This is a genomic window from Nonomuraea sp. NPDC049655 (genome assembly GCF_044465465.1).
GTDB lineage: Bacteria > Actinomycetota > Actinomycetes > Streptosporangiales > Streptosporangiaceae > Nonomuraea.
The window spans coordinates 111,117-166,388 of record NZ_JBITLS010000005.1 but is presented as its reverse complement, the minus strand read 5'-3'; the positions used below and the strand labels follow the sequence as shown (position 1 = coordinate 166,388).

Genomic DNA, 55,272 nt, shown 5'->3' with positions numbered 1-55,272 from the left:
CCGTCCCACGCAGACCGCCGCGTTCTACGTCCAGGCGGTCCTGTCGTTCGCCGTCTCCGTGTCGTCCGTGGTGATCGCCCTGATCTACCTGCCGGCCTCCGGCTGGATCAGGGCGTTCCTCGCGCTCGGCCTGCTGTACGTGGTCACCTCCACGGTCAACCTGTGCAAGGTCGTCCGCGACCGGCAGGAGCTGGCGGAGGTGACCAACCGCGTGGACCAGGCCAGGCTGGACAAGCTGCTGGCCGAGCACGACCCGTTCAAGGTCGACGCGGCCTGAGCTACAGCGTGTACTCCTGGATCGAGTCGGCGAGCTGCACGCACAGCTCCTCGGCGTCGAGCCGCTTCTCGATCTGCTTGAGGTCGTCGATCTTGGCCCGCGTCTCGGCGCGCTTGGGAGCCAGCAGGGAGCAGCAGTCCTCGTCGGGCAGCTCCGAGATCTCCAGCGTGCCGATGCGCCGGGCCTCGGCCATGATCTCGGTCTTGTCCCAGCCCACGAGCGGGCGCAGGATCGGCAGCTCGACCGCGTTGTCCTGGGCGGTGATGTTGGCCAGCGTCTGGGAGGAGACCTGGCCGAGCGCGTCGCCGGTGATCAGCGCGCCGGCGCGGATGCGGTGGGCGACCTCCTCGGCCGTCTTCAGCATGAGCCGCCGCTGGGCGATCACGGCCAGGCGGTCCTGGCCCGAGTTGCGGATCGACTGCTGCGCCTTGCCGAACGGCACCACCCACAGCCGCGACCTGCCCTGGAACCTGTCGAGCTTCCTGACCAGCGCGTACGCCTTGTAGATCGACTCGGAGGTGGTGAAGGGGATGCCGGAGAAGTGCAGGAAGTCGACGTGCAGGCCGCGCTTCATCATCCGGTAGGCCGCCACCGGCGAGTCGATGCCGCCCGACATGAGCACCAGCGCCCGGCCGCTGCTGCCGACCGGCAGGCCGCCCTGGCCCGGGATGCCGTCGGTGAAGACGAACACCTCGTCCCGGTCGACCTCGATGAAGACGGTCAGCTCGGGGTTCTTCAGTCTGACGGGCAGCCGGTACTCGTCGTTGATCGCGCCGCCGACGAGCCGGTCGAGCTCGTTGGAGCGCAGCGGGAAGCGCTTGTCGCGGCGGCGGGAGCGCACCGCGAAGCTGGCCTTGCGCGCCACCTCCTCGCGGTCGCGGATCAGCTCCAGGGCGGCCTTGAGCACGGCGTCGGGGTCTTTGGCCACCCGCCAGGCGCGGTGGATCCACACCAGGCCGGGCACGTCGGCGACCCGCCGGGCCACCGCGTCGGCCTGCTCGACGTCCGACCCCTCGGGCAGGAAGATCGCGACGACGCCGTGGCGCCGGCGGACGTCCGTCTTGAGGCCGAGATCCTGGAGCGCGAAGCGGATGTTGTCGATCAGGCGGCGCTCGAACAGCTCACGGTTCTTGCCCTTGAGAACGATCTCGCCCAGCTTGAGCAGAACGCATGGCTCGCCCAGGGCGGACATCGTCATGGTGGAACCTCCGGGGAAGACGGGGAAAGCGCGGCCGCTAGGAAGGCAACGCCGCGACCTGTCGAGTTTAGTCCGCGTCGAGGCCCTGCTCGATCGCATATCGGACCAGTTCCACCCGGTTGTGCAGCTGGAGCTTGCTCAGCGTGTTCTGCACGTGGTTCTGGACCGTGCGGTGCGAGAGCACCAGGCGGTCGGCGACCTGCCGGTAGGTCAGGCCCTTGGCGACCAGCCGCAGCACCTCCGTCTCGCGCTCGGTCAGCCTCGGGCCGTCGTCGTCGGCGCGTCCGGCGGCGGGGCGCGCGGCCAGCCGGCGGTACTCCCCCAGCACCAGCCCGGCCAGGCCCGGTGTGAAGACGGCGTCGCCCTCGGCGGTGCGGCGGACGGCGTCGAGGAACTCCTCCCGGCTCGCCGACTTCACCAGATAGCCGGACGCGCCCGCCTTGACGGCCGCCAGCACGTCGTCCTGCTCGGCGCTGGCCGACAACACCAGGACCTTGGGCGCCGGTTCGGCCCCGGCCAGCCCGGCGGCCACCTCCGCGCCGGACATGTCGGGCAGGCGCAGATCCAGCACGACGACCTGCGGGCGCACCGCCGCGGCCGCCCTGATCGCCTGCCGGCCCTCCCCCACCACGGCCACGACCTCGTAGCCCGCCTCGGACAGATCCCTGGCCACGCCGTCGCGCCACATGGGATGGTCGTCCACCACCATGACCCGCACCATGACGTCACTCTAACCGGGCCGGTCCCCGCCTATCCGCGCCCGTCCGCAGGGAAGACTGATCTCGATCTCGGTCCCGGACGGCGTGGAGGCGACGGCGACCGTCCCGCCCAGGTCGGCGACGCGCCCGCGGATGGACTGCGCGACGCCCAGTCGGCCCTCGGCGGCGGCCCGCTCCAGGCGCCCCTCCGGGATGCCGGGGCCCTCGTCGCGCACCGTCACCATGACCACGTCGTCGCAGGACTCGGCGAACACCCAGGCCCGCGCGTCAGCGCCGCAGTGCTCGCGCACGTTGTCCAGGGCGGCCCCGACCGCGGCCGCCACGCCCTCGGCCGCCGGCGTGGGCAGGACGAGCGGCGTGGCCGGGGTGGAGACCGTCACCAGCGGCGAGCCGTGCCGCATGAGCAGCGAGCGCAGGTCCGTGGCGCCGGTCGGGGCGGGGCGGGCGGCGATGAGCTCGCGCAGCGCGGCCTCCTGCTCGCCGGCCAGGCGGCCCAGCTCGGCCGCCTCGCCGCCGATCTGCCGGCCGCGCCGCTGGACCAGGGCCAGCACCTGCAGGACGGAGTCGTGCAGGTCGCGGGCCAGCCGGTCGCGTTCGCGCTGGGCGGCCTCCATCTCGGCCGCGCGCTGCATGCGCTCCTCGGCCTCCTTGGCCAGCCGGGCCACGTGTCCGACAACCACTCCTGACAGGAACAGCAGGACCGCGCCGTTGATCATCACGGGCGCCTCCGGGGCGCGCACGCGCAGCCACAGGTCCGCGGCGGCGACCAGGGCCGCCGCCACCGCGCCCGCGCGCCTGCCGCCGTGCACGGCCCAGGCCAGGACGGGCGCGGCGACCCAGGTGGCGGGCACGGGCATGGTGCCCGCCACGCCCTGACGGGGGCCCTCCACGTACGGGGACGCCAGCAGGCAGGCCAGCGCCACCAACAAATCCACGGCCAGCAGCGGCCATCCGCGCAGCCTTTCCGACGCGTACGCGTACGTGGCTGCGGCCGTCCACAACGCCATCAGGGCGATCACCAGCCATCCGGCGACCGGCTGCTCGTACCCGCGGTACTGGGCCATCAGCACGGCGGCGTACAGCAACGACGCGGCGCGGAAGACGGCGATCGCGCGCCAGAAGGGCCCCTCGATGCTCATGAGACCCTCTCATGTTTCCGACACGCCGGTTGACAGATAGTTGCGTTATCCATGCGGAAGGGACAGGCCGGATGACACAATCCGTCAACCCCTAATCACAAGGAATGTCGATATATGACCGCTGTTAATCATTTCACCCACGGACCGCTCACACCGCTGCTGGCGTACCTGATGTCGTGCCTGGGTTCGATGCTCGGACTGCGGCTCACCGCACAGGCGCACGCCAGCCGCGGCGCGTCGCGGGTGCGCTGGCTGATCGGCGCGGCCATCTCCATCGGCGGCACCGGCATCTGGGTCATGCACTTCGTCGGGATGATGGGCTTCGCGGTGGAGGGCACGCAGATCAAGTACGACGTGCCGCTCACCGTCGCCTCGGCCGCCGTGGCCGTGGTGGTGGTCGGCACCGGGCTGTTCCTGGTCTCCTACGGCCGCGGCCGGGCGCCGGCGCTGCTCGGCGGCGGCCTGCTCACCGGGCTCGGCGTGGCCAGCATGCACTACCTCGGCATGTACGCGATGAACATGAGCGCCCACGTCTCCTACGACCGCACGATCGTGGCCGGGTCCGTGGTGATCGCCGTCGTGGCCGCGACCGCCGCGCTCTGGTTCACGCTGCGGGTCAAGAAGCCGGTCTGGATCACCGGCGCGGCGCTGGTCATGGGCGTGGCCGTCTCGGGCATGCACTACACCGGCATGTACGCCATGCGGGTCACCGTCGACGCCGAGCCCGGCATGGTCACCGGCGCGGACGCCCTCGACTTCCTCGTCCCGCTCATGACCGTGATCAGCCTGATCACGCTGACCATGCTGCTCATGGTGATCCTCGCGCCCTCGGAGGAGGAGCTGCACGAGGACGCCGAGATGGTCGCCCGCCTGGAGCTGCGCCGGCGCGCCGCCCAGCAGCAGCAGCGCCTGGCCTACCCCGCGCCGCAGGCCGCCCCCCGCCCGCAACAGCAGCGGATGATGCGCGCGCCCCGCAGATAGCCCGCGGTGACGAGCGTCCGGACGGGGCCGGACGCGACGAGGGCGCGCCGGAGGTGGATCACCTCGGCGCGCCCCGCGATTGAGCTATCTCCTGGGTACGGCTTGCGGCGCAAAGTGGGCCGCCGACTCGCTGCGCCCCAAGCCGTACCCCGAGGGGGGTTGTAAGCGGTAACCCCGCTGCCCAGAAAGTACGGCCCGGCGCTTGCAAGCCGCTTTCAGCCAGCCGTAGAGAGCCTCACCCGAAGAACACCTCGGCCTCGGAGTACCGGGAGGCCGGGACGGTCTTCAGCTCGGCCGTCGCCTCGTCGAGCCCGACCCGGACGATGTCGGTGCCGCGCAGCGCGACCATCGTGCCGTAGTCGCCCTCGTGCGCGGCGTCGATCGCCTGCAGCCCGAACCTGGTGGCCAGCACCCGGTCGTAGGCCGTCGGGGTGCCGCCGCGCTGGATGTGGCCGAGCACGGTGGTGCGGGCCTCCTTGCCGGTGCGCTTCTCGATCTCCTTGGCCAGCACCTCGCCGATGCCGCCGAGCCGGACGTGCCCGAACGCGTCGAGGGTGCCGGTCTGCAGCTCCATCTGGCCCTCGATCGGGTGGGCGCCCTCGGCCACGACGATGATCGGCGAGTAGCGGGTGCGGAAGCGGGACTCGACGTACTCGCAGACCCGGTCGATGTCGAACGGCTTCTCGGGGATGAGGATCACGTTCGCGCCGCCGGCCATGCCCGCGTGCAGCGCGATCCAGCCCGCGTGGCGGCCCATGACCTCGCAGATCAGCGCGCGGTGGTGGGACTCGGCGGTGGTGTGCAGCCGGTCGATGGCCTCCATCGCGATGTTGACCGCGGTGTCGAAGCCGAAGGTGTAGTCGGTGCCGGACAGGTCGTTGTCGATGGTCTTGGGCACGCCCACGACCTTGACGTCGCGGTCGTAGAGCTGTTTGGCCACGCCGAGCGTGTCCTCGCCGCCGATGGCGATCAGGGCGTCGACGCCGGTGGCGGCGAGGTTCTCCTTGATGCGGTCGACGCCGCCCTCGATCTTGATCGGGTTGGTGCGGGAGGATCCGAGAATGGTGCCGCCCCGCGGCAGGATGCCTCGTACGGCCTGGATGTCGAGCGGCATCGTGTCGCCTTCCAGGGGCCCGCGCCAGCCGTCGCGGAAGCCCACGAACTCATGGCCGTACGTGCTCACCCCCTTACGCACCACGGCCCTGATGACGGCGTTGAGACCCGGACAGTCTCCGCCTCCGGTGAGCACTCCTATACGCATGGCGGGTTCCTCCCGATGGGGTTCACGAACCATTGCTCGGTGACAGCTCGCATTGTGCCCGCCGCGACGCTCAGTGGTCTAGACCAAACGCGCGGCCCTCGATCATTTCCTGGAAGCGGCGATCGTCAACCCGGGGTTGACGGCGCGCCAGCGTCAACCTATGGTTGACGCATGGACGAAACCGTACGTCTCGACGACCTCATCGCCGCCATCAAGAGCCGTCATCCGGACGGCGACCCGCTCGGCCAGCTCTCCGACGCCGTCACGCTGGGCGAGCACCTCGGAGAGGTGGCCGACCACCTGATCGGCCACTTCGTGGACCACGCCCGCCACTCCGGCGCCTCCTGGACCGACATCGGCCGCAGCATGGGCGTGACCAAGCAGGCCGCGCAGAAGCGGTTCGTGGTCAAGGAGGGCGGCTCGCTCGCCGACGACCTGCGCAACTACGCCCGCTACACCGACAAGGCCCGGGTCGCGGTGGTCAAGTCACAGGAGGAGGCGCGCCTGTCGGGGCACGACCACATCGAGGTCGGGCACCTGGTGCTCGGGCTGCTGCACGTGCCCGAGGCGCTGGCCGCATCGACCATGGCCACGCTCGGGGCCTCCCCCGAGGCGGTCAGGGAGGCCGTCACGGCGGCCATGGCGCCCGGCGGCGGGCAGTCGCCCGTCACCCTGCCGTTCTCCGCGCAGTGCGCCAAGGCGCTGGAGCTGACCCTGCGCGAGGCCCTGCGGCTCGGGCACAACTACGTCGGCACCGAGCACCTGCTGCTCGGCGTGCTCTCCCTGGAGGAGGGCCCGGTGGTGCGGGCCCTGGCCGATCTCGGCGTGCACAAGGAGGCGGCCGAGCGGGAGATCAGGGAGCGGCTGGCGGCGATCCTGCGCGAACGCCGCTCATAGCCGCGACCGGCTGCCCGCGGGCCGCTCCCGGGAGTCGCTCACGGCCGCCCCCCGGCCGCCCTCGGGCCGGCCCCGGGGGCGGCGTTCCCCGGCGGGCCCGCGCGGCCCTGAGGAGGGTGGGCGGGCTGACCGGAGCGCCCTGCCGGGCCGGCGGCGAACCGGGTCAGCACGTTCGCCGTGGCGCGGCGGGTGAAGGCGGCCGCGGACTCCGGGACGCCGTGGCCGCAGCGCTTGCCGCGCATCGCGCACACCCAGCGCATCGTGCCCGAGGCGAACACCCCGGCCCCGCTCGGCGCCGTGTAGTACGTGCTCTGCGACGTCGTCCCGCGTCCTCCGCACGAGAACGGCGAGTCGGCCAGCACCTCCACGCCTTTCGGTGAGCCGTGCGAGACCTTGTCGGTCTCCGGGCCGACCATGCCGGGGAAGCGCCGCCCCCGGGTGCCCGCGAAGATCCAGTGGCCCGGCCGGCGGACCGTGTAGGCGCCCTGGGCGGGGAAGCAGTCGTACATCTGGCCCACCAGGGCGCTCTCCGGGCGGGAGTCCCGCCACAGCGGGCACAGCCGTTCCTTGTCGCAGGCGACCGTCCTGCCCTTGATCGCGATGCGCCAGTAGACGGCGTTCGCGCCGAGGAAGGCGAGGTTCGTCCCGCTGTCCCTGGCCCTGGTGACGGCCGTGCGCATGGCGGGCGACCAGTACTCGTCGTGGCCGAGCGAGACCACGGCCCGGGCGCCGTCCAGCACGCCGGGGCCGAGGTCGAGGCTGGTGAGGTAGGCCAGGGGCACGCCGCTGCGCTCGGCCACGGCCAGGGCCGACTGCTCGAAGTCGAGGAACAGGCGGGCGCCGCCGCCGTCGTACGGGCGGTCGAAGGTGACCTCGCGCGAGCGATCGGCGAACCCGCCGGGGCCCAGGTACAGGCTGCGGCCGCCCCACAGGTTGTACGCCTGCCAGGTGGTGACCGCGTTCACCATCACCACGCGGCCCCGGGTGGAGGCCGAGCGGACGGTGATCGGCACGTACCGCTGGGCGCCGGTGGAGGCGTCGAGCCTGATCAGGTACGCGCCCTCCGTCCAGCCGCGGGTGTCCACGGTGAGCGAGGGCTTCCAGTGGGCGGCGGTCACCGTGCCGTGCACGGTCCTGGCCGGAGGCTGGCGCACGCCCTCCACCTGCGGCGACTCCCACACCTTGGCCGGGTGCGCGCCCATCCTGAACGCGCCGGCGGTGAAGCGCGGGGCGGTGGTGGAGACGTGCAGGGCGAAGGGCTGGCCGGGCAGGACGCTCACGTGGTCGGCGTAGCCCTCGATCTCGTGGTCGGCCCCGCGGGTGGTGATCCGCCAGGACTCCCCCGCGTCCACCGGCGGCGGCGACGGCCGGCCCGTCTCCGACGGCTGCGGGACGGGCGGCGCGGGCGACGCGGACGGCGCCGGCCGCACGGGGCCGCCGCCGCATCCGGCGGCCGGCAGGACGGCGATCAACAGGGTGAGGAGCAGCAGGAGCTTGCGCACCCGGCCATCGTCGTGGCCCGCCACGGGGCCGGGCCACGACTTGGCCAGATCCTTACACCGGGCCGCTTCCCGCCAGGCGTTCTATGCGGGCAGCACGCAGGACGGGCTGGGCACCTCGTACGACTGGCCGGCCGGCTCGGGCACCCCGTCCTCCAGGGTGAACACGGTCACCTCGCCGGAGTTCTGGTTGGCGACGTACAGGCGGTCGCCGGCGATGGCGAAGTGGCGGGGCCAGGCGCCGCCCGAGGGCACCTCGGCCACCGGGGACAGGTCCGCGGCGCGCAGCACCGAGACCGTGTCGGGCCCGCGGTTGGCGACGTAGACCAGGTCGCCGTCGAGCTGCAGGTGGCTGGGCGCGTTGTCGCCCCCGGCGCGCGAGGCGGGCACGACGGTGCGGCGCTCGCCCTCGACGAGGGTCACGGTGCCGTCCAGCTCGCCGGCCACGTACAGGCGGTCGCCGGCGAAGGCGAAGTGGCGGGGGCCGGTGCCGGGGGCCAGGGTGACGGGGTCGAGCGGGGAGCCGTCCAGGCGGTAGCGGCGGATCTCGTCGGTGCCCAGGTCGGAGACGTGCAGGACGTCGTCGTGGAAGACGCACATGTGGGCGTGCGAGCCGGCCTGGCGGTCGGGGTCGGGGCCCGAGCCCTCGTGCCGCAGGACGACGGGGTCGCCGGTGAAGGCGCCCCGCTCGTCCAGGTGGTGCAGGCCGGCGGTGCCGTCGCCGTAGTTGGCCACGGCCAGCAGGCTTCCCGAAGGGTGGACGGCGACGTGGCAGGGGCTGTCGCCGTCGCTGGACCGTTCGTCCAGCGGGGACAGGCCGCCCTCGGTGGTGAAGGCGGTGAGCCAGCCGCGCTGCAGCTCGCCGGCCGCGTACAGCACCGGCAGGGTGGGGTGGGCGGCCAGGAACGACGGCGAGGCCACGCGGGTCAGCTCGCCGCCCACCGTGACGATGCCGGGGCCGTAACCGCCTATGTAGAGGTTCACAACGCGATCCTTCTTATGGTTGACTGGGGCAATGAATTCGTTGACGGAGGCAAGGGTTTCTGAGATCAGAGCCTTCAACCGGTTCTATACGAAAGTGATCGGCGTCCTCCAGGCAGGCATGCTCGACTCGCCCTACTCGCTGACGGAAGTCAGGGTGCTGTTCGAGCTCGCGCACGCCGAGAGCATGGAGACCGGCGAGCTGCGCGGCCTGCTCGACCTCGACGCGGGCTACCTGAGCCGGATCCTGGCCCGTTTCGAGGGCGACGGGCTGGTCGCCCGCGAGCGGTCGGCCGCCGACGCCCGCAAGCAGCTCGTCCGGCTGACCGAGACGGGCGCGGCCACCTTCGCCGGGCTCGACCGCCGTTCGGCCGAGGAGATCGAACGGCTGCTCGACGGCCTGCCCGAGGCCGACCGGGCGCTGCTGGTCGGCAGCATGGCGACGATCCGGCGGCTGCTCGGCGAGCCGGCCGCCCGCTCGTACGTGATCAGGCCCCCGCGGACGGGCGACCTGGGCTGGGTCGTCTACCGGCACGGCGCCCTCTACAGCGAGGAGTACGGCTGGGGCACCGAGTTCGAGCAGCTCGTGGCCAGGATCGTGGGCGCCTACGACCCCGCCCGCGACGCCGGCTGGATCGCCGAGGTCGACGGCGAGCGCGCCGGGTGCGTGTTCTGCGTGCACCAGGACGACACGACGGCCAAGCTGCGCATGTTGCTGGTCGAGCCGTCGGCGCGCGGCCTCGGGATCGGGCGGCGCCTGGTGGCCGAGTGCCTGCGCCACGCCAGGGACCGGGGCTACCGGCGGGTCACGCTGTGGACGCGCGACTGCCTGGTGAGCGCGCGGCGCATCTACCAGACGGCCGGCTTCGAGCTGGAGTCGGCCGAGCGGGGCGTGGAGAACGGCGCCGAGGTCACCGAGGAGATGTGGTCGCTCGACCTCGCGGCCACCAGTTGAGCGGCCCGGCCAGGCGCATCAGGCTCGGCACCAGCACCGCCCTGATCACGGTGGCGTCCGCCAGCACCGCGACGGCCATGCCGACCCCGAGCATCTGCACGAACGCCACCCGCGCGGTGGCGTAGGCGGCGAACGTGAGCGCCAGGATGCCGCCCGCCGCGGTGATCAGGGGCGCGCCGCGCTGCATGCCGGTGGCGACGGCCTGCCCGGTGTCGCCCGTCCTGTCGTACTCCTCCTTGATCCTGGACAGCAGGAAGACCTCGTAGTCCATCGACAGGCCGTAGGCGACGCAGAGCATGAGGATCGGGATGCTCGGGTCGAGCGTGCCGGTCGAGGTGAAGCCGAGCAGGCCCGGCAGGTGGCCCTCCTGGAAGATCCAGACGACGGCGCCGAACATGACGCCGAGGCTGAGGACGTTCAGCAAGGTCGCCTTGAGCGGGAGCACCAGGCTGCCGGTCATCAGGAACAGCACGGCGAACGTGACGCCCAGCATGAGCGTCAGCACCAGCGGCAGGCGGTCGACGACCAAGGCGCGGTAGTCGGCCAGCTCGGCGGGATAGCCGCCGACCAGGACCTCGAAGGGCGGCGGCACGGCCCGTACGGACTCCACCAGCCGGACGGGATCACCGGCCAGCGCCTCGGCGGAGGGCACCACCGACAACCACGCGCCCTGTCCGCGGAAGCGGGCCGGGTCGCCGTCGCCGACCCGCCGCCCGGCCGCGTGGGCGCCGGCGGCGGAGTCGACCTGGGCGACCCCGGGAACCCGCGAGAGCCGCATCGCGTACGCCGAGACGTCGGCGGCCCGCGCCGCACCCGTCGAGACGATCTGGATGGCGTCGGTCTCCTCCGCCGGGAAGGTCTGCCGGATGACCTCCTGGGTCTGCCGCGAGGACGCCTCCGGCGGCAAGATGCGGTCGTCGGCCGGGCCGAAGCGCAGGCCGAGGAACGGCGAGGCGAGCACCAGCAGCAGCGCCGCCGCCAGGCCGCCGAACACCACCGGCCGGCGCATGACCCGGACGGCCAGGCCGTGCCAGAACCCGGCTCCCCGGGCCTCGGTTCCGCCGCGCCCGGGACGCCCCGGCCTGGGCGACATCGCGCCGCCGGCCGAGGCCAGCACCGCGGGCAGCACGATCACCGCCGCGAACAGGCCGCCGGCCACGACCGCGATGCCCGCGAAAGCGAAGGAGCGCAGGAAGTCGAAGGGCAGCGCGAACAGCACGGCCAGCGAGGCGGCCACCGTGAGGCCGCTGAACAGCACGGTCCGCCCGGCGTGCTCGACGGCTCCGGCGACGGCCGCCGCGCGGTCGCGTCCGGCGCTCACCTCCTCGCGGAAACGCTGGACGACGAACAGGCAGTAGTCGATGCCGAGCCCGAGGCCCATGGCGAGGGTGAGGTTGAGGGCGAAGGTGGAGACCTCCGCGAACACCAGGACGCCGCGCAGCAGCGCCAGGCCGACCACCATGGCCAGCACCCCCGCCAGGATCGGCGCCAGGGCGGCGAGCACGCGCCGCTGGTAGAGCCAGAGCAGCACGAACGCCACCGGGAAGATGACCAGCTCGGCCCGGACGAAGTCCTGCCTGGCCAGCGGCACGGTCTCGCGGAACACCTCCTCCCCTCCGCCGGCCCGCACCTGGAGCGGGCCCTGCTCGCCGACGATCCGCGGCACCAGCGCGGGCAGCACCCGCGCCCGCACGTGGTCGGCGTCGCCGGGGACGCGCACCACGATCAGCGCGTGCCGGCCGTCCCGGCTGCGCAGGGTGGCGGGCCTGCCCCTGGTCCAGTACGAGGAGGCCTCCGCGACGCCGTCCGAGCGGCCGATCCGGTCGGTGAGGGCGCGGCCCGCCGCCTCGGCCGCGGGGTCGTCGACGGTGCCCGACCTGGGGGTGACCAGGAAGACCAGGTCGGGGCTGCCGGTGCCGAACCGGCGGACGAGCTCGGCCTGGGCCCGGTCGGACTCCGAGCCCGGCGCCTCGAAGCGGGCCAGGGAGAGGCGGGAGACCGTACCGGCGGCCAGGACACCCGCGACGACGAGCAGGAGCGCGGACAGGGCCAGCACGAGCCGGCGGCGGCGGACGAGGAAGTGGCCCAGCCTGCGCAGCGGCGGCTCGGCGGCGGCGTGCGGGCCCCGGGTGGCGACGTTCACGGCCACGCGGGCACCGCCCACGCCGGGCCTGATGGGCAGGTTCGCAAGGGATCTCCGGAAAACTCGGTAAACTACTCGTGTTTCGCTGTCGAACCAGAAATACAAGTAAATGCTCGTATTTGTCAACGAGGTGGCCCATGCCTGAACGCACGGTCCGCAGGCAGGCGCGCGGCCTGAAGCGGATGGCCGAGATCCTCGACGCCGCGGAGTCGGTGATCGCCGAGATCGGCTACCCGGACATGACGACGAACCAGGTCGCCGCGCGGGCGGGGCTCTCCCCCGGGTCGCTGTACCAGTTCTTCCGGAACAAGGAGGAGATCCTGGACGGCCTGGTGTCCCGCTACACCGACGACCGGGACGAGTTCTGGGCGGCCCGGCTGGCGGCGATCACCCCGGACGTCCCGCTGGAGGCACTGGTGGGGCAGCTCGTGGACGAGAGCGTGGCGTTCAAGGCCGACTCACCGGCGTACTGGTCGCTGCTGTACGGGTCGGCCACCGGCGACCGGCTCGCGGCGGCCTCCCAGCGCCTGCACGCCTCGCTGGCGGAGCGGATCGCGGCGCTGCTGCGACGGCGTTCGCCCGAGCTGCCGCAGGAGCGGGCGCTGCTCAACGCGACGATGGCGCTGGCCATGGTGAAGGCGGTGCTGCCCATGCTGGGGCCGGCGACGCCCGAGCGCGGCGCGGAGCTCGTGGCCGAGCTCAAGCTCATGCTGGTCCGCTACCTGACCTGAGCCCCGTGGTCAGGGGCGGAAGGGGCCGCGGACCTCGAAGGTGTGGCCCTCGGTGCGGCCGCGCCTGGCCGAGAAGTAGAGCCGGTCGCCTCTCGGCGAGAACGCCAGCCCCGTGAGCTCGGCCCCCTCGTGCCCGGTGAGCCGCAGGAACGGCGTGACGGCCCGGTCGGGCGCGATGACGTCGATCTCCGTCGTCTCCCTGGCCACGTAGAGGTCGCCCGAGGGGGCGGCGGTGATCGCGCGCACGCCCTCGCACAGCCGGTCGAGCGTGGAGGTGTGGGCGTCGTAGGCCCACAGGCCGGTGTCGCCCTTGGTGGTGAAGTAGCAGACGCCGCCCGCGTAGTGGCAGCCGTCGCCGCCGTCGAAGTGGCGGGCGTCCTCGACCTGGTGGCGGGCCGCGGTGAGCAGCGCGGCCGGGGACGGCACCGGCCGCCACCCGCCCGACGCGCACAGCACCTCCAGCGTGCCCTCCGTCAGGTCGCCCCAGTCGCCGGGACGGAAGCGGTAGAAGCAGCCGTCGTGCTCGTCCTCGGTCATGTAGACGACGCGCCGCTCGGGGTCGCAGGCGGCGGCCTCGTGCCGGAAGCGGCCCATGGCCAGGCGGGGGCGGGCGGCGCGGGCGCCGTAGGGGTCGCACTCGAAGACGCGGCCGCGGTCGCCGAGCTCGCACGACAGCCAGGTGTGCCACGGCGTGGCGCCGCCCGCGCAGTTGAGGTCGGTGCCGGACAGGATGCGGTAGGCGTCGGCGACCGTGCCGTCGGCGTGGAAGCGCAGCGCGGAGGCGCCGCCGAGCAGGGGCAGCTCGGAGTTGGAGACGTAGATCCAGCCTGCGCCGTCGGGGAAGCAGGCGCCGCCGTCGGGCGCGGCGTGCCAGGTGAGCCCGGCCACCTTGTCGCCCGACCGGGCCACCACCCGGCCGGTGAAGCCCGGCGGGAGCGCGAGCCCGTCGGCGGACGCCGGCGTGAGCGGCCCGTACGGGCTGATGCCGCCCTGCAAGAGCGGGCCCGTGCGGAGGAGAGTCTTGTGGGACATCGTGGGGCCTCCCTCTAGGTGCCACGCTAGTCGACCGCACCGACATGAATGGCAAGGACTCGTGACATCAAACTCTGCGCAAACCCCGCGCTCCGTCGTGGCGTGAGATCGCCGTCGGCCCCTGGACGATGCGTGACAGTCCGTACCCACCGGACGGAAGATCGCCCACCTTGGGGGCGGACACGCGAAAGCCCGGGCACTGTGGGCGTGCCCGGGCTTTTCGGGTGGTGCGGCCGGCGGCCGCGCGCGGTCAGCGCTGGGCCTGGAACATCCAGTGCTGCTTGTCGATGTCCTGCGTCACGGCGATGAGCAGGTCCTGGCTGACCGGGTCGGCCTCGTCGGTGGCGCGGATGCGCTCGTACATGCGCTTGCTGATGCCGTCGAGGATGTCGGTGATCGTCGCCACCACCTTGCCGTCCTCCAGCCAGCCGCGCTCGGGCTGCTGGAGCCGGGTGGACTTGGCGACGGTCGCCGAGCGCCCGTCGGGGTTCACGCCGAGGGCGACCGCCCGCTCGGCGATGGTGTCCATGTGGGCACGGGCCAGGTCGGTCAGCTCGTCGAGCTGGAGGTGAATCGGGCGGAAATGGGCGCCGACAAGGTTCCAGTGCGCCTGCTTGGCGATCAGCGACAGATCGATCAGATCGACCAGGGCGTCCTGCAGGGCTTCGGCGACAGTGTTCTTGGCTTCACCCGAGAGCGGACCGGTGATCGTAGCCATGTCGTATTTCCTCCCCTTCAGTGGTGCTTATGCCTATTTAGAACGCCAGCCGGGGCTGGATTCTTCCGATCTTTCGGTCGTTGACAGTGTAATAGTGACAGTGTCATTGTGGAGGTATGAGCGACACCTGGACCATCGGCGAGCTGGCCGAGCACGCGGCGCGGGCGCTGCGCGCGGGCGCCCAGCCGGTCAACGGCCGGGTCCGCGACGTGCCCGGGGAACGCCTGATCAGGTGGTACACCACCATCGGCCTCGTGGACCCGCCCCTGACCCGGCGCGGCAGGATCGCCCGCTACGGCCGGCGGCACCTGCTGCAACTGGTGGCGGTCAAGCGCATGCAGGCGGCGGGGCACTCGATCGCCGAGATCCAGACGGCGCTGGCCGGCGCGACGAACGCCACGCTGGCGGCGGCCGCCGGGCTCGCCGACGTGCCGTCCGTGGGTGACGGGCGGGCGGTCCCCGGTTCTCCGCCGGACAGCCCGCGCTCGGCGGGGCCCGCGTCCGTCATCGCCACGACGACGAACGTGACGTCCGGCGGCGAGGCGAACGGGGCCTTCGACGGCCAGGCGCGTGCGGCGGGACGCCCGCCGGGCGGGCGGGCCGCGGGCGGCGGCGAGCCGGGACGTGAGAGATTCTGGGCCGAGCGGCCGGCCCGCCGCGCCCCCGCCGGGAGCGAACGCCCCGCCGACGCCGGAGCGGGGCATGCCGGGGGCGGGCCGGCCGCGGGGGTCGTGCTCGCGGACGGGGTGCGCCTTGTGTGGGACGGGGGGCGGCCTCCGTCCGAGGACGACGTTCAGGCGGTGCTGGCGGCGGCTGGGCCGCTGCTCGCGGTGCTCGTAGAGAGGAGACTGCTGTGAAGATCACTTCGCTGGAGCCCGCACGGTGCCTGCCGGTGCCGGAGGCCGGGTTCGGCGCGCTGCTGACCGAGCGCGGCAACCTGCCGCTGGACAGCGTGGACGTGCACGCCGACATCGCCGGGCTCGTCGCCGGGGTCGAGGTCGAGCAGGGGTTCCGCAACCCGTTCGACGTCACGCTGGAGGCGACCTACGTCTTCCCGCTGCCCGACCGGGCGGCCGTGACGGCCTTCAGGATGGAGGCCGACGACCGGGTCGTGGAGGGCGTGCTGAAGGAGCGCGGCCAGGCCAGGGCCGACTACGACCAGGCGCTGCGCGAGGGCAGGCGGGCGGCCATCGCCGAGGAGGACCGGCCCGACGTCTTCACCATCAGGGTGGGCAACATCCTGCCCGGCGAACGCGTCTCGATCAGGCTGACCATGAGCCAGCCCCTCCCCTACGAGGACGGCGCGGCGACCTTCCGGTTCCCGCTCGTCGTGGCCCCGCGGTACGTCCCGGGCACCCCGCTCGACAGCGACCCGGCGGGCTCCGGCGTGGCGCCGGACACCGACGCCGTCCCCGACGCGTCGAGGATCACGCCGCCGGTGCTGCTGCCCGGCTTCCCCAGCCCCGTGCGCCTCTCGCTCACCGCCCGCGTCGACGCCTCCGGGCTCGACCTGCGGGAGGTGGCCTCCAGCCTGCACGTGGTCGAGGAGGACGGCCACACCGTGCGCCTGCGTCCGGGCGAGCGCCTCGACCGTGACTTCATCCTGCGGCTGTCGTTCGAGGCGTCCACGTCCCTGCAGTTCGACGGGCGGGGGACGTTCGCGCTCACCGTCGTCCCGCCCGCCCTCCAGGCCGCCCGCGCGCCGCGGGACGTGGTGCTGGTGCTCGACCGTTCGGGCAGCATGGGCGGCTGGAAGATGGTCGCGGCGCGGCGGGCGGCGGCGCGCATCGTCGACACGCTGACCGCGCACGACCGCTTCGACGTGCTGACGTTCGACTCGGTGGTCGAGGCGGCGTTCGAGGGGCTGGTGGAGGCGTCCGACCGCAACCGGTACCGCGCGGTCGAGCACCTGGCGCGGGTCGACGCGCGCGGCGGCACCGAGCTGCTCGAACCGCTGCGCCGCGCCATCGCCCTCCTCGGCGCGCCCGGCGACAGGGAGCGGGTGATGGTGCTGGTCACCGACGGCCAGGTGGGCAACGAGGACCAGATCCTGGAGCAGACCGGCGGCGCGCTGTCGGCGATGCGGGTGCACACGGTCGGCATCGACCGGGCGGTGAACGCCGGCTTCCTCGGCCGGCTCGCCGGGCTGGGCGCCGGCCGGTGCGAGCTGGTCGAGTCCGAGGACCGGCTGGACGCGGCGATGGAGCAGATCCACCGCAGGATCGGCGCGCCGCTGGTGACGGACCTGTCCCTGAAGGGGCTGGAGACCGAGCCCGGCACCGTGACCCACCTCGGCTCGATCTTCCCCGGGGTCCCGCTCCGGGTGTACGGACGGTGCCGCGAGGGCGCCGAGGCCGTCACCGTGCGCGGCACGTCGGCCGAGGGGCCGTGGGAGGAGCGGGTCACGGGGGTGACCACCGACAGTTCCGCCCTCCGCGCCGTCTGGGCCCGCGCCCACCTGCGCGAGCTGGAGGACCGGTACGCCATGGGCGAGCACGGCCTGGAGTCGCGGATCGTCGAGGTCTCGCTGGAGAACGGCGTTCTGTGCAGGTTCACGGCGTACGTGGCGATCGACACGAGGCAGGTCGCGGAGGGCGCGCCCGAGCACCGGGTGATCCAGCCGGTCGAGCCGCCCAGCGGGTGGGAGCTGCCGCCGAACCCGTCCATGGGCGGGGGGTTCGTGGCGCAGGCGATGACGATGGCGCGTCCCGCGAGTGCCGCCCGGATGATGCCGCCGGCTCCGTCGTCCTTCGACCAGGGCTTCGACCGGAGCCTCGACCAGGGCTTCGGCGCGCCGGGTTCGCTCGGCGGCCCCTCCCCGGCCGACGCCCCCTTCCCGGCCCCGCCTCTCACGGGCGGCCCTGCCGGTCCTGCGCCGTCCGCACCCGGCTCCGGTGGCGGCCCTGGGCATGGAGCCTCACCCAAGTTCGCGCCTCCGTCGTCGCCGCGCCCGGCGCACCGGCTGGAGTCGGTCAGGCCGCAGCTGAAGGCCGAACTGGACCGGCTCAGGGCGATGCGCGTGCCGGACGCGCTGTACCTGGCCGACCTGGGCTCGCGTCTGGCGGCGCTGGCGGCGTACCTGGGCGGGAACGAGGCGCTGGCGACGCTGGCCCGCGACCTGGAGGCGGCCGAACGTCCCGGCACGGACCTGCGCGCCCTGCACGACCACGCCGTCGAAGCGCTGGCCACCCTCACCGGCACCCCCGCCGACCACACCCCGACCGACCCCACCCTCCCGGACGACCCCATCGCGCCGGGCGACCCTCTTCCCGAGGACGGCCCGCTCGCCCCAGGCGACCCGCTGCCCAAGGACGGCCCGCTCGCTCCAGGCGACCCCGAGCCCGGCAAGCGCCACCGTCCCTTCTGGAAACGAGGCTGACGCCCACCTGACACCCCGGCGGCGCTGCACCACCCCGCAGCGCCGCCACCTCCACCGGGGAGCGGCCCGACGCGGGGACGCGCCGCAGCGCGGCCGCACCCGCCCCACCGCACGCGCGCCCAGCTGCCTGGCAGCCCGACGACCCACCTGCGGGCAGCACGGCGGCGCGGCTGTGCGGCATCGGACAGTAGCCGGGGGCCGGGCGGCGGGCTGGTGGGGTGGGGGCGGCTGGGCGATGATCGGCGGAGGCTCGTGTTCACGGACACTTGGGGCGAATGGCTGATCGGCCACTGACAGGTCCAATCGTGCCGCACCGGACTTGGTGGTAGCGCCGTTTCCAGAACCGCCGTTGCCACCAAAGGCGGGGATTCTGGATTCTTTCCTGATTTCGCTGCCTAATCATCTACGAGCCCGGCGTAATGGGCCGTGACGGGCGTCCAGGGAACGATGGCACGCCATGACGGGCCCCGCTGTCGCGAACGACCCGGCACACCCGCGTACCGGCGCGCGAATGCCCCCGCGACCCATTATGAATTCCACGCCCGGCGATATCTCCGCCGCGATATTCAGGCGTCCCCGGGAAAAGGCGTGCCATTCCCATGTGCCACCATCCCCCGCGGCCTCCTATTCTGGACGGGTGAGCACACTCGTCCTGGACGGCGGCCTGTCCACGCATCTGGAGTCGCTCGGCGCGGATCTGCGCGACGAGCTCTGGTCGGCGCGCCTGCTGCTGGAGCAGCCCGAGCTGATCAGGCGGGTGCACGCCGACTACTACGCGGCGGGCGCCGACGTGGCGACCACGGCGAGCTACCAGGCCACCATCCCCGGCTTCCAGCGGCGCGGGCTCGACCGGTCCGAGGCCGAGCGGCTGATCAGGTTGTCTGTCGAGCTGGCCGGGCAGGCCCGCGACGAGGCCGGTCGCGGCCTGGTGGCGGCCTCGGTCGGCCCCTACGGCGCCTATCTGGCCAACGGCGCCGAGTACACCGGCGACTACGACCTCGACGAAGACGGCCTGCTGGCCTGGCACCGTCCGCGCTGGGAGATCCTGGCCGCCGCCGGCGCCGACCTGCTGGCCTGCGAGACCATCCCGTCCTTCGCCGAGGCGCGGGCGCTGGCCGGGCTGCTGGCCTCCACGCCGGGGGTCAAGGCGTGGGTGAGCTTCTCCTGCCGCGACGCCGAGCGCATCAACGACGGCACCCCGATCGACCGGGCCGCCGCGCTGTTCTCCGGAAACCCGCAGGTGGTGGCGGTCGGCGTCAACTGCACGGCGCCGCGGCACATCCCCGGGCTGGTCGCCCGCCTGTCCGGCGGACTGCCCGTCGTGGTCTACCCGAACTCGGGCGAGACGTGGGACGCCGAGCAGCGCCGGTGGCTGGGCCTGTCCGACCCGGTGGAGTACGGGCTGGCCGCCAAGGAGTGGGAGCGCGCCGGGGCGTCGCTGATCGGCGGCTGCTGCCGCACGACCCCCGAGCACATCAGGCAGATCCGCGCCCACCTGACCTGACGCCCCAGGCCCAGGCCCAAGCCCAGGCGAGACGTCACCGGCACACCCGACGCCCCCGGCCGCCGTACGGACGAAAGCAAGGCCGCAGGACCCCCACGCGTGGGCGCGCGGAGGTCCTGAGCGGCCGGAACGGGCGGGTCGCTAGGCGGCGGCCGGAGCCGTGGTGCGGCGTCGGCCGAGGAGGGTGTCGAGCGCCAGGGCGCCGCCGCCGGTGAATCCCACCGCCAGGCTCGCCGCCGCCAGCGCGAGGACGAACTCGTAGCCCCCTTCACCGGCCCCGAAGCCGCTGGAGCCGTGGACGAACACGATCGCCCCGATCATGTCGAGGGCCAGCAGCGTGCCCGCGATCGGCAGCGCGGCGCCGAGGATCAGCGCGATGCCGCCGGCCACCTCCAGCACCGCCACGGCCGGCGCGGCCACCCCGGCCAGGGGGATGCCCGCGGACTCGAAGAACTTCGTGGTGCCCGCGATGCCCATGTCGGCGAACTTCTGGTAGCCGTGCACCAAGAAGATCACGCCGATGGCGATCCTGGCCAGCAGCAGGGCGATGGGACGCGCCTGATCGATCATGGACCCTCCAAAGGGAGTCGTTCAGATTTGAACAACCACTCTACCGGTAGTTCAAATCTGAACAACAAGTACACTTGGGACGTGACGGACACCCGCTGGCTCGACGAGACGGAGATGGCCGCCTGGCGCGCCTTCCTGTCGGCCTCCCACCTGCTCGAACGGCGCATCGAGGAGCAGCTCAAGGCCGCGGCCGGGCTGACGCACCCGCAGTACGAGATCCTGGTGCGGTTGTCGGCCGCCCCCGAGCGCCGGATGCGCATGACCGAGCTGGCCCGGGGCGTGGTGGTGTCGAAGAGCGCGCTGACGTACCAGATCACGCAGTTGGAGAAGGCGGGGCTGGTGGAGCGCGCCACGTGCCCGTCCGACGACCGCGGGGTGCTGGCGGTGCTCACGGAGGCGGGCGAGCGCTGCCTGGAACGCGTCGCTCCCGGGCACGTCGAGGTCGTGCGGGACTACCTGATCGACCGGCTCACCCGCGCGGAGCTGACCTCACTGACCAGCGCGATGACGAAAAGCGAACAGGCTCTCAGAAGCTGACCGCGAGAGCGCCAGGAACCGCCCGGAAAAACGGACAGGCCCTCAGGAGCTGACCGCGAAAACGGAAAGGCCCTCAGGAACCGGTCTTGGCGGCGGCGCGGCGGGCGCGTTCCATCTCGACCCGGGCGCTGGCGGCGTACTTGTCGACGTACTCCTGGCCGGACAGCTCCATCAGCGCGTACATGATCTCGTCGGTGACCGCGCGCAGGACCAGCCGGTCGTCCTCCATGCCGTAGTAGCGGGAGAAGTCGAGCGGCTTGCCGAACCGGACGCCCGGCCGGATGCCGAGCTTGGGGAACAGCCGCCCGGGCGGCATCATCTCGTACGTGTTGACCATCGCCCACGGGATGACCGGCACCCGCGACTCCAGCGCCAGCCGGGCCACGCCGGTCTTGCCCTTGTAGAGGCGGCCGTCGGGCGAGCGGGTGCCCTCGGGGTAGATGCCGAGGACGTTGCCCTCGCGCAGGATGCGCAGGCCGGTGCGGAGCGCGGCCTCGCTGGCCTTGCCGCCGGAGCGGTCGATCGGCACGGTGCCGACGCCGCTGAAGAACAGCCGGGTGAAGAAGCCCTTGATGCCGGTGCCGGTGAAGTAGTCGGCCTTGCCGAGCGAGATCACCTTGCGGCGGATCTGCAGCGGGCCGAAGAAGTGGTCGGCGAAGGAGAGGTGGTTTCCGGCCAGGATCGCGGGACCCTGCTTGGGTACGTTGTCCCCGCCCTCCGTCCACGGGCGGAAGAGCATGAGGATCGGCTTCAAGATGGCCTTGACCACCCAGTAGAACACCCGGCCACCTCTTCCCCAGGACATCGTGATAGAGCAGAGTCATCTTCCCATCCCTGGCGAGATGCAACTACACCAGCTCTCGCACAATCACCCCTGAACGTGCGACGATCGGGCAGTTCCGGGATGAAATTGCGTCAAGGAGCTGTTATGCCGCTCATGCCAGGCGCGGAGCCCTACCACCACCGAGCGGGTCAGGTCGGTGTGCTGCTGTGCCATGGGTTCACCGGCACGCCGCAGTCGCTGCGGCCCTGGGCCGAGTACCTGGCGGGCCATGGGGTCAGCGTCTCGCTGCCCCGCCAGCCGGGGCACGGCACCACGTGGCAGGAGATGAACCGCACCCGCTGGGAAGACTGGTACGCCGAGGTGGAGAAGGCGTTCGCCGACCTCCAGGGGCGCTGCTCGGAGCTGTTCGTGGCGGGCCTGTCGCTGGGCGGCTGCCTGGCGCTGCGGCTGGCCGAGGTGCACGGGGACGCCGTCAGGGGCGTGGTGGTGGTCAACCCGTCCATCGCCAGTGACGTGCCGCTGCTGAGGCTGGCGCCGCTGCTGAAGTGGTTCCTGCCGTCGGTGCCCGGCGTCGCCAACGACGTCAAGAAGCCCGGCGTGACCGAGCTGGCCTACGCCCGCACGCCCGTCAAGGCGGCCGCGTCGCTGCCGGGGCTGTGGTCGCTGGTGCAGGCCGACCTGGCGAAGGTCACCCAGCCGCTGCTGGTCTTCCACAGCCGCGACGACCACGTGGTGAAACCGACGAGTGTGGCGATCATTCGCCAGAAGGTCCCGCAGGCCACGATCGAGGAGCTCACGGACAGCTACCATGTTGCGACGCTTGACAACGATGCCGACAGGATCTTTGCCGGTAGCCTCGACTTCATCCGGACACATGCCTCGGTACCCTTGCAGAGGGACTGATCGCACCCAGGGGGAAGTCGCGATCGCTGCGGAGAGGCCCATCTAGGTGACGCCCCAGAGTGACGAGGACGAGGTCTGGCGGCAGATCGTCGCGTCCTTCAACGACACAGCCGAGCGCGACTCGGCCGACCAGCCATGGCCGGACAGCGAGAACGTGCCCGCCGAGCCCACCCGCAGGGTGGTCAAACCGTCCGAGGAGCCCGAACTCGACCAGGACGCGCCCGACCGCGACGACCTCGACGACCGCGACGAACCCGCCCGCGACGACGACGAGGACGAGGGGCACTTCGAGCCGCCTCCCCCGCCGCCGCTGCCCAAGCTCGACCTGCCCACCAAGCTCGCCTGGGTGGCGCTGTTCGGCGGGCCCGCCTACCTGCTGGTGGCGGCGATGGCCAGCTGGCAGATGGAGGGGTGGGCGCTGTTCACCGCGGTGGCGGCGTTCATCGGCGGGTTCGTGGCGCTGGTCGTGCGCATGGGCGACGGCCCGCCCAACGACTCCGGCTGGGACGACGGCGCCGTCCTGTAGCCCGGCCCGTTACGACTTGGCCGTGGTGGTGCGGGGGGCGAAGGACTCCACGACGTCGGTGTAGCGGTCGGCCGCGTCGACGGCGTGGCCGACCGCCCACAGCGCCCCCTTGCCGGCCAGGTAGGCCACCGCCTGGAGGCGTACGCTGCTGCGGCCCTTCTCCGCGGCGCCGCGGATGATCTGGCAGGCGTCCTTCTCGCAGCGCATCACGAACGGCTGGGCCGCCTGCTCCGGGTCGTAGCCGGTCATCCAGTAGCGGCCCTTGCCGTCGCCGGTGACGCCGTAGAGGCGGGCGCCGGTGGCCGGGATCGCCAGGCGCTGCCAGCGCTTGCCGTTCCAGGTGAGCACGAGCGGCGAGATCTCGCCGGGGCCGTGGTAGACCCCGCCGACGGCCACCGCCCGCTTGGAGCTGTCGACCTGGATGTCCCGCAGGTAGCCGCCGGGGACGGCGGGCACGGACATCGACTTCCAGGCCCCCGACGTGTAGTGCATGATCAGCGGCGCGCCGCCGGTGTCGCCGACCGCGAAGCCCGAGGCGACCGCGTAGAGCGCGCCCTTCTCCTTGGTCTGCTGGACGGTCCAGGTGTTGCCCTGGCCGCTGAGGATGAGCCCGGACTTCTCCCGGCTGCCGACCGCGACCACCCGGCCCGGCTTGGCGTCGATGCCGCCCAGCCAGTCGCCGGCGTGCAGCCCCTGCGGCCGGACCCGGTCGAAGCCGGTGACGTCGCCGTGGGCCAGGTAGGGCAGGCCGTCGTGGCCGTCGCCGACCGCCCACACGTCGGAGGCCCCGGCGGCGGCCAGGCCGCGCAGGTTGCCCGCGGCGGTGGCGTCGCGCACGGCCACCTCGTTCCAGGAGGTGCCGTTCCAGTGGCGGATCGTGCCGCGGTTCTTCCAGACGTCCCAGATCTCCTGCTGGCCGACCGCCCACACGTCGCCCGGCGAGACGGCGAGCACGTCGGAGAGCGAGCCGTCCGCGTCGAGGCGCGCGCTCGTCGACTTCTGCCACGCCTCGGCGGCGGGGCGGGGCTCGGCATGCGCGGCGGGCGTGACCTGCGGCAAGGCCACGGACGTCGCCAGAAGGACGGAGAGCGCACGCCGCTGAGAGCGACGGGTCATGAACAAATGCTACGGGCTGGCCCGGGCGGCTCGCCCGTCAGAGTCCAACCTGCAACTCGGCGAGCACCGGCAGATGGTCGCTGGCCCCGGCCAGATCGGCGTTCCCGGCCGCCACTCCCCCGCAGGACAGGACGCGTGCCTCGCGCGCGGCGAACACCGCGTCGATGCGCTCGGCGGGCCGCGCGGCGGGGAAGGTCAGCCCGGCGCCCGCGGGCGCGACGGCGTGGCAGTCGGACAGCCGGGCGGCCAGGAGACGCCAGGCCGGCTGGTGCCCCCGCTCGTTGACGTCGGCGCCGACGACGACGGCGGCGTCGTGCGCGGCGGCCGCCCGTTCCATGAGGGACATGGCCTCGCCCGCGTGCCGCAGCCGGGCGGCGAGGTGCAGGTCGAGGTGGAGCGAGCCGACGGCCAGCCGCGCGCCGCCGATCTCGACGACGGCGACGGCCAGCACCCGGCGTTCCAGGCCGGGGAACGCCTTGAGCCGGTGCAGCCGCGCCTCCAGCACCCGGGCCCGCGGCCCGGCCAGCACGCACACGCCGCCGGCGCGTCCCGGCGTGGCCACGCGCAGGCCGCCGGCCTCGGCCAGGGCCCGGCGCCTGGCCCGCCACCGGGCGAACCTCGGCGCCTCCTGGACGCACACCAGGTCGGCCCGCATGGCGGCGAGCACCCGGCGCAGCGCGGGCACGTCGTCGCGCATGCTGCGCACGTTGTACGAGGCGACCCTGACCAGCACGCCGTCGCGCATGCCCCGCGTGCCGGACGAGGGAACCACGGCCGGCACGCGCTAGCGCCGCCTGGCCAGGTCGGCGGCCCCGACCACCCCCGCGGACGCGCCCAGCTCGGCCAGCCGGATCTCGGCGAGCGGCCGGTGGCCGTGGCCGGTGAGCTGCCTGGCGAACACCTCGCGGGCCTCGTCGAGGAACAGGTCGGCGGCCCGGGAGACGCCGCCGCCGACGATGAAGCAGCCGGGGTCGAGCACGGCGGCCAGGTCGGCCATGCCCTGCCCGAGCCAGTCGGCCAGGCTGCGGAAGGCGGCCAGCGAGGCCTTGTCGCCCAGCCGGGCGGCCTCGGTCACCTCTTCGCCCTCGATCCGGCCGCCGGCCAGGCCGAGCAGGATCTCGGCGCGGTCGGGCTGCCGGGCGGCGATCTCCCTGGCCTCCTTGACCAGGGCCTGGCCGCTGGCGTACTGCTCCCAGCAGCCGATGTTGCCGCAGCCGCACACCCGTCCGTCGGGCACGACCTGCATGTGGCCGAGCTCGGCGCCCATGCCCCAGCGGCCGCGGTAGAGGGCGCCGTCGATGACGATGCCGCCGCCGATGCCGGTGCCGAGCGTCAGGCAGACCACGTGGGACTGGCCGCGCCCGGCGCCGAACCTGGTCTCTCCCCAGGCCATGGCGTTGGCGTCGTTCTCGATCACGACGGGCAGGCCGACCAGGTCGCCGATCTTCTTCTGCAGCGGCTCCTCGCGCCAGGCGAGGTTGGGGGCGAAGCGCACGATCGAGCGGGTCTCGTCGACGAACCCGGCCGCGCCGACGCCGACCGCCTCGACGTCCCTGCCCTGCGACAGCTCGCGGACGACGTCCGCGACCGTGTCGGCGACCACGTCGGGCCGGTCGGCCGCGGTCGGCCTGAGCGTGTGTTCGACGATCTCGCCGTTGTCGTCGACCACGCCCGCGGCGACCTTGGTACCGCCGATGTCGACACCGATCGTGAGCATGCCGCGTGTCTCCCTATCCCAGATCTATGTGTTCCACGTCGCCGCGATCGCGGTCACGGGTGTCGCGCGGCCCGCGGGGGGCGGGCCTGCTCAGCGCGTCGAACGCCCCGCGCACCGCGGCGAACAGCTCGCCGCCCGCGGCCACCAGGTGGCCGGTCACGTCGGAGCCCGACTCCCGCTGCGCCGCGATCGCCCGGCACACCGGGCAGGCGCGGCAGATGTACTCGTCGTGGGGCTCGGACACCGCCTCGCTCCACACGTCCCGCTCCTTGCGGGCGCCGCCGCCCGTGAAGGAGTTGTAGACGGTCCTGCCGACCTGGCGCGTGGCGCGCCCCTGGATCGTCTCGAACAGCTTGCGCGCCTCGTCGGCCACGGTGCCGATGGGGTCCCTGCTGGGATCTCTGTCGTGGTTCTCGGTCATCTGGCCCTCCCTGCGTATGGTTCGCTCATCCTGCTCAACTCATTCGGAGCCGGATTCGCTCCCCACACTGAACCGTATTCTCAGCGCGCCGTCGCGGAGCACGGCGGAGCCGATCTTCCGGCGGGCCAGCGCCGCGGGCAGCGCCAGGATCCTGCGGTACGGGCCGGCGGTGATGATGAGCTCGTCGCCCTTGCGGGCCAGGTCGACGTCGTCGTGGTCGGCTCCTGGGAGGGCGAGCGTCAGCTCGTCGGCGCTCAGCCGCAGCGGCGGCTCGACGGCGGGCGCCGCGAACGGGTCGGTGTCCCCGTAGACGGAGGCGCCCACCTCGGCCAGCGCGCGCCGGCCGACCGGCTCGGCGGCCAGGTACGGAACGGTGTGGACGGGCAGCGGCGCGAACGACTCCTCGGCCTCGGCCAGCAGCCTGGCCTGGGCGCTCACCCAGTTGGCCCGCCACTCGTCGGCGCCGCCGGCCGGGAAGACGCGGTTGGCGATGACGGCGTCGACGCGGTAGCCGTACAGGTTGAGCGAGGTGAGGGTGCGCCTGGCCTCGGCGAGCACCACGGCCTCGGGGGTGAGCACGAGCCGCACGGACGCGCTGTCGCCGGTGAGCAGCTCGCGCACCTCCATCAGCCCGCGGTGGAACCGCTCGGCGGCGTTCATGACGTCGTCGCCCGGCGCGCTGACCCGGGCCACGCTGCGCATGAACGGCGAGACGACCTTGACCAGCCTGCGGCCGACCGGCATGAGCCTGGTGACGTGCCAGTCGAGCGCCTCGGGCAGGGCCAGCAGCCGCAGCGTCTCGGCGGTGGGGGCGCAGTCGATGACGATGACGTCCCAGGCGCCGTGGCGGGCATGCTCGCGCAGTTCGAGCAGGGCGATGACCTCCTCGGCGCCGGGCAGCACGGTGATCTCCTCGGAGGTGATCTCGTCGAGGCCGAGCTCGGTGAGCACGCCCCTGGCGTAGTGCTGCAGGTCGCCCCAGTGGCGCTCCAGGGTCTTCTGCGTGTCGACCTGGTGCAGGTGGAGGCCCGGCGCGATCTCGCCGGGCTCGACGGCGAGCGCGTCGGCCAGCGAGTGGGCGGTGTCGGTGGAGACGATCAGCGTCTTGAGCCCGCGTTCGGCGGCCAGCGTGGCGGTCGCGGCGGCGGCGGTGGTCTTGCCCACGCCGCCCTTGCCGGTGAAGAGCAGGACCCGGGGGCTCACCGGGTACGGCCCTCGACGCGCTTCTTCAGCCCCTTGAGCGCGGTGTCCACGATCACCTTCTCGGCCTTGCGCTTGATCATCCCGATCATGGGCACCGTGAGGTCGACGGTGAGCTCGTACGTCACGTCGGTGCCACTGCCCGTCTCGGCGAGCTGGTAACTTCCCCGCAGGTCGCCGACCATCTTGCCCGGCTCGACCACCTGCCAGCGCACGTTGTCGTCGCCGTCCCAGGTGTAGGCCAGGGTGTAGGTGTCGTTGATCACGCCCGCGTCGAGGACGAACCGCACCTGCTCGGGCCGCCCGTCGGCGCCCGTACTGACGACCTCGGCGCGCTTGATCGATCCGGCCCATTCGGGATAGGCGGGGAAGTCGGCGATGACCGCCATGACCTCTGCGCGGCCGGCGCCGATGGTGGTGCTCGAAGTGGTGCGATCAGCCATGCGACCACCGTAATGCAGAATCCGCCCGTTGCGGCGGAGCGCCGGTCACGGGCCGCCCGGCTCACCATTCCAGGACGAACGGCTCACCTCTTCCGCGGAAGTGGCCGACGTTCACGCACTCGGTGCGGCCGACGCGGGCGCGGCGGTGGAGGGGCTGGTGGACGTGGCCGAACAGGGCGTAACGCGGCTGGGTGCGCCGGATGGCCGCCAGCGTGGCCTCGCTGCCGCGCTCGAAGCGCCTGGCCACGACGTCGTAGAGCAGCTCGGGCAGGGCGGGCGGGATGTGGCAGCACAGCACGTCGACCTCGCCGATCGCCTCGACCTTGGCGGCGTACTCCTCGTCGCCGATCTCGTACGGGGTGCGGTAGGGGGTCTTGAGACCGCCGCCGACGAAGCCGAAGCGCAGGCCGCCGATCTCCACCACCTCGCCGTCGAGCACCTGATGGCCCGGTTTGAGGTATTCGGGCCACAGGCGGGGAATGTCCACGTTGCCGTAGGTGAGGTAGGCGGGGGTGGGCATGGCGGCGAAGAGGGTGGCGTACTGGGCGCGCACGTTGCGCTCGATGTGCTCGCGCGGGTCGCCGTCGAGGGTGGCCCACAGCCGCGCCGACATGGCCCTGGCCTCGTCGAAGCGCTTGGCCGTGCGCAGGGCGATGAACTCGGCGGCCCGCTCCGCGCCGAACAGGTCGGCGAAGATGCCGTTGGCGTGGTCGTCGTAGTCGATGAAGAGGATCAGGTCGCCCAGGCACACCAGCGCGTCGGCGCCCTCGCCCGCGCGGGCCAGCGCGTCGGCCCTGCCGTGCACGTCACTCACCACGTGGACCCTCATGGGGAAATCCTAGGTGGGACGGCTGCTAGCGTGATGAACGCCCTTCATAACGCTCCCATGACGATGCTACCGGCGCGTAACTTAAGGCGGTAACGTCCAGGCGGTCCCCGTAGAGGAGTTGAAAGTTCGTGCGCGAGTACAGCGTCCCCGTCCTGGTCGATGTGCCTGCCTCAGCAAGCCTGCCGGACACGGTCTTCGACCGGGCCGAGCGGGAGCCCGGCACCGTGATCATGCGCCGCAAGACCGACGACGGCTGGCCCGTCGTGACCGCGGGCGAGTTCCGCGACCAGGTGGTCGAGGTGGCCAGGGGGCTCATCGCGGCCGGGATCGAGCACGGCGACCGGGTCGCGCTGATGTCGCGCACGCGTTACGAGTGGACGCTGGTCGACTACGCCCTCTGGTCCGTCGGCGCGGTCACCGTCCCCATCTACGAGACCTCGTCGGTGGAGCAGGTCCGGTGGATCCTGGCCGACAGCGAGGCCAAGGCGGCCTTCGTCGAGCTCGACGCGCACGAGGAGACCGTCCGCGAGGCCGCGCCCGAGCTGAAGGCCGTCTGGCGGGTCGAGGGGCGGCTCGACGCGGAGGGCGTGCCCGGCTCGGCCGTGGAGGAGCGCAGGAAGAAGGTCGTCGCCGCCGACCTGGCCACGATCGTCTACACCTCGGGCACCACCGGCCGTCCCAAGGGCTGCCGGATCACCCACGACAACCTGCTGTTCACCGCGCTCAACGTGCTGCGCGGGCCGCTCGACCGGCTGTTCAGCTCGAACGCCCCGGCGGCGCTGCTGTTCCTGCCGCTCGCGCACATCTTCGCGCGGATGATCCAGGTGGTGCTGGTCGAGGCCGGCGCGATCATGGCGCACACCCCGAACATGAAGAACGTCGCCCCCGACCTCCAGGACTTCAAGCCGACGTTCCTGCTGGGCGTGCCGCGCGTGTTCGAGAAGGTCTACAACGGCGCCGAGCAGAAGGCCGCCGCGGGCGGCAAGGGCAAGATCTTCGCCCGCGCCGTCGACGTGGCGGTGGCCTGGAGCAAGGCGGAGGCGTCCGGCGGCGCGCCGCTCGGCCTGCGGCTGCGTCACCTGCTGTTCGACCGGCTGGTCTACGCCAAGCTGCGGGCGGCCACCGGCGGCCGGCTGTCGGCCGCCGTCTCCGGCGGCTCGGCGCTCGGCGACCGGCTCGGCCACTTCTTCCGGGGCGTCGGCATCGAGGTCTTCGAGGGCTACGGCCTGACCGAGACCTCCGCCCCCATCTCGGTCAACATGCCGGGCGGGAACAAGATCGGCACGGTCGGCAAGCCGCTGCCCGGCGTCTCGGTCCGCATCGGCGACGACGGCGAGATCCTGGCCAAGGGCCGCAACGTCTTCCACGGCTACTGGAAGAACGACGCCGCCACCGCCGAGGCGGTCGACGCCGACGGCTGGTACCACACGGGCGACGTCGGCGAGCTCGACGCCGACGGCTACCTGCGCATCACCGGCCGCAAGAAGGAGATCCTGGTGACGGCCGCGGGCAAGAACGTCGCCCCCGGCCCGCTGGAGGACGCGCTGCGCGCCCACCCGCTGGTGTCCCAGGCCATGATCGTCGGCGAGGGCCGTCCGTTCGTCGCCGCGCTGGTCACGCTCGACCCCGAGGCGACGCCCGCCGGCCGCAGCGCGGCCGAGCTGCGCACCGACCCGGCGATCCTGGCGCAGGTGCAGGAGGCCGTCGACCGGGCCAACGGCACGGTGTCGAAGGCCGAGCAGATCAAGAAGTTCACGATCCTCGACACCGACCTCACCGAGGAGAGCGGCCACCTGACGCCCACGCTGAAGGTCAAGCGCAACCTGGTGATGCGCGACTACGCCAAGGAGATCGACGAGCTCTACGGCCACTAGCCGTCAGGCCGCCCCCACCAGCTCACCGGCCGGCTCGTCGGCCGGGTCGCCGGCCCGCTCGGTCGCGGTCAGGATCGCGGCCAGGGCGTGGCGGGTGGCCTGGAGCTCGGCCAGCTGCTCGTCCAGGCCGGTGAGCCGGCCGCGGAGGGCATCGAGGGTGCACGCGTCCAGCACCTCGCCGGAGCCGGAGGCGCACGGGAGCACGTCCCTGATCACTTTGGTCGGCAGTCCCGCGGCGAGCAGCGTGCGGATGCGCCGGACCACGACGGGCGCGTCCGTTCCGTAGCGCCGGTGGCCGCCGTCGGCCCGGTACGAGGTCAGCAGCCCCTGCTCCTCGTAGTAGCGCAGCAGCCGGGGGCTGACCCCGGTCTCCGCGGAGAGCGCGCCGATCTTCACGTGATGCTCCTCACACCGCTTGCATCTCACATCGATGTGAGCTTCTAGCGTGACGTCCATGAGAGAAATTCCTCGCGAAACTGTACAGACGTTCACCATTGGCGGAGACCTGGAGGTGCGCCGGATCGGCTACGGCTCGATGCGGCTGGCCGACGCCCCCGACCCCGCGCGCTCGGCGATGGAGGCGCCCATCTGGGACGCGCCGGCGGACCGGGCGGGCGCCGTGGCCGTGTTGCGCCGGGCGGCCGAGCTGGGCGTGAACCTCTTCGACACCGCCGACTCCTACGCGCTCGGCGCCAACGAGGAGCTGATCGCCGAGGCGCTGCACCCGTACGGGGACGGCGTGGCGGTGGCCACCAAGATCGGCGTGCTGCGGCCCTCGCCCGCCGAGTGGGTGCCGCTCGGCCATCCGGCCTACCTGCGCCAGCAGGCCGAGCTGAGCCTGCGCCGGCTGCGGGTGGAGCGCATCGACCTGCTCCAGCTGCACCGCCTGGACCCGGCCTACCCGCTCGCCGACCAGATCGGCGCGCTCACGCAGCTCAGGGACGAGGGCAAGGTCCGGCACATCGGCCTGTCGGAGGTGAGCGCCGAGGAGCTGCGCCAGGCGGCGGAGATCACGCCGATCGCGGCCGTGCAGAACATGTACAACCTGGCCACCCGGCAGCACGAGGACGTCGTGGACCACGCCGCCGCGCACGGCATCGCGTTCCTGCCGTTCTTCCCGATCGCGGCGGGCTCCCACGCCGGGCCCGGCACGCCGCTGGCGGCGGTGGCGGCCGAGATCGGCGTCACCCCGGCCCAGGCGTCGCTGGCCTGGCTGCTGCGCCGTTCCCCCACGGTGATCCCGATCCCGGGCACCTCCTCGATCGGGCACCTGGAGGAGAACGTGGCGGCGCTGTCGGTCGAGCTCTCCGACGAGCAGTACGACCGGCTGTCGGCGGCGGTCGCTTGAGGCCGCCGTCCGGAAGCGGGGGCGCGGCGCGACCCCGCAGCCGGCGACGGACCTCATCTCGGGACGGGCCTCATCTAAGGACGGGCCTCACCGCGGGACGGGCCTCACCTCGGCCAGGACGAGCCGGCCCGCCCGCTCCGACAGCGCCTGCCTGGCCGGCTCCGGCAGGCCGGTGTCGGACACGACCACGTCGGCCTCGCCGAGCTCGGCGATCGTGCTGATGCCGACGGTCCCCCACTTGGTGTGGTCGGCCAGCACGACGAGCCGGGAGGCCGCCTCGACCAGCGCGCGGTCGGTCTCGGCCTCCATCATGTTCGGGGTGGTGAAGCCCGTCCTCGCGGTCATGCCGTGCACGCCCAGGAAGAGCAGGTCCACGTTGAGCCGGCGGATCGCGGCGACCGCGACCGGGCCGACCAGGGCGTCGGACGGGGTGCGCACGCCGCCGGTGAGCACGACCGTCTGGTCGGGACGGCCGGCGTGCTGGAAGACGTCGGCGACGCGGACGGAGTTCGTCACGACGGTGAGGCCGGGGACCTGGCCCAGGTGGTGGGCGAGCGTCCAGGTCGTGGTGCCGGCCGACAGGGCCACGGCCGTGCCGGGGCGGACGAGCGCGGCGGCGTGCCCGGCGATGGCCTGCTTCTCCGCCTCCTGCTGCACGGACTTGGCGGCGAAGCCGGGCTCGTTCGTGGAGCCGATGGTGGTCGCGCCGCCGTGCACCTTGGCCAGCAGGCCGCGCTCGGCCAGCAGCTCCAGGTCGCGCCGGATCGTGATGTCGGAGACGCCGAACGTGCGCACCAGGTCCACGACCCTGACGCCGCCGTTCTGCCGGACGAGGTCCAGGATCGCCTGCTGACGCTGCGGGGCGAGCATCGCATCACCAGATCCCAACAGATTCCGACACATCCCGTCCGCATCATGACATGACACCGACCCGGTGAATGCGTCGAAAACGTCATGAAACAGTGCGTTGACAGCGGTAGGGCTTCGTCTTTCGATGAATGGGTGTGAGCGAACTCGGGGGAATCTGAAGGGTCCGGCAAGGAGGAACCACCATGGACCGACACATGCCGATCTCCCGCCGCCGTCTACTCCTCGGAGCCGCCGCGTTCGGCGTGCCCGCCGTCCTCGTCGGGTGCGGGTCCGGCAGCCCCGCCACCGGGCCGGGCAGGTCGTCCGGCGGCGGGACGGGCACGGTCACGATCGGCTCGAACGCCTCCGACGAGGTGCCCAAGAAGGCCCTGGAGACCGTGCTCAAGGGCTTCACCCAGGCCGTCCCGAAGGTCAACACGGTCGACCACAACACGTTCCAGGAGAACATCAACCGCTATCTCAAGGGCACGCCCGACGACGTGTTCACCTGGTTCGCCGGCTACCGGATGCGCTTCTTCGCCGAACAGGGCCTGGCCACCGACATCTCGGACGTGTGGCGGGAGATCGGCGGCGACTACACGCAGGCGTTCAAGGACCAGTCGACCGGCACCGACGGCAAACAGTACTTCGTGCCGTTCACCTACTACCCGTGGGCCGTCTTCTACCGCAAGAGCCTGTGGCGGGCCAAAGGGTACGAGCCCCCGAGGACCCTGGACGAGTTCACCGCCCTGGCCAGGAGGATGAAGGCCGACGGGCTGGTCCCGATCGCGTTCGCCGACAAGGACGGCTGGCCGGCGATGGGCACGTTCGACATCCTGAACATGCGCACGAACGGCTACGACTTCCACATCTCGCTCATGGCCGGCAAGGAGTCGTGGACCGACCCCCGGGTCAGGCAGGTCTTCGACACCTGGCGGGGGCTGATGGAGTACCACCAGCCGGCCGCGCTCGGGCGCACCTGGCAGGAGGCCGGGCAGTCGCTCGCGCAGAAGAAGACCGGCATGATCCTGCTCGGCATGTTCGTCGCCCAGCAGTTCCCCGAGGCCGACCGCGACGACCTCGACTTCTTCACCTTCCCCGAGATCGACCCCGCCCACGGCACCGACTCGATCGACGCCCCCATCGACGGCTACATGATCTCGGCCAAGGCCCGGAACGTGGACGGCGCCAAGGCCCTGCTCAAGCACCTGGCCAAGGGCTCGTCCCAGAACGAGGCAACCAAGCTCGACCCGGGCACGCTGGCGTCCAGCTCCAAGGCCGACACCAGCGGCTACAGCGCCCTGCAGAAGCGCGGCGCCGAACTGGTCTCCCAGGCCACCCACCTGGCGCAGTTCCTCGACCGCGACACCCGGCCGGACTTCGCCTCCACCGTGATGATCCCGTCCCTGCAGGCGTTCGTCGGCGCGCCGAACGAGATCGACTCGCTGCTGGCGGGCATCGAGAAGCAGAAGGCCAACATCTTCCGCTGATGACCGTCAAAACCCGTCGCTACTCCGCCCGGGACGTGACCGTGCTGGTCATCGGGCTGGGGATGGCCGTCATCGTCAACGTGGGCCTCATCTGGGGGCCCGCGCTGGCCTCCGTCGCGCTGTCCGGCACCGACTGGAACGGCATCGGGCCGATCGAGTGGGTGGGCGGGCGCAACTACCACGACCTGGCCACCGCCTACCCGCCGTTCTGGTCGGCGGTGCGCAACAACGTGTTGTGGCTGGGCTTCCTGGGGCTGGTCGCGACGCCGTTCGGGCTGTTCTGCGCGGTGCTGCTGGACCGGCGGCTGCGCTGGTCGCGGGTCTACCAGAGCGCGCTCTACCTGCCGGTCGTGTTGTCGCTGGCCGTGGTGGGCTTCATCGCCCAGCTCGTCTACTCCTCCGACTACGGCGTGCTGAACGCGGTCACCGGCCTGACCGTGGACTGGCTGGGCGACCGGTCGATCAACATCTGGGTCGTGATGGTCGCGGCCGGCTGGCGGCACGTCGGCTACGTCATGATCATCTACCTGGCCGGGCTCAAGGCCGTGGACCCGGCGCTGAAGGAGGCCGCCGCCATCGACGGGGCCACCGAGGCGCAGACCTTCTTCCGCGTGGTGTTCCCGACGCTGCGGCCGGTCAACGTGATCGTGCTGGTCATCACCGTGATCGAGGCGCTGCGCGCGTTCGACGTCGTCTACGCCGTCAACAAGGGCAGGAACGGCCTGGAGCTGCTGTCGGTGCTGGTCACCGAGAACATCGTGGGCGAGGCCGGCCGCATCGGCTTCGGCTCGGCCATCGCCGTGATCCTGCTGGTGATCTCACTGGGGTTCATCGTCACGTACCTGTCGCAGCTGTTCAAGGAGGAGCGATGACGCTCACCGCGCCCGCCGCCGCTCCCCCGGCCCAGGACCGGCGGCCGCCCGCGCGCCGGCCCGTGCGGCCGCTGCGCGTCCTGCTGCACGTCTTCCTCGCGCTGGTCGCGCTGGGCTGGGTGCTGCCGCTGGCCCTGTCGGTCTACGCCTCGCTGCGGCCGTACGCGGAGACGGCCCGGCTGGGCTACCTGTCGGTGCCCGAGCACCTCACGCTCGGCTACTACGCCGAGGCGTGGAGCCGGGCCGAGCTGCCCCGCTACTACCTGAACACGCTGATCATCGTCGTCCCCGGGGTGCTGGTCACGCTCTTGCTGGCCTCGTTCACCGCGTTCGCCGTCGCGCGGGTGCGCGTCCCGGGGCGCAAGGCGCTGCTGATCGTGTTCACCGCCGGGAACCTGATGCCGCCGCAGGTGCTCATCACCCCGCTGTACACCCTCTACACGCTGGTGCCGCTGCCCGCCTGGCTGTCGGACTCCCAGTCGCTCTACGACTCCTACCTCGGGCTGATCCTCATCCACGTGGCGTTCCAGTTCGGCTTCTGCGTCTTCGTCATCGCGAACTTCATGCGGACGATCCCGGAGGAGATCACCGAGGCGGCGCTCGTGGACGGCGCGAGCGTGTGGAAGCGCTACTGGCGGCTCACGCTGCCGCTGTGCAGGCCGGTGCTGGCGGCGCTGGCCACCCTGGAGTTCACCTGGATGTACAACGACTTCCTGTGGGCGCTGGTGCTGATGTCCTCGGGCGACAAGCTGCCGGTGACCTCGGCGCTGAACAACCTGCGCGGCCAGTTCTTCACCGACTACAACCTGCTGGCGGCCGGGTCCCTGCTGGTGGCGCTGCCCACGCTGGTCGTCTTCCAGCTCCTGCACAAGCAGTTCGTCGCCGGGCTCACGCTGGGCTCGACCAAGGGCTAGGTCAAGGTCAGGAGGGTCGGAGCAGGGCGTGGAAGCGGGTGGCCACCTGCTCCCACGTCCACTCGCGGGTGATCCAGTCGCGGCCGCGGGCGCCCATCTTGCGTGCCCGCGCGGGATCGGAGAGCAGGTCGACGACGGCCTGGGCGACGTCCGCGACGTCCGCGCCGTCCACGACCAGGCCCGTCTCCCCGGGCCGGACGGCGTCCGGCGCGCCGCCGGAGTTGCCCGCGACCACCGGCAGGCCGGTCGCCGACGCCTCCAGGAAGACGATCCCGAGTCCCTCGACGTCCACGCCGTTCCAGCGGGTGCGGCAGGGCATCGCGAAGACGTCGGCCGCCGCGTAGTAGCCGGGCAGGCTCGCGGCGGGGACCGTGCCGGTGAACCTGATCGACTCGTGCCCGCCCGCCAGGCGCTCCAGCCTCGACCGGTACGGGCCGCCGCCGACGAGCAGCAGCACCGCGTCCGGCACCGCGCGGAGCACCCTGGGCCAGGCCCGGATGAGCTGGTCCTGGCCCTTGCGCGGGACCAGCCGGGACACGCAGGCCACCACCGGCCGGCCGTCGAGGCCCAGCGCCGCCTTGGCGGCCCGCGGGTGGAACTGGTCGACGTCGACGCCGGGCGCCAGGCGTACGAGCTTGTGCGGGGGGATCGCCGCGGCCAGGCGCTGCCGCGTGTAGTCGCCCAGGTAGGTCACCACGTCGGCGTGCGCGCCGATCCTGCGCAACACCGAGCGGAAGCCCGGCGCGCCCGCCCACGACGCCTCGTGGCCGTGGGTGAGCATCACCACCCGCCGCGCGCCCGCCGCGCGCAGGCGGGGCGCGAGCAGGCCGAGCGGCGCGGCCGCGCCGAAGACGACGGTCTCGGCGCGGTGCTCGGCCACCAGCCCGGCCGCCCTGCGCGCGACGGCCGGGGTGGGCAGCATCAGCCGCGTCGGGTGCCGGACGACCCGGTACGGCTGACGCCGGTCGAACTCCTCGCATCCCGGCCAGGCGGGGGCGTAGACGGCCACCCCCGGCGTGCGGAGCGCGAGTCCGTGCACGAACGACTGGATGCCGCCCGGCCTGGGCGGGAAGTCGTTCGTCACGAAGACCACGTCGGTCACGGTTCGGGGACGCCGTTCAGTCTCGCCCACGAGCGGGCCAGGGCGTTGCGCTCGGGGCTGGAGGGATGGGAGGCATAGAGCACATATTCCACCGCATCCGGCGACAAGTCGGAAATGTTGGTTATGGCGAGGCGTTTCTGCATCGCGACGAACGTGGCCGGATCCCTGGTGAGGTCGAGGGCGTGCACGTCGGCCCGCGCCTCCACGTGCCGCGTGATCAGGTTCTGGGCCGGGTCGGAGACCAGCGAGGCCAGCGTCATCAGCCCCATGAGCACGCCGATGGCGCGCGGGTCGGCCACCGAGGCGATCCCCGTGCGCCGCCGCAGCGGCCCGACCAGCAGGAACAGGCCGATCGCCCCGAAGGCGGCCAGCAGGCCACCGAGCAGCGTGCCGTCGAGCACGTCGGCGTGCTTGGCGTGGCCCAGCTCGTGCGCGACCACCAGCTCGACCTCCGACTCCGGCGCCTTGAGCAGCGTGTCGTAGACGACGATCCGGCGGGTGGCCCCGAAGCCCGACACGTACGCGTTGAGCGCCGTGGTGCGCCGCGAGGCGTCGGCGACCAGCACGTCCTCGACCGGGACGCCGTCCCGCTCGGCCATGGCCAGCAGCTCCGACCGCAGCGAGCCCTGCGGCATGGAGGTGAAGTCGTTGAACAGCGGCTCGAACACCACCGGGTAGACGTACGACACGCCGAGGGTGAGCGCGAACGCGCCCACGGCGGCCGGGATCCACCAGCGGCGCACCTTGCGGGCCAGCGCCACGAGGGCGAGCAGCATCACGGCCATCAGCAGCACGCTGACGCCGGTGTTCTTGAGCCGGTCGGCGGCCCAGCCCGCCCAGTCCTGGGTGGACAGGCCGTAGTCGCGCAGGATCGTCTCGAACCACATGCCGAGCGGCCACCTCAGCACTTCGGTGATCGCGGTGAGCACCACCACGCCGAGGATCACCCGCACCCACCACGGGCCCCTGAGCACGCCCAGCACCTTGGCCGCGAACGGCGTGAGGACCAGCAGCCCGGCGAACAGGACCGTGAGGCCGAGCGAGATGTAGCCGGGCAGGGTGGTGGCCGCGTCGAACGCCTGCGCCCTGGCGATCTGGGCGGCGCTGAAGTCGCGGGCGGGGTCGGGGGCGACGGCGGGCGCGCCCGCCGCCAGGACCCGCCAGGGGGTGGTGAACGCGACCACGGCCAGGATCACGCCGCCGACCAGGGCCAGGGCGGCGCCGGCGGCGCGCCTGGAGCGGGATTCCACGCGTTGCCGTTCGCGGGCGATCAGGTGCTCCGCCGTTCCCGTCAGCTTGCCGGTTCCTGGACGGGCCTCGACGCCTTCGGCGAGGGGGGTGACGGGATCGCCCGCGCCCTTGCCACGGCCCCTGCCCTCGCCGCCGCCTTTGCCGCCGCCTTTGCCGCCGCCTTTGCCGCCGCCTTTGCCGCCGCCCTTGCCGCCGCCTTTGCCGCCGCCCTTGCCGCCCGTTCCCGGGTCGTCGGGGGCCTCGGGGCTCTTGCCGGGGGTGTCCGTGCCATCGGCGGCCTGCGCGCTGGTCCGGGCGTCGGTGGCGGGGGCGTCGGCGCGGGTCGCGTGGGGGCGGTCGTCGGGGGTGGGGGGCCGGGGGTGACGGGGGTCCTCGGTGTCGGGGTCGGCGTCCGCGTCGGGGCGGGCGTCCGGATAGTCCGGGTCGTCGGGGTGGCCCGGGGACTCGGGGGGCTCGTTGGTGCCGGACGGCTCCGGCGGCGCACCGTCGCCGGGACGGTCCGCGCCGTCGTCCCTGATGGCCACACCGCCGCCGTGGGCCGCCACGACCGCCGTGCCGGGCTCGTCGGCCCCTCTGGCGACCGCTCCGGCGGGCTCGTCCCCTTCCCGGGGCGGGTCGTTCCGCTCGCTCATCTGCCTCCCCTTCACGCGAGCTGCTCTCGTACGTACTCGCGCCACCGTGCCGCCAGCGTCTCGGCGGTGAGCCCCACGGAGGCGAGCGCCTGATCGACGCCGGCCACGCGGGCATCACGGTAGAGCCGTACCAGGGTCCCGTCACCGAACCGGTCTGCGAGGAAGCGACACGCCATCCAGGCCTCCTGGTACGCCCGCGCGAGCCGTCCGGGATCGGCGGCCGTGGGGGCGAAAGCCGCAGGTCCGGGCAACTCGCTCGGCAGCCGGCCGGCCCTTACGTCGGCGGCGAGTTCGGCGGCGGCCGTCCCGACGGGGAGCCCGGCGTCGCGGTAGGCCACGTAGTCGGCGAACCCCTCGTAGAGCCAGACGGGCAGCCGGTCGGTGCCCGCGGCGACGTGGGTGAGCTCATGGGTGAGGACGACGTCGCGTCCCGTGGAGGTGAGCCGGGCGAACGAGCCGGGCACGACGATCACCCTGGCGCCGTCGGCCACCGCGGCCAGCCCGTCCAGCGGGCCCGTGCCCGCCAGCCCGGCCGCCTCGGCGTCGGAGTCCGGCACGACGACCAGCGCGCGCACCGGCCGGCCGAGCACCGCGGACACCCGCCGTCCGGCGAGGTCCGCGCGGCGGGCCAGATCGGCGAGCACGCCGGGCTCTGCGCGGTGCCCCACGACCACGGACCGCGCGCCGCGGGCCACCTGACCGCCGTCGCTCCACAACCCGCGCGCCCCGGCGGGCAGGACGGCGGCGGGCGGCGCGTCGGCGACCACGAGCACCGCCGTCGACAGCAGCAGGACCGAAAGGAGCAGCCGCGGACCGCGAAGGGACGGACGCACCTGCGAGGACACGGCCCGATGCTAGTAGGCCCACGCCCCTCCCGGCCCCTTCCCGAGGCCGAACCCTCCGCCGGACCGACCCCGTCGCGGAGCCGGGCCCTTCGCCGGACCGGGCGCTGCTCGGGGCCGGGCATGCGACAGGCCCCGGCCCGGACCGGGGAGGGTCCGGGCGGGGCCCGTTGTCACGCGCCGGGACGCACCGCGCCGACGAACGACGACTTCCGCCATCCGCCCAGTTTGTCGATGCGCACCCGTTCGCCGGTCCGCGGCGAATGGACCATCTTGCCGTGGCCGACGTACATGCCGACGTGGCCCAGCCCGTTGAAGAACATCAGGTCGCCCGGCTTGAGATTGCGCCAGGAGACCTTGCGCTTGATGCGGGCGAACTGGCTGTTCGTCACGCGCGGGAGTCGTACCCCGGCCTTCTTCCAGGCGTACTGGACGAGTCCGGAGCAGTCGAACGCACCAGGGCCCGTGGCCCCGTACCGGTACGGGTCGCCGACCTGATGCTTGGCGACGGCGACGGCCCTGCGGGCCTTCGACGCCTGCCGCGCGGCCTTGGCCGACTTGGCAGACCTGACGGTCCTCGCCGACTTGGCCGACTTCGCAGTGGCCGCCTTGGCGGTGCTGGACACCGCGGTGAGCCTGGCGGCCGATTCGCTCACCGTCTGCGCCCCGGCCGGCGCGGCATGGAGAACCGCACCTCCGGCCGTCACGGTCATCGTGAGTGCGACGCCCCTCAGGGCAAGACGGGACAGACGGGGGTTATGCAGGGAGGTAGACAGGATTTCTCCTTGTGTCTTCCACGAACGCCTACCGGGTTAGCTGACGGATTCGGGCCTGGAAGTCGCCCTACGGCGCGAGACGCGCCGATTCACCCCTGATCCCGGGGGATTACGGGATCTTTGGGTCCCCGGCTCCGTGCTCCTGGCTGCACGGACTCGGCAGGTCGCCGCCCGATGGTTGTGCCTGAACGGGGATATCGGCGGCGACCGCTGGATTTTCATCTGGTCCGCATCGGGGTTCCGATGTCGATCCGCGGTGCGCATGGCTTGCTGACCGCGACGCCAGAAACTACGCCGAGGGGTCAAGATTTGGCAAAGGGAGACTCGGCCTGTAAAGATCAGATAAAGATGCAAGTAAAGGGTGAAACCCCTGCTGGACCCCAGGGTTCCGTTACCGGTTTGTGACCCTTCTCACACTTCCCGGCACACCCGATTGTCAGGGCACTTTCGCCCCGTTTGTCCCGCTTCGCCTCAGCGCCCACGGGCACGCCGCAGCCGCCCGAGATTTCGGGCGGGGACCGAGTCAGGGGCGGATGGCTCCGACGAGCGGACGACCGTAGTCGGCGAGGCGGACGACCTTGACGACGTCGCCCGTCTGCGGCGCATGGACGATCTTGCCGCCGCCCGCGTAGATGCTGACGTGCCCGAGCCCCTCGCTGAAGATGAGGTCACCCGGCTGGAGGTCCTTGAGGTCCACCTTCCGGCTCGCGCCCCAGGCCCACTGCTGCCACGTCGTACGCGGCAGGGAGACGCCGGCGGCGCGCCAGGCTGCCTGCGTCAGCCCTGAGCAGTCGTAGCCGCGCGGGCCCGTGCCCCCGTAGATGTACGGCTTGCCCACCTGGGCGAAGGCGAAGTTCAGGACGGCCGCCGCACTGCCCGAGGCGGGACCGGTGTACTTGATGCCGGTGCTGTTGGGATTGCCCGGGTTGTAGGCCCCCAGCTTGTCCAGGAGCTTCTTCTGCTGGCCGACCAGCTTCAGCACCTCGGCCCGCTCCCGCTGGACGGCGTCCCGCTCCTTGTCGGCGTCGGCGAGCGCGGTCTCGGCGTTGTCGCGCTCGGCCTTGAGCCCCTTGTTCTCGCGGTCGAAGGCGGCCAGCTTCTCCAGCCGCTCGCGCGAGAGCTGCCCGGCCATGGCCAGCCCGGCCAGCAGGTTCTCGGGGTCGTCGACGCCGACCATGCCGGGCAGGGAGGTGACGTCCCCGCCCAGCTTGTAGGAGTCCACCGCCACCCTGATGATCTCGGCGCGGAGGTCGGCGACCGTCTGCAGCTTCTGCTTGTAGCGGTCGTTGAGCCTGGTGTAGGCGTCCTTGGCCTTCTTGTAGTTCTCGGTCGCCGTGTTGTACCGGTCGACGACCTTGTCGGCCTTGTCGTTCAGCTTCTCCAGCTTGGCCTTGGCCTGTTTGAGGGTGGGCTTGGGATCAGCGAGCGCCGCACCCATCGGGACCGTCATCAGTCCGATCGCGAGACCCGCGGCCACCGTCACCCGGCCAAACCTCACAGCGTCGCCTCCCAGGGATTACACCTGGGGCGAAATAGTACAGAAGTGGCGGGTGGGGTCTCGCCAATAGTGCTAATTCGTAACTTATGCGCGGCCCAACCGGCGCAGCAGCAGACCGGACGGAACCGGTCTGGCACCCATCCGGCGTACGGACTCGGCGACCTCGCGGTCGGAGGAGACGACGGCCATGGCCCGGCCGGGCGGCTCGGCCCGGACGAGCTGGCGGATCAGGTCGTCGGCGATCTCCCCCGGCGCGCTGAACAGCACCCGCACCCCGCGCGGCGCCACCACCTGCACCGGCGCGTTGAGTTCGGCGCCGTCGAAGACCACCGTCACCTCGACCCGGGTCTGGGCGACCAGCCCGCCGAGGCCGGTCATCAGCCGGTTGCGCTGGTCGGCGAGGGTGAGCGTGCCGTAGCCGGTCTTCGTGACGTTGTAGCCGTCGATGATCAGGTGGACCTGCGGCAGCGCCAGGAGCTGGTCGAGGAGCTGCGGGTCGTCGTCGGCCAGGGCCCGCGCGGGCACCCCGCGCACTCCGGGACGCTCGCCGGTGCTGGCCGCGACCGAGTCGGCGGGCCTGCTGATCGTGGTGGGCAGCGCCAGCTCCCTGCGCAGCCCGGCCGAGGCGTCCTGAAGGGCGTCGAGCAGCACCCTGATGCGGGCGTCCTCGATGCTGCGGCCCTCGCGGGCGGCCCGGCGGGAGGCTTCGAGCTGCCGCTCCACGTCGGCCAGGCGCTCGCGCAGGCGGCGCAGCTCGGCCTCGCCCGCGTTGCCGGCGGCAGAGGCGGCGTGCCGGGCGTCGTCGGCGGCCTGTTCCATCTCCTCGGCCCTGCGGGTGGCGGCCTTGGCCCGCTCGCGGGCGTCGTGGAGCTTGCGCCGCAGGTCGGAGTTCTCGGCGCGGGCCGCCTTGATCTGCTCGCGCAGCCGGTCGGCCTCCTCCTTGGCGGCGGTCTTCTGCGCGGCGAGCTGCTCGCGCAGCCGCGTCACCGCCTCCTCGCGCTCGGACCCCTCGGCCGCCACGGCGGACTGCTCCAGGTCGGCGCGGGCGGTTTCGATCATCTCCGCCCAGCCGGGGGGCCTGGTGAGATAGGCTGCGGCAGCCACCAGCACGGGGTCGGCGGCGGGCGGCACACTGCCCTCGGCCAGCGCGGCGACCAGCTCGGGCCATCCGGCGGCGACTGACTCCGCGACCAGTTCGCGGAACTTCTTGTCGTTCTCCAGTTGCGCGGCGATCGGCGCGCTGCCCAGCTTGGCGCGCTTGCGCGGGTCGAACTTCGCGATGCCGCGCAGCGGCGGCGGCACGGAGACGGCGGGCATCGTGCCGAGAACCTGCGCGGCCAGGTCGACGACGTTGAGGCGCACCTGCTCGGGAAGCGGGCGAGACAGGCCTTCACCCGCTGAACTCATCCCACTTGTCCCTTCGTGACATGCCCTTTCAGACAAGGGTACGGCTCTTGCGTACCTGACCGTAACGGTCCCTTGAACCTAGACAAGCGCTTGGTAGGGGGTATACGACTGAGCCGGGGCAGCGGTGCGGCCTGGAGGTGAGCGGTGACGGAACAGATGCGCACGTCCACGCGTGACCTGGCGGAACTGCGCGAGCGGGCGTCCCGCTGGCTGCGCGGACGGGTCGGCGGGGACGCCACGGTGTCGGAGCTGTCGCGGCCCTCCGGCAACGGCATGTCGAGCGAGACGCTGTTCTTCACCGCCACCTGGGCCGCCGGGACCCGGCGGTGCGTGGCCAGGCTCGCACCTGCGGCGGAAGCCGTTCCGGTGTTCCCCTCCTACGATCTGCGGGCCCAGTTCGAGGTCATGCGGCTGGCCAGGGAGAAAGCTGGGATCCCAGCGCCGAGACCGCTCTGGTTCGAGCCCGACCCCGCGCCGCTCGGGACGCCGTTCTTCGTCATGGAGCGGGCCGAGGGCGACGTGCCGCCGGACGTCATGCCGTACACGTTCGGGGGCTGGCTGCACGACGCCTCCCCCGGCGACCGGCGGCGGCTGCAGGAGGCGAGCGTCGGGCTCGTGGCGGCGCTGCACGAGACGCCGTACACCGGGCAGGACGTCGCGGTGCTCGGCCCGCTCGCCCCCGGCGGCACGGACGGCCTGCGCGCGCACGTCGAGGCCCAGCGCGCCTACTACCGGTGGGCGCACGGCGCCCGGCCGATCCCCGTGCTGGAGCGGGCCTTCGACTGGCTCGGCTCACACTGGCCGGACGACCCCGGCCCCGACGTCCTGACCTGGGGCGACGCCAGGATCGGCAACGTGATGTACCGCGACTTCACGCCGGTGGCGGTGCTCGACTGGGAGATGGCCGCCGTGGGCCCGCGCGAGCTGGACCTCTCCTGGATGATCTTCCTGCACCGCTTCTTCCAGGACCTCGCGGTGACGATGGGCCTGCCCGGCATGCCGGACTTCATGCGCCGCGACGACGTTTGCCAGAAATATTGCGAAATAACTGGCTACGAGCCCCGCGACCTCGACTTCTACGAGATGTACGCCGCCCTCCGCCACGGCGTCATCATGGCCCGGGTGTGGCAGCGCAGGATCCATTTCGGCGAGCAGCCCATGCCGGACGACCCCGACGACCTGGTGCTCCACCGGGCCGCCATCGAGGAGCTGCTCACCCGCTAGCGTCGTAGACCAGCAGCGCGATCTGCACCCGGTTGTTCAGGTCGAGCTTGGTCAGGATGCGCGAGACGTGCGCCTTGACCGTGGGCACGCTCATGAACAGCTCCCGCCCGATCTCGGCGTTCGACCTGCCCTGCCCCACGGCCAGCGCGACCTCGCGCTCCCGCTCGCTCAGCCGGCCGAGCAGCCCCCGCGCCCGCTCGGTGCGGTCGCGGCCGCCCCCGTCGGACACGTGCGAGATGAGCTGCCGGGTCACCGCCGGCGACAGGATCGGCTCCCCCGCGGCCACCCGCCTGACGGCGTCGACCAGATCGCCCGGCGGGATGTCCTTCAGCAGGAACCCGGCCGCCCCCGCGCGCAGCGCCCGCACGACCTGGGCGTCGGCGTGGAACGTGGTCAGCACCACGACCTCGGGCGGCGAGACGGTGCGGCGCAGCGCCTCGGTCGCGGTGAGCCCGTCGACGCCCGGCATGCGGATGTCCATCAGGACGATGTGCGGCCGGTGCTCGGCCACCCGCGGCGGCACCTCGGCCCCGTCGGCCGCCTCGCCCACGATCTCGATGTCCGCGGCCCCGCCGAGGATCATCGACAGCCCGGCCCGCACCATCGCGTCGTCGTCCACGATCAGCACCCTGATCGGCGCGTCCATCTGCCCTCCGTCGGTCAACGTCACTCCCCGTCCTGCTCCGGCGGCCACGGCAGCCAGGCGCGCACCCGGAACTCGCCGCCGGTCACGCCGTGCTCCAGCCGGCCGCCGGCCAGCTCGGCCCGTTCGGTCAGCCCGATGAGCCCGGCGCCCGCCCCCGGCATGCGCGGCCCGTGCCGCGACCACACCGGGTTGCGCACCTCGGCCGAGACCCCCTCGCCCGGCTCGCCCGCCACGGCCACGGCCACCGGCGCGCCGTCCGCGTGCTTGCGCGCGTTGGTGAGCGCCTCCTGCACGATGCGGTAGACGTTGCGGCCCGCCCCGGCCGGGACGCCGTCGGCGGCGCCCAGGTCGAGGCGGACGTCCATGCCGGCCTGGCGGCACTCCTCGACCAGCGCGGGCAGGTCGGCGAGCGTCGGCTGCGGCCGGTCGGGCACCGGGTCGGCGGCCCCCGGCGGGGTGTGGCGGAGCACGCCGATCACCTCGCGCAGGTCCTGGAGCGCCAGGTGGGCGTTGCTCCTGATCGCGCCGGCGGCCCTGGCGACGTCCTCGGCGGGCGCGTCGGGACGGAACTCCAGCGCCCCGGCGTGCAGGCTGAGCATCGAGATGCGGTGGGCCAGCACGTCGTGCATCTCGCGGGCGATGCGCTCGCGTTCGAGCCGCTTGGCGTCCTCGGCGGCGGTCTCGGCCCGTTGCCTGAGCGACCAGACGAGCTGCCGCCTGGCCCGGATGACGATGCCCCAGGCGTAGATGGTCAGCACGATCGTGACCCCGAACGCCGCCCCCCACAGCGGCGTCAGGTCCTCCTGGGGCCGCAGCAGCACGTACGGGGCCAGGGTGACCAGCGCCAGCAGCGTGACGGGCCCCGACACCTTGAACGGCCGGTGCACCGCCACGGTGAACAGCGCCACCAGCGAGGCCCCGCCGACCAGCTCCAGATAGGACGACAGCAGGATCGTCACCAGCGCGAACCCCACCGGCCAGCGCCGCCGCAGCCACACCCCCGCGCACGCCAGCGCCCCCACGATCTGCTCGACGGCCAGCAGCGGCTCGGGCTCGTTCCTGATCTCCTCAAGGCTGATGAACGTCACGCCGCAGGCCAGCAGGAACAGCGCGATGTCGGAGACCCAGTCGAGGGTCGAGCGCCGCACCCGGCCCCCGCGCCCGTCGCCGAGCAGCGTGGACGGCAACGCCCACCGGTATTCCAGGGCCGGATCGCCCTCCCCCCGCAGTTCCCTCACATTCGTCGAGGTTATGCCCTGCGCGGGAGCCGGCGACAGCGACCAAAGTCGGTGTCGCCGCAGACCGATGGCCGAGGCGGGCGGGCCGCCGCGGCGGCGAGAGTGGACGGCATGAAAGCGGTGGTGGAGGTGTTCGGCTGGCTGCTGATCCTGCAGGGGGTCGGCGGGCTGCTCAACACGCTGTTCGGCTGGTGGGGGTGGGCGCACGGCCTGCTCGTCGTCAATGTGCTGCCCTTCCTCGACGGTTACGAGGTCTTCGCGGCCGTCGTGATCGGCGTGCTGGGGTTCGCGCTGCTCTCGGTGGCCGGCGCGGCCGGGCGGACGGCCGGCGGGGCGGAGGAGGGCCGATGAGCGGGACCGCGCTGCGTCCGCCGCGGCACCGTCCCGACCGCCGGGCGGTGGCGTGGTGGACGGTGCAGTGGCTCGTCCTCATGGTCCCCGTGGCGGCGGCGGCCGTGGGCGCGTACCTGGTGTTCACGCCGCGCACGCCGGGGCTGGGGGTGGCGGCGGTGGCGTTCGCGGCGGCGTGCCTGCTGGTGGCGCTGGCCGAGCCGCGGGCGGCCTACCGGGTGCAGCGGTGGGAGGTCACCGAGGAGGCGGTCTACGTCCGCCAGGGGTGGCTGACGCACACGTGGAAGGTGGCGCCGATGTCGCGGATCCAGCGGGTCGACACCGAGCGGGGGCCGGTGCAGCGGCTGTTCGGGCTGGCCGACGTCACCGTGACCACCGCCTCCTCCGCCGGAGCCGTCAAGATCACGGCGCTGGACCACCGGCTCGCCGCGGACCTGGCCGAACGGCTCACCGCGCGCACCCAGGCCACGCCCGGGGACGCGACGTGACCGGCTGGCAGCGGCTGTCGGGCCGGGGCCTGTGGAACGCGGCCGCCAGGTCGCTGGCGTTCGCGGCCGGCGCCGTGGCCGCGCTGGCGCGGTTCCTGGTGGGCCGGGACTGGGAGGCGGGCGGCGTCGTCGCCGCGTGCGCGGGGGCCGCCGTGCTGATCGTGGCGGGGGCGGTGGCCTACGAGGCGGCCCGGCTGCGGACGACCGCCTGGCGGCTCACGTCCGACCGGCTCGAACTGCGCTCGGGCGTGACCGTGCGGCAGCACCGCGCGGTCCCGCTGGACCGGGTGCGCAGCGTGGACCTGCGCGCCGACCCGGTGCGCCGGGCGTTCGGCCTGACCGTGGTCAAGGTCGGCACGGGCGAGCGCGCGGCCGAGGGCTCGGAGCTGGTGCTGGACGCCCTCGACCGGCACTCGGCCGAGATGCTGCGCCGCACGCTGCTGCGCCAGGACGCGCCCGCGCCCGAGGACGGTCCCCTGGCCGAGCTGCGCTGGTCGTGGATCCGGTACGCGCCCCTGTCGGCCTGGACGTTCACCGGGGCGGCGGTGGTCCTGGGCGCGGCCTACAAGGGGCTCGGCGCCGTCGGGCTCAAGGACTTCACCGACCGGGCGGCGAGCGGCCTGTGGGGCTGGGTGAGCGCGCAGCCGTGGCTCGCCGTCCCGCTGGTCCTGGCGCTCAACGCGGCCGTCGGCGCGCTCGGCGCGTTCCTGCTGTACGCCGAGTCCTGGGGCCGCTACCGCCTGGAACGCGAGCCCGGCCGGCTCAGGCTGCGCCGCGGGCTGCTGACCACGCGTTCGCTGACCCTGGAGGAACGGCGGCTGCGCGGCGTCGAGATCAGCGAGCCGCTGCTGCTGCGGCTGGGCGGCGGCGCCCGGGTCAAGGCCGTCGCGACCGGCCTGGCCAAGACGGAGGACGAGACCGAGGACGTGGCCGCCCTCACCCCGCCGCTCCCCCGCGCCGAAGCCACCCGCGTCGCCGCCGCGATCGCGAACACGACGGCGGGCGCCGGGACAGGCCCGGGGATCGACGCGGATGCGGAGATCGGCGCAGGTGCGGGGATCGGCGCGGGGGTCGCGTCTTTGGTCGTGCATCCGGTGGCGGCCGGGCGGCGGCGGGTCGTGCGGGCGCTGGTGGCCACCGTCGTTCTGACGGCGGGCGCGGGGCTCGCCTGGTGGCTGCTGCCCGCGTCGTGGCCGCGCGCGTGGGTGTGGGCGGCGCCCGTCCTGGCGCTCCCGGTGGGGTTGTGGCTGGCCGCCGAGAGCCGGCGCGCTCTCGGTCACGCGCTGGGCCCGCGGCACCTGGTCACGCGCCGCGGCGCGCTCGTCCGCCGTACGGTGGCGCTGGACCGGGCCGGCATCACCGGCTGGACGTTCCGGCAGTCGTTCTTCCAGCGGCGCTCGGGCCTGCTGACCGTCTCGGCCTGCACGGCCGCGGGCGGCGGCCACTACGAGGTGCTGGACGTGGGCCGCGGCGACGGGCTCGACCTGGCGGCACGCGCGGTGCCGGGCCTGCTGGAGCCGTTCCTGACCGGCAGACGAGGCGACGGACGGGGCGACGGGCAGGGCGGCGGACAGGGCGGCGGGCGGGGCGGCGACGGCAGGCCGCGTGATCCACCACGGTTGCCCATGCCCCTGTAGCGGACAAGCCGTGATCGCGCGGCCCGGCGGCTTTCTGGTCAATACGCTATTTGTCGCGCTTGCAACCGAGTTGCAGCCTTGTTGACCGTTGACGTAGATCGCCCGCCGGGAGGGTGATCCCCGCGTGGTGCCAGGACCGGCGTTGTCGTGCCGGGCGCTGAGTTGCCGCGCCGGCGGACGCACGATCATCGAAGACCTCACCCTGGAGCTGGCCCCGGGTGAGCGGGTGGCGCTGATGGGCCCGTCGGGCTCGGGCAAGACCACCCTGCTCACCACGCTGGCCGGGCTCCTGCCGCCCGCCAAAGGGAGGGTGATGGTCAGGGGCGTGCCCCTCGACGAGCAGCCCGCCCTGCGCGCCGAGCCGGCGCTGGTCTTCCAGTCCTACCGCCTGCTGAGCCTGCTCACGGCCGCCGAGAACGTCGAGGTCGCCCTGCGGGCCGCGGGCCGCCCGCCGAAGGAGGCCGTCGGCGTGGCAGCTGCTGGAGCAGGTGATCACGGTGGCCGCCGGCACGCAGGCCGGGCTCGCTGCCGGGCTGACGGCGGCCAAGGTGGCGCTGGGCCGCATCCCGCAGTTGACCGTGCCGCCGGGCACGCCGCCACTCCCGCACGGGGTCGCTGCGGTGCCGGTCGCACTCGTCGTCGGCGCGGCCCTGCTGGTCAGCCTGCTGGTCAGCCTGCTGGTCGCGGGGGTGGTGTCGGAGCTGCTCCTGCGCGGCATCCGCGTCGAACGGCTCCGTGAGGCCCCCGCGTGACGTCCGGCTGAGGGCCGCGTGAGACCCGCGTGAGGGCCTCCTGACGCTCGCGTGCGGACCGCCTGACGCCCGCGCCCTGACGCCCACGCCCTGAGCTCCACGCCCCCACGTCCGCGCCCTGGGGTTCGCCGCGCGGGATCAGCTTCCGGTCGGCTGTTTGGCCAGCTCGGCCAGGTATGCCCTGGCCAGGGCGAGCGCGCCGTCCTGCGCCTCCTTGCGGGGCATGAGCCGGGCCTTGGGCGAGTTCGCCGGCTCGCCCTTGGGCCGCTCGGCGCCGGAGTAGTCGACCCTGACCACCAGCGCGCCGGTACGCGCGATCACCGTGCCGCTGGAGGCCGACACCTCTCCCTGCCTGGTCTGCACGAACTGGCCGTAGGCCTGCTCGCCGAGCCCCTCGATGTCGCGCAGCTCGCCCCACGTGATGCCGCCGATGGACGATTCGGCGGTCTTCCTGTCGCCGCCGTACTCGCCGGCGTAGTACGCCTTGGCCGCGCCCGGGTCGATCGCGCCCGCCCGGTTGGTGAAGCGGTGGGTGGTGATCAGCATGCTGCGGATCCTGACGTTCCCGGCCGTGCCCGGCAGGTCGAGGTTGAGCCAGCGGCACTCGGTCTCGTCGTCGTTGCCCGACTCGGTGGCGCGCGCCCTCGTGGTGGGCTTCGGCACCAGGCGGGTGGCGGCCTCCGTGACGGCCTGGCAGGCGGGCGGGAAGGCGGCCAGCTCCGTGGGCGAGGGCGTCGGGCGGGCGGCCGGGCTCTGGGTGGCCGGGGCCTGGTCGGCCTTGGCCAGCACGCCGGGGTGTTGCGCCTGCCAGGCGGCCACGCCCTTGGCGAAGTACGCGATCAGGCCGCTGACCTCGCGGATCGCGTTCTCCTCGGTGATGGACCTGGTGCTCTCGTTGGACAGGATCTGCGCGTCCTTGCGCTGCTGCCCGGCCTGGAACTTGACCCGGATCGTCATGTCCCCGACCTGGGCGTGGGCCTGGCCGAAGGAGTACCACAGCAGCTTGCCGTCGCGCCGCCAGGTGTACTGGGCGAACGCCCCCTCGCCGACGCCGGTGACGTCCTTGACCGGGGAGACGTACTCCTTCTCGTCGGGGTCGAGCGAGGGCTTGGCGGTGGCTCCGTACTTGGCGCCGCGGTAGTCCATCTCGTAGGAGTTCTGGGCCATCGAGCGGCCGGTCTTGGCGCCCTCGCCCTTGTGCTGCTCGATCCTGACGTCGATCTCCCTGCTGCGCCAGAACTCGCCGAACGAGATGCGCTGGTTCTGCCAGTTGCAGGTGAAGGCGACGGTGTAGTCGGAGTCCCTGGAGGACCTGGTCACCGTCGCGCCGGGCGCCAGCCGTTCGGCCTCGTCCGCGGGCAGCATCGAGCAGGCGTCCGGGCCGGGCGCGGCGGCGGCCGGCGCCACGGACCGCGCCGCCGACGACGACGGCCCGGCGGCCGTCCCGCCGCCGCCCTTGCCGGACAGCAGCAGGTAGGCCCCCACGCCGCCACCGGCCACGACCACCACCAGGGCCGCGGCGAGGGTGGGCAGCAACCACGCCGGGCGGCGTCCGGGCCGACCGGCGGGCGGGCCGCCCATCGGCCCCGTGGGCGGCTCCGGCGGCGGACCCCACTGCGGCCCCGACGGCGGCCCCCACTGAGGACCGGACTGTGGACCGGACTGAGGAACAGGCTGAGGAACGGGCTGTGGGCCCGGGTGCGGGTGAGGCGGCGGGCCCGGTTGCGGACCGGGGGGCGGGCCGGGCGGCGGTGTCGGCGGCCTTCCCTGCGGCTCGAACCGCCGGCCCGGCACCGGATGAGGGGTGGTCGGCGGCTCGTACTCGCTACCGGGATTCACTGCGACTCCTGAGATTGCCCTGACTTGCGGTGAGACATGGCGGAACGCCCCTTGCAGCACGCACAACGATCATCCCGGCAGCGCCCCGGAGACCACCCGGGCGATCCGCAGCGCCGTCTCCTTGTCGACCGGCGCCTTGACCGACACCTCGTCGCGGTGCCAGATCACCTCGCCGAGCAGGTTGCTGGACCGGAAGAGCACGATGCTGTCGAACCGGCCGACCGTGCTGGAGGACATCAACAGCTCGAACCGGTTCTGCACGAACGCCGCCTCCCCCACCCCCGCGACGTCCACGACCTCACCGGCGGCCGTCCGCGCCCGGGTGCCCCGCGCCGCGCTCCTGGTGCCCTTCTCGCTGGCGAACCGGCGCGCGGCCACCTGCGGCCCGCCGAGGTCGCCGTCGGGCTTCTCGACCCAGGTCCGTACGGTGATCCGCCGGCCCCGCCGCTCCTCCAGCCCCGCGACCCACTGGCACTCGCCGTCCCGCGTGGCGCTGCGCCGGACGGCGCCCTTCGCCAGTTCGGCGGCCTGGGCGTCGCTCAGCAGGCGGCAGGGGTCGGGGGCGGCGGCGTACCGGCCGGTCTCCGGCTGACCGGCCAGGGCGTCCACGGCGTACCAGCCGGCGCCGAGCACCGCGACGCCGGACGCGACGGCCACCGGCAGCAACCACCGCCGGCGACGCCCGGGGACCGGGCCGGAGCGCACCGGCGCGCCGCTGAGCACCTGCCGGACCTGGGCCGCCGTGGGACGGGCGGCGGGCTCCTTGGCCAGCATCGCCATGAGCAGCCCGCCGAACTCGCGGCCCGCCCGCTCAGGGAAGGGCGGGTCGTGCAGCAGCACCGCCGCCGCGACCGCCGCGGGCAGCTGCCGCTCGAACGGCGCCCGGCCCTCCACGGCGGTGTACAGGCTCGCGCCCAGCGACCACAGGTCGGACTCCTGGCCCGGCGCCTGCTCGTTGAGCCGCTCGGGCGCCATGTAGCCGAGCGAGCCGCCGCTGCCGGCGCCGTCGCCCTGACCGCCCATGGGGACGGCGATGCCGAAGTCGGTCAGCATGGCCGAGCCGTCGGCGTCGAGCAGGATGTTGGCCGGCTTGACGTCGTGGTGCAGGATGCCGTGGGAGTGCGCGACCTCCAGCGCCGACAGCACCTGCAGCCCGATGCGGGCCGCGTACGGGGGCGGCAGGGGCCCGTTCTCCCTGATCACCTTGTCCAGGGACCGGCCGGTGACCAGGTCCATGATGATCCACGGCTGGTCGCCGTCGAGCACCACGTCGTGCACCAGCACGATCGCCGGGTCGCGCAGGCGTCCGGCCGACCTGGCCTCGTGGATGGCGCGGTCGGCGAACTCGGCCCGCTGGTGGGGGCTCAGCCCCGGCGGCACCCGCACCTGCTTGACGGCGACCTCGCGGTCGAGCATTTCGTCCAGCGCCCGCCACACCGTGCCCGCGCCGCCCTGCCCGAGGTGCTCGACCAGCCGGTAGCGGCCGGCCAGCAGGTGGTGGTCACTTCGCACGGCGCAACGCCTGCTCGCTCGACCGGGCCGCCTTGATCGCCGCCTGCCGGACGTCCTCGTCGGTAGGCTTGTCGGCCAGGGTGGCGTACTGGACGGCCACCACCAGGTTGGCGATCCGGTAGTAGACGTGAGCCGAGTGGACGCGGCCGGTCTTGCCCTTCAGCTCGAACGCGAACGCCTCCTCGCCGAGGCCTGCCAGGTCGTGGACGGGGGTGCGGGTGGAGCGCATGTCGGTCTTGACGCCGATCTCCGGCCAGGTCCAGTCGATCTGGTCGTACTTGGCCCAGTAGCGCTTCTGGTTCTGGAACAGGGTCCGGGCCGTGGCGGCGGTCATCGACCAGGGATCGACGGTGTCGGAGTCCTTCTGCACCTGGAGCCCGATGCCGGTGCCGGCGGTCGGCCAGCCGCATTCGGGGCCCACCTCGTTGCTGTCCGGCTGGGCCTTGGGCGGGCTCTGGGTGCGCAGCAGGCCGCCGACGTCCTGCGGGGTGAGCAGGGTGCACACGTCCATCGGCACGGTGAACGCGGCCGGCGGCCCGTCGTCGTCGCGCAGCACGACGAAGCCGGTGGCTCCGGCGGCGACCACGAGCACGGCCGCGACCGCGCCCCACAGCAGCAGCGGCCGCCCGCGCCGCCCCACCCGGCGGGGCGCGGTGGCCTGCTCGCCGGCCGCCAGGACCGGCGCCGGGCCGCCCGCGGCCAGCTGCCTGAGCGCGTGCACGACGTTGCGCGGATCGGGACGGGCGTCAGGATGGCGCGCCATCATGGCGGCCAGCAGCGGCCCGAGCGGCCCCGGCGCGACCGGCACCGGCTGCGTCACGGTCGCCCTGACCCGCTCGGCGACCGAGCCCTGGTAGGCGTTCCCGCCGGTCACGGCGGCGAACAGGGTCGCGCCGAGCGACCACAGGTCGCTGGACGGGCCGCCGGGCTCGCCCTCCAGCCGCTCGGGCGCGATGAACCCGGGCGAGCCGATCATGAGCCCCTGCTCGGTGAGCGCGGCCTGCCCCTCCTGCCGGGCGATGCCGAAGTCGGTCAGCACCACCCTGCCGCTGTCGGTCAGGAACACGTTGCCCGGCTTCACGTCGCGGTGCTGCAGCCCCTGGGCGTGGGCGGCCTGCAACGCCTCCAGCACGTCGGCGCCGACGCGGGCGGCGTACTCGGGCGGCATGGGGCCGAACTCGCGCACGGTGTCGGCCAGCGTACGGCCCCGCAGCAGCTCCATGACCAGCCACGGCCGCTCGTGCTCGACGATGACGTCGTGCAGCGCCACGATGCCGGGATGGCGCAGCCGGGCGGTGGCCTGCGCCTCGCGCACGGCCCTGGTGACCGCGTCGGCGCGATCCTTGGACGGCATGCCCTCGGGCAGGGTGAGCTCCTTGACCGCGACCTCGCGGTCGAGCATCTCGTCCTTGGCCAGCCACACCTTCCCCATGCCGCCGGCGCCGAGTGGGCGCAGCAGGGCGTAGCGGCCGGCAAGTCTTCCCGCGGACATAAAGGGAAGGGTAACTAAGGATCAAGAAGGATGGTTATTCGAGCACGTCCCCCCATGCCGTCCCGGGCCCCCTTGCCCGCGCTCCGGCGTGGTCCGGCGGAGTAACTGTCGGTCCCCCTCTCTATGGTCTTGGAACGTGGACGCGGTACAAGGCACCCTCGACGAGCTCGGCACCCCGCTGAGCGACGTCACGTTCGTCGTGTTCGACCTGGAGACCACCGGCGGCTCGCCGGCCGAAGACTCGATCACCGAGATCGGCGCGGTCAAGGTGCGGGCGGGTGAGGTGCTGGGCGAGTTCTCCACCCTGGTCGACCCCGGCGGGCCGATCCCGCCGTTCATCTCGGTGCTGACCGGCATCACCGACGCCATGGTGGTGGCCGCCCCGCGCATCGAGGCGGTGCTGCCGAGCTTCCTCGAGTTCATCAAGGGCTCCACGCTGGTGGCCCACAACGCGGGCTTCGACACCCGCTTCGTCAAGGCCGCCTGCGCCGCCCACGGCTACCCCCCGCCCGCCAACCCGGTCGTCGACACCGTCGACCTGGCCCGGCGGGTGCTGACCCGCGACGAGACGCCCAACGCCAAGCTGTCCACGCTCGCCCGCTTCTTCCGCAGCCCCACCGAGCCGTGCCACCGCGCCCTGCAGGATGCCAGGGCCACCGTAGACGTGCTCCACGGGCTGATCGAGCGGGCCGGCTCCTTCCAGGTCCACACGCTGGAGGAGCTGAAGTCGTTCGTCCGCGCCCCCACGCCGGAGCAGCAGCGCAAGCGCCACCTGGCC

Annotated in this window: 53 protein-coding genes, 1 pseudogene and 1 riboswitch (2 of these 55 running past the window's edge); of the genes and pseudogenes, 23 read left to right on the top strand and 31 right to left on the bottom strand. The window is 72.9% G+C overall.

The genetic code is table 11. The features are described 5' to 3' along the window. Positions 1-277, top strand: the 3' portion of a protein-coding gene (locus tag ACIBQ6_RS17785; protein ID WP_352330712.1) for a YiaA/YiaB family inner membrane protein. The gene continues 14 nt to the left of window position 1, outside the view; 277 of the gene's 291 nt are visible here — the last part of the coding sequence; its start codon lies off the left edge, out of view; the stop codon is at positions 275-277. A gap of 1 nt (position 278) precedes the next feature. Here ACIBQ6_RS17785 and thiI read toward each other — a convergent pair whose 3' ends face one another. The 3 genes from thiI to macS all read right to left on the bottom strand — a co-directional run bounded on the left by thiI (position 279) and on the right by macS (position 3,333). Further along, a complete protein-coding gene (thiI, locus tag ACIBQ6_RS17780; protein WP_397213007.1) occupies positions 279-1,475 on the bottom strand; it encodes a tRNA uracil 4-sulfurtransferase ThiI in 1,197 nt (398 codons plus the stop codon). Between the two features lie 67 nt (positions 1,476-1,542). Further along, the gene (locus tag ACIBQ6_RS17775) at positions 1,543-2,196 is read right to left on the bottom strand and encodes a response regulator transcription factor (RefSeq protein ID WP_364331652.1); all 654 of its coding nucleotides are present in this window, start codon (positions 2,194-2,196) and stop codon (positions 1,543-1,545) included. Positions 2,197-2,205: 9 nt separating this feature from the next. Further along, positions 2,206-3,333, bottom strand: a complete 1,128-nt coding sequence (gene macS, locus ACIBQ6_RS17770; RefSeq protein WP_397213005.1) for a MacS family sensor histidine kinase — start codon at positions 3,331-3,333, stop codon at positions 2,206-2,208. A gap of 114 nt (positions 3,334-3,447) precedes the next feature. Here macS and ACIBQ6_RS17765 point away from each other — a divergent pair, with 114 nt between their 5' ends. Continuing rightward, the gene (locus tag ACIBQ6_RS17765; RefSeq protein WP_358294078.1) at positions 3,448-4,314 is read left to right on the top strand and encodes an MHYT domain-containing protein; all 867 of its coding nucleotides are present in this window, start codon (positions 3,448-3,450) and stop codon (positions 4,312-4,314) included. Between the two features lie 235 nt (positions 4,315-4,549). Here the strand turns inward: ACIBQ6_RS17765 and ACIBQ6_RS17760 are convergent, their stop codons facing one another. Beyond that, positions 4,550-5,575: a 6-phosphofructokinase gene (locus ACIBQ6_RS17760; protein ID WP_352331196.1), complete on the bottom strand. Its 1,026-nt coding sequence runs from the start codon at positions 5,573-5,575 to the stop codon at positions 4,550-4,552. A gap of 171 nt (positions 5,576-5,746) precedes the next feature. Here ACIBQ6_RS17760 and ACIBQ6_RS17755 point away from each other — a divergent pair, with 171 nt between their 5' ends. Further along, positions 5,747-6,472, top strand: a complete 726-nt coding sequence (locus ACIBQ6_RS17755; protein ID WP_358294079.1) for a Clp protease N-terminal domain-containing protein — start codon at positions 5,747-5,749, stop codon at positions 6,470-6,472. 38 nt (positions 6,473-6,510) lie between these two features. On the opposite strand, the gene ACIBQ6_RS17750 is transcribed toward ACIBQ6_RS17755, so the two are convergent. Then, on the bottom strand, positions 6,511-7,974 hold the full coding sequence (locus ACIBQ6_RS17750; RefSeq protein WP_397213002.1) for a N,N-dimethylformamidase beta subunit family domain-containing protein: 1,464 nt from the start codon (positions 7,972-7,974) through the stop codon (positions 6,511-6,513). Positions 7,975-8,055: 81 nt separating this feature from the next. After that, complete coding sequence (locus tag ACIBQ6_RS17745; RefSeq protein ID WP_397213000.1) at positions 8,056-8,955, bottom strand: lactonase family protein; 900 nt, start codon at positions 8,953-8,955, stop codon at positions 8,056-8,058. Between the two features lie 94 nt (positions 8,956-9,049). On the opposite strand from ACIBQ6_RS17745, the gene ACIBQ6_RS17740 reads away from it, so the two are divergent. Then, a complete protein-coding gene (locus tag ACIBQ6_RS17740) occupies positions 9,050-9,907 on the top strand; it encodes a helix-turn-helix domain-containing GNAT family N-acetyltransferase (protein WP_358294083.1) in 858 nt (285 codons plus the stop codon). On the opposite strand, the gene ACIBQ6_RS17735 is transcribed toward ACIBQ6_RS17740, so the two are convergent. After that, a complete protein-coding gene (locus tag ACIBQ6_RS17735; RefSeq protein ID WP_397212997.1) occupies positions 9,864-12,056 on the bottom strand; it encodes an MMPL family transporter in 2,193 nt (730 codons plus the stop codon). The genes ACIBQ6_RS17740 and ACIBQ6_RS17735 overlap by 44 nt on opposite strands. A 131-nt stretch (positions 12,057-12,187) precedes the next feature. On the opposite strand from ACIBQ6_RS17735, the gene ACIBQ6_RS17730 reads away from it, so the two are divergent. After that, on the top strand, positions 12,188-12,781 hold the full coding sequence (locus ACIBQ6_RS17730) for a TetR/AcrR family transcriptional regulator (RefSeq protein WP_397212995.1): 594 nt from the start codon (positions 12,188-12,190) through the stop codon (positions 12,779-12,781). 9 nt (positions 12,782-12,790) lie between these two features. Here the strand turns inward: ACIBQ6_RS17730 and ACIBQ6_RS17725 are convergent, their stop codons facing one another. Beyond that, positions 12,791-13,813 (bottom strand): alkaline phosphatase PhoX, encoded by a 1,023-nt coding sequence (locus ACIBQ6_RS17725; RefSeq protein ID WP_364331674.1) that lies wholly within the window; start codon positions 13,811-13,813, stop codon positions 12,791-12,793. 250 nt (positions 13,814-14,063) lie between these two features. After that, positions 14,064-14,531, bottom strand: a complete 468-nt coding sequence (locus ACIBQ6_RS17720) for a DNA starvation/stationary phase protection protein (RefSeq protein WP_358294091.1) — start codon at positions 14,529-14,531, stop codon at positions 14,064-14,066. A gap of 116 nt (positions 14,532-14,647) precedes the next feature. Here ACIBQ6_RS17720 and ACIBQ6_RS17715 point away from each other — a divergent pair, with 116 nt between their 5' ends. The 3 genes from ACIBQ6_RS17715 to mmuM all read left to right on the top strand — a co-directional run bounded on the left by ACIBQ6_RS17715 (position 14,648) and on the right by mmuM (position 19,414). Then, complete coding sequence (locus ACIBQ6_RS17715) at positions 14,648-15,388, top strand: helix-turn-helix domain-containing protein (RefSeq protein ID WP_397212993.1); 741 nt, start codon at positions 14,648-14,650, stop codon at positions 15,386-15,388. After that, positions 15,385-17,910, top strand: coding sequence for a VIT domain-containing protein (locus ACIBQ6_RS17710; RefSeq protein WP_397212991.1), 2,526 nt, complete (start codon positions 15,385-15,387; stop codon positions 17,908-17,910). Before ACIBQ6_RS17715 ends, ACIBQ6_RS17710 begins: the two co-directional genes overlap by 4 nt. A 637-nt stretch (positions 17,911-18,547) precedes the next feature. Continuing rightward, a complete protein-coding gene (gene mmuM / locus ACIBQ6_RS17705) occupies positions 18,548-19,414 on the top strand; it encodes a homocysteine S-methyltransferase (RefSeq protein ID WP_397212989.1) in 867 nt (288 codons plus the stop codon). A gap of 141 nt (positions 19,415-19,555) precedes the next feature. Here mmuM and ACIBQ6_RS17700 read toward each other — a convergent pair whose 3' ends face one another. Then, positions 19,556-19,984: a DoxX family protein gene (locus ACIBQ6_RS17700; protein ID WP_358294094.1), complete on the bottom strand. Its 429-nt coding sequence runs from the start codon at positions 19,982-19,984 to the stop codon at positions 19,556-19,558. An 81-nt stretch (positions 19,985-20,065) separates the two neighbouring features. Between ACIBQ6_RS17700 and ACIBQ6_RS17695 the strand changes: the two genes are divergently transcribed. Next, on the top strand, positions 20,066-20,521 hold the full coding sequence (locus ACIBQ6_RS17695; RefSeq protein WP_352353253.1) for a MarR family transcriptional regulator: 456 nt from the start codon (positions 20,066-20,068) through the stop codon (positions 20,519-20,521). A gap of 73 nt (positions 20,522-20,594) precedes the next feature. Here ACIBQ6_RS17695 and ACIBQ6_RS17690 read toward each other — a convergent pair whose 3' ends face one another. Continuing rightward, positions 20,595-21,302: a lysophospholipid acyltransferase family protein gene (locus ACIBQ6_RS17690; protein ID WP_387666209.1), complete on the bottom strand. Its 708-nt coding sequence runs from the start codon at positions 21,300-21,302 to the stop codon at positions 20,595-20,597. 147 nt (positions 21,303-21,449) lie between these two features. Between ACIBQ6_RS17690 and ACIBQ6_RS17685 the strand changes: the two genes are divergently transcribed. Beyond that, the gene (locus ACIBQ6_RS17685) at positions 21,450-22,208 is read left to right on the top strand and encodes an alpha/beta fold hydrolase (RefSeq protein WP_357967798.1); all 759 of its coding nucleotides are present in this window, start codon (positions 21,450-21,452) and stop codon (positions 22,206-22,208) included. A gap of 46 nt (positions 22,209-22,254) precedes the next feature. Continuing rightward, positions 22,255-22,734 (top strand): hypothetical protein, encoded by a 480-nt coding sequence (locus ACIBQ6_RS17680; protein ID WP_358294099.1) that lies wholly within the window; start codon positions 22,255-22,257, stop codon positions 22,732-22,734. 9 nt (positions 22,735-22,743) lie between these two features. Here the strand turns inward: ACIBQ6_RS17680 and ACIBQ6_RS17675 are convergent, their stop codons facing one another. The 7 genes from ACIBQ6_RS17675 to ACIBQ6_RS17645 all read right to left on the bottom strand — a co-directional run bounded on the left by ACIBQ6_RS17675 (position 22,744) and on the right by ACIBQ6_RS17645 (position 28,460). Continuing rightward, on the bottom strand, positions 22,744-23,850 hold the full coding sequence (locus ACIBQ6_RS17675) for a hypothetical protein (RefSeq protein WP_358294101.1): 1,107 nt from the start codon (positions 23,848-23,850) through the stop codon (positions 22,744-22,746). A gap of 37 nt (positions 23,851-23,887) precedes the next feature. Further along, positions 23,888-24,631, bottom strand: a complete 744-nt coding sequence (locus ACIBQ6_RS17670; RefSeq protein WP_397212986.1) for an endonuclease/exonuclease/phosphatase family protein — start codon at positions 24,629-24,631, stop codon at positions 23,888-23,890. 3 nt (positions 24,632-24,634) lie between these two features. Continuing rightward, positions 24,635-25,567, bottom strand: coding sequence for an ROK family glucokinase (locus tag ACIBQ6_RS17665; protein ID WP_358294105.1), 933 nt, complete (start codon positions 25,565-25,567; stop codon positions 24,635-24,637). 13 nt (positions 25,568-25,580) lie between these two features. Further along, positions 25,581-25,988 carry a hypothetical protein gene (locus tag ACIBQ6_RS17660; RefSeq protein ID WP_397212984.1) on the bottom strand — a complete coding sequence of 136 codons (408 nt, stop codon included), beginning with the start codon at positions 25,986-25,988 and terminating at the stop codon, positions 25,581-25,583. A gap of 39 nt (positions 25,989-26,027) precedes the next feature. Further along, a complete protein-coding gene (locus ACIBQ6_RS17655) occupies positions 26,028-27,191 on the bottom strand; it encodes an ArsA family ATPase (RefSeq protein WP_397212982.1) in 1,164 nt (387 codons plus the stop codon). Next, a complete protein-coding gene (locus ACIBQ6_RS17650) occupies positions 27,188-27,631 on the bottom strand; it encodes an SRPBCC family protein (RefSeq protein ID WP_352353271.1) in 444 nt (147 codons plus the stop codon). The genes ACIBQ6_RS17655 and ACIBQ6_RS17650 overlap by 4 nt, the downstream gene beginning before the upstream one ends. A 61-nt stretch (positions 27,632-27,692) precedes the next feature. Further along, complete coding sequence (locus tag ACIBQ6_RS17645) at positions 27,693-28,460, bottom strand: metallophosphoesterase (RefSeq protein ID WP_397212980.1); 768 nt, start codon at positions 28,458-28,460, stop codon at positions 27,693-27,695. A 128-nt stretch (positions 28,461-28,588) separates the two neighbouring features. Between ACIBQ6_RS17645 and ACIBQ6_RS17640 the strand changes: the two genes are divergently transcribed. After that, positions 28,589-30,334, top strand: a complete 1,746-nt coding sequence (locus ACIBQ6_RS17640; protein ID WP_358294110.1) for an AMP-dependent synthetase/ligase — start codon at positions 28,589-28,591, stop codon at positions 30,332-30,334. A gap of 3 nt (positions 30,335-30,337) precedes the next feature. Here the strand turns inward: ACIBQ6_RS17640 and ACIBQ6_RS17635 are convergent, their stop codons facing one another. Further along, complete coding sequence (locus ACIBQ6_RS17635; RefSeq protein ID WP_358294112.1) at positions 30,338-30,730, bottom strand: MerR family transcriptional regulator; 393 nt, start codon at positions 30,728-30,730, stop codon at positions 30,338-30,340. Positions 30,731-30,788: 58 nt separating this feature from the next. Between ACIBQ6_RS17635 and ACIBQ6_RS17630 the strand changes: the two genes are divergently transcribed. Beyond that, positions 30,789-31,682: an aldo/keto reductase gene (locus ACIBQ6_RS17630; protein WP_358294114.1), complete on the top strand. Its 894-nt coding sequence runs from the start codon at positions 30,789-30,791 to the stop codon at positions 31,680-31,682. 87 nt (positions 31,683-31,769) lie between these two features. Here ACIBQ6_RS17630 and ACIBQ6_RS17625 read toward each other — a convergent pair whose 3' ends face one another. After that, positions 31,770-32,552, bottom strand: coding sequence for a DeoR/GlpR family DNA-binding transcription regulator (locus tag ACIBQ6_RS17625; RefSeq protein ID WP_358294115.1), 783 nt, complete (start codon positions 32,550-32,552; stop codon positions 31,770-31,772). A gap of 182 nt (positions 32,553-32,734) precedes the next feature. On the opposite strand from ACIBQ6_RS17625, the gene ACIBQ6_RS17620 reads away from it, so the two are divergent. From ACIBQ6_RS17620 to ACIBQ6_RS17610, 3 genes are read left to right on the top strand one after another with little or no spacing between them, the layout of a single operon-like run. Continuing rightward, complete coding sequence (locus ACIBQ6_RS17620) at positions 32,735-34,021, top strand: extracellular solute-binding protein (RefSeq protein WP_358294116.1); 1,287 nt, start codon at positions 32,735-32,737, stop codon at positions 34,019-34,021. Continuing rightward, positions 34,021-34,893, top strand: a complete 873-nt coding sequence (locus ACIBQ6_RS17615; protein WP_397212977.1) for a carbohydrate ABC transporter permease — start codon at positions 34,021-34,023, stop codon at positions 34,891-34,893. The genes ACIBQ6_RS17620 and ACIBQ6_RS17615 overlap by 1 nt, the downstream gene beginning before the upstream one ends. Further along, positions 34,890-35,807, top strand: a complete 918-nt coding sequence (locus tag ACIBQ6_RS17610) for a carbohydrate ABC transporter permease (protein WP_358294118.1) — start codon at positions 34,890-34,892, stop codon at positions 35,805-35,807. The genes ACIBQ6_RS17615 and ACIBQ6_RS17610 overlap by 4 nt, the downstream gene beginning before the upstream one ends. A 7-nt stretch (positions 35,808-35,814) precedes the next feature. Here ACIBQ6_RS17610 and ACIBQ6_RS17605 read toward each other — a convergent pair whose 3' ends face one another. The 6 genes from ACIBQ6_RS17605 to ACIBQ6_RS17580 all read right to left on the bottom strand — a co-directional run bounded on the left by ACIBQ6_RS17605 (position 35,815) and on the right by ACIBQ6_RS17580 (position 43,315). Further along, positions 35,815-36,909, bottom strand: coding sequence for a glycosyltransferase family 4 protein (locus ACIBQ6_RS17605; protein ID WP_397212975.1), 1,095 nt, complete (start codon positions 36,907-36,909; stop codon positions 35,815-35,817). Next, entirely contained in the window at positions 36,906-38,792 is a 1,887-nt protein-coding gene (locus ACIBQ6_RS17600; protein ID WP_397212973.1) for a M48 family metalloprotease, read from the bottom strand. The genes ACIBQ6_RS17605 and ACIBQ6_RS17600 overlap by 4 nt, the downstream gene beginning before the upstream one ends. Before the next feature lie 11 nt (positions 38,793-38,803). Beyond that, positions 38,804-39,637, bottom strand: a complete 834-nt coding sequence (locus ACIBQ6_RS17595; RefSeq protein WP_397212971.1) for a hypothetical protein — start codon at positions 39,635-39,637, stop codon at positions 38,804-38,806. A gap of 170 nt (positions 39,638-39,807) precedes the next feature. After that, complete coding sequence (locus tag ACIBQ6_RS17590) at positions 39,808-40,290, bottom strand: C40 family peptidase (protein WP_358294126.1); 483 nt, start codon at positions 40,288-40,290, stop codon at positions 39,808-39,810. A gap of 130 nt (positions 40,291-40,420) precedes the next feature. Then, a riboswitch (cyclic di-AMP (ydaO/yuaA leader) is annotated at positions 40,421-40,582 on the bottom strand. Positions 40,583-40,933: 351 nt separating this feature from the next. Further along, entirely contained in the window at positions 40,934-41,860 is a 927-nt protein-coding gene (locus tag ACIBQ6_RS17585; protein WP_358294128.1) for an NlpC/P60 family protein, read from the bottom strand. A gap of 132 nt (positions 41,861-41,992) precedes the next feature. After that, on the bottom strand, positions 41,993-43,315 hold the full coding sequence (locus ACIBQ6_RS17580; protein ID WP_358294130.1) for an NYN domain-containing protein: 1,323 nt from the start codon (positions 43,313-43,315) through the stop codon (positions 41,993-41,995). Between the two features lie 144 nt (positions 43,316-43,459). Between ACIBQ6_RS17580 and ACIBQ6_RS17575 the strand changes: the two genes are divergently transcribed. Beyond that, on the top strand, positions 43,460-44,539 hold the full coding sequence (locus ACIBQ6_RS17575; protein ID WP_358294132.1) for a phosphotransferase family protein: 1,080 nt from the start codon (positions 43,460-43,462) through the stop codon (positions 44,537-44,539). Here ACIBQ6_RS17575 and ACIBQ6_RS17570 read toward each other — a convergent pair. Continuing rightward, positions 44,529-45,185, bottom strand: coding sequence for a response regulator (locus tag ACIBQ6_RS17570; protein ID WP_397213452.1), 657 nt, complete (start codon positions 45,183-45,185; stop codon positions 44,529-44,531). The two genes, ACIBQ6_RS17575 and ACIBQ6_RS17570, sit on opposite strands and share 11 nt — an antisense overlap. A 20-nt stretch (positions 45,186-45,205) precedes the next feature. Then, positions 45,206-46,423 (bottom strand): histidine kinase, encoded by a 1,218-nt coding sequence (locus tag ACIBQ6_RS17565; RefSeq protein WP_358294133.1) that lies wholly within the window; start codon positions 46,421-46,423, stop codon positions 45,206-45,208. 111 nt (positions 46,424-46,534) lie between these two features. Here ACIBQ6_RS17565 and ACIBQ6_RS17560 point away from each other — a divergent pair, with 111 nt between their 5' ends. From ACIBQ6_RS17560 to ACIBQ6_RS17540, 5 genes and pseudogenes are all read left to right on the top strand, one after another. After that, positions 46,535-46,774, top strand: coding sequence for a hypothetical protein (locus tag ACIBQ6_RS17560; RefSeq protein WP_358294134.1), 240 nt, complete (start codon positions 46,535-46,537; stop codon positions 46,772-46,774). Beyond that, on the top strand, positions 46,771-47,262 hold the full coding sequence (locus ACIBQ6_RS17555) for a PH domain-containing protein (RefSeq protein ID WP_397212967.1): 492 nt from the start codon (positions 46,771-46,773) through the stop codon (positions 47,260-47,262). The genes ACIBQ6_RS17560 and ACIBQ6_RS17555 overlap by 4 nt, the downstream gene beginning before the upstream one ends. Then, positions 47,259-48,899, top strand: a complete 1,641-nt coding sequence (locus tag ACIBQ6_RS17550; protein WP_397212965.1) for a PH domain-containing protein — start codon at positions 47,259-47,261, stop codon at positions 48,897-48,899. Before ACIBQ6_RS17555 ends, ACIBQ6_RS17550 begins: the two co-directional genes overlap by 4 nt. A gap of 124 nt (positions 48,900-49,023) precedes the next feature. Continuing rightward, positions 49,024-49,338 (top strand): annotated as a pseudogene (locus ACIBQ6_RS17545) (ATP-binding cassette domain-containing protein); the annotation flags it as partial. Between the two features lie 49 nt (positions 49,339-49,387). Then, a complete protein-coding gene (locus tag ACIBQ6_RS17540; protein WP_397213470.1) occupies positions 49,388-49,651 on the top strand; it encodes a hypothetical protein in 264 nt (87 codons plus the stop codon). Between the two features lie 138 nt (positions 49,652-49,789). On the opposite strand, the gene ACIBQ6_RS17535 is transcribed toward ACIBQ6_RS17540, so the two are convergent. The 3 genes from ACIBQ6_RS17535 to ACIBQ6_RS17525 all read right to left on the bottom strand — a co-directional run bounded on the left by ACIBQ6_RS17535 (position 49,790) and on the right by ACIBQ6_RS17525 (position 54,494). After that, entirely contained in the window at positions 49,790-51,232 is a 1,443-nt protein-coding gene (locus tag ACIBQ6_RS17535) for a hypothetical protein (protein ID WP_397212963.1), read from the bottom strand. A 327-nt stretch (positions 51,233-51,559) separates the two neighbouring features. Continuing rightward, positions 51,560-53,002, bottom strand: coding sequence for a serine/threonine-protein kinase (locus ACIBQ6_RS17530; RefSeq protein ID WP_397212961.1), 1,443 nt, complete (start codon positions 53,000-53,002; stop codon positions 51,560-51,562). Further along, positions 52,992-54,494: a serine/threonine-protein kinase gene (locus tag ACIBQ6_RS17525; RefSeq protein WP_358294139.1), complete on the bottom strand. Its 1,503-nt coding sequence runs from the start codon at positions 54,492-54,494 to the stop codon at positions 52,992-52,994. The genes ACIBQ6_RS17530 and ACIBQ6_RS17525 overlap by 11 nt, the downstream gene beginning before the upstream one ends. Positions 54,495-54,630: 136 nt before the next feature. Here ACIBQ6_RS17525 and ACIBQ6_RS17520 point away from each other — a divergent pair, with 136 nt between their 5' ends. Continuing rightward, positions 54,631-55,272 carry the beginning of a DEDD exonuclease domain-containing protein gene (locus ACIBQ6_RS17520; protein WP_397212959.1) on the top strand. The gene runs 1,083 nt beyond the window's last position, so 642 of the gene's 1,725 nt are visible here — the first part of the coding sequence; it begins with the start codon at positions 54,631-54,633; the stop codon falls past the right edge of the window.

Bases quoted from the DNA above. Each gene is read 5' to 3' on its own strand.
- thiI (WP_397213007.1), bottom strand. From the start codon at position 1,475: ATGACGATGTCCGCCCTGGGCGAGCCATGCGTTCTGCTCAAGCTGGGC.
- ACIBQ6_RS17775 (WP_364331652.1), bottom strand. From the start codon at position 2,196: ATGGTGCGGGTCATGGTGGTGGACGACCATCCCATGTGGCGCGACGGC.
- macS (WP_397213005.1), bottom strand. From the start codon at position 3,333: ATGAGCATCGAGGGGCCCTTCTGGCGCGCGATCGCCGTCTTCCGCGCC.
- ACIBQ6_RS17765 (WP_358294078.1), top strand. From the start codon at position 3,448: ATGACCGCTGTTAATCATTTCACCCACGGACCGCTCACACCGCTGCTG.
- ACIBQ6_RS17760 (WP_352331196.1), bottom strand. From the start codon at position 5,575: ATGCGTATAGGAGTGCTCACCGGAGGCGGAGACTGTCCGGGTCTCAAC.
- ACIBQ6_RS17755 (WP_358294079.1), top strand. From the start codon at position 5,747: ATGGACGAAACCGTACGTCTCGACGACCTCATCGCCGCCATCAAGAGC.
- ACIBQ6_RS17730 (WP_397212995.1), top strand. From the start codon at position 12,188: ATGCCTGAACGCACGGTCCGCAGGCAGGCGCGCGGCCTGAAGCGGATG.
- ACIBQ6_RS17725 (WP_364331674.1), bottom strand. From the start codon at position 13,813: ATGTCCCACAAGACTCTCCTCCGCACGGGCCCGCTCTTGCAGGGCGGC.
- ACIBQ6_RS17720 (WP_358294091.1), bottom strand. From the start codon at position 14,531: ATGGCTACGATCACCGGTCCGCTCTCGGGTGAAGCCAAGAACACTGTC.
- ACIBQ6_RS17715 (WP_397212993.1), top strand. From the start codon at position 14,648: ATGAGCGACACCTGGACCATCGGCGAGCTGGCCGAGCACGCGGCGCGG.
- ACIBQ6_RS17700 (WP_358294094.1), bottom strand. From the start codon at position 19,984: ATGATCGATCAGGCGCGTCCCATCGCCCTGCTGCTGGCCAGGATCGCC.
- ACIBQ6_RS17685 (WP_357967798.1), top strand. From the start codon at position 21,450: ATGCCGCTCATGCCAGGCGCGGAGCCCTACCACCACCGAGCGGGTCAG.
- ACIBQ6_RS17675 (WP_358294101.1), bottom strand. From the start codon at position 23,850: ATGACCCGTCGCTCTCAGCGGCGTGCGCTCTCCGTCCTTCTGGCGACG.
- ACIBQ6_RS17665 (WP_358294105.1), bottom strand. From the start codon at position 25,567: ATGCTCACGATCGGTGTCGACATCGGCGGTACCAAGGTCGCCGCGGGC.
- ACIBQ6_RS17660 (WP_397212984.1), bottom strand. From the start codon at position 25,988: ATGACCGAGAACCACGACAGAGATCCCAGCAGGGACCCCATCGGCACC.
- ACIBQ6_RS17650 (WP_352353271.1), bottom strand. From the start codon at position 27,631: ATGGCTGATCGCACCACTTCGAGCACCACCATCGGCGCCGGCCGCGCA.
- ACIBQ6_RS17645 (WP_397212980.1), bottom strand. From the start codon at position 28,460: ATGAGGGTCCACGTGGTGAGTGACGTGCACGGCAGGGCCGACGCGCTG.
- ACIBQ6_RS17630 (WP_358294114.1), top strand. From the start codon at position 30,789: ATGAGAGAAATTCCTCGCGAAACTGTACAGACGTTCACCATTGGCGGA.
- ACIBQ6_RS17625 (WP_358294115.1), bottom strand. From the start codon at position 32,552: ATGCTCGCCCCGCAGCGTCAGCAGGCGATCCTGGACCTCGTCCGGCAG.
- ACIBQ6_RS17620 (WP_358294116.1), top strand. From the start codon at position 32,735: ATGGACCGACACATGCCGATCTCCCGCCGCCGTCTACTCCTCGGAGCC.
- ACIBQ6_RS17615 (WP_397212977.1), top strand. From the start codon at position 34,021: ATGACCGTCAAAACCCGTCGCTACTCCGCCCGGGACGTGACCGTGCTG.
- ACIBQ6_RS17610 (WP_358294118.1), top strand. From the start codon at position 34,890: ATGACGCTCACCGCGCCCGCCGCCGCTCCCCCGGCCCAGGACCGGCGG.
- ACIBQ6_RS17600 (WP_397212973.1), bottom strand. From the start codon at position 38,792: ATGAGCGAGCGGAACGACCCGCCCCGGGAAGGGGACGAGCCCGCCGGA.
- ACIBQ6_RS17585 (WP_358294128.1), bottom strand. From the start codon at position 41,860: ATGACGGTCCCGATGGGTGCGGCGCTCGCTGATCCCAAGCCCACCCTC.
- ACIBQ6_RS17580 (WP_358294130.1), bottom strand. From the start codon at position 43,315: ATGAGTTCAGCGGGTGAAGGCCTGTCTCGCCCGCTTCCCGAGCAGGTG.
- ACIBQ6_RS17570 (WP_397213452.1), bottom strand. From the start codon at position 45,185: ATGGACGCGCCGATCAGGGTGCTGATCGTGGACGACGACGCGATGGTG.
- ACIBQ6_RS17560 (WP_358294134.1), top strand. From the start codon at position 46,535: ATGAAAGCGGTGGTGGAGGTGTTCGGCTGGCTGCTGATCCTGCAGGGG.
- ACIBQ6_RS17555 (WP_397212967.1), top strand. From the start codon at position 46,771: ATGAGCGGGACCGCGCTGCGTCCGCCGCGGCACCGTCCCGACCGCCGG.
- ACIBQ6_RS17535 (WP_397212963.1), bottom strand. From the start codon at position 51,232: ATGGGCGGCCCGCCCGCCGGTCGGCCCGGACGCCGCCCGGCGTGGTTG.
- ACIBQ6_RS17525 (WP_358294139.1), bottom strand. From the start codon at position 54,494: ATGTCCGCGGGAAGACTTGCCGGCCGCTACGCCCTGCTGCGCCCACTC.